This is a genomic window from Arenibacter catalasegens (assembly GCF_002909235.1).
In the GTDB taxonomy this organism is placed as follows: domain Bacteria; phylum Bacteroidota; class Bacteroidia; order Flavobacteriales; family Flavobacteriaceae; genus Arenibacter; species Arenibacter catalasegens.
On the sequence record NZ_PHQQ01000011.1, the window covers coordinates 57,672 to 115,342 of the forward strand.

54 protein-coding genes and 1 tRNA gene (2 of these 55 cut by a window edge) are annotated in these 57,671 nt (G+C 37.3%); 24 read left to right on the plus strand and 31 right to left on the minus strand.

The annotated features are described in order from the left end of the window. Positions 1–252 carry the 3' portion of a DUF6730 family protein gene (locus tag CWD90_RS10525; protein WP_103475981.1) on the plus strand. 216 nt of this gene lie to the left of the window's left edge, so the window shows 252 of its 468 coding nt (coding positions 217–468); its start codon lies beyond the left edge, outside the window; it ends in the stop codon at positions 250–252. A gap of 138 nt (positions 253–390) precedes the next feature. Here CWD90_RS10525 and CWD90_RS10530 read toward each other — a convergent pair whose 3' ends face one another. Further along, positions 391–1,281, minus strand: coding sequence for a nucleotidyl transferase AbiEii/AbiGii toxin family protein (locus tag CWD90_RS10530; RefSeq protein WP_103475983.1), 891 nt, complete (start codon positions 1,279–1,281; stop codon positions 391–393). After that, positions 1,268–2,041: a type IV toxin-antitoxin system AbiEi family antitoxin gene (locus CWD90_RS10535; protein WP_103475984.1), complete on the minus strand. Its 774-nt coding sequence runs from the start codon at positions 2,039–2,041 to the stop codon at positions 1,268–1,270. Before CWD90_RS10535 ends, CWD90_RS10530 begins: the two co-directional genes overlap by 14 nt. A gap of 497 nt (positions 2,042–2,538) precedes the next feature. Between CWD90_RS10535 and CWD90_RS10540 the strand changes: the two genes are divergently transcribed. Both CWD90_RS10540 and CWD90_RS10545 read left to right on the plus strand, forming a co-directional pair. Next, on the plus strand, positions 2,539–2,826 hold the full coding sequence (locus CWD90_RS10540) for a helix-turn-helix domain-containing protein (protein WP_093978909.1): 288 nt from the start codon (positions 2,539–2,541) through the stop codon (positions 2,824–2,826). Positions 2,827–2,835: 9 nt separating this feature from the next. Next, entirely contained in the window at positions 2,836–4,092 is a 1,257-nt protein-coding gene (locus CWD90_RS10545; protein WP_103475986.1) for a type II toxin-antitoxin system HipA family toxin, read from the plus strand. Between the two features lie 408 nt (positions 4,093–4,500). Here the strand turns inward: CWD90_RS10545 and CWD90_RS10550 are convergent, their stop codons facing one another. Further along, positions 4,501–4,887, minus strand: a complete 387-nt coding sequence (locus tag CWD90_RS10550) for a DUF302 domain-containing protein (RefSeq protein WP_103475988.1) — start codon at positions 4,885–4,887, stop codon at positions 4,501–4,503. 414 nt (positions 4,888–5,301) lie between these two features. Here CWD90_RS10550 and CWD90_RS10555 point away from each other — a divergent pair, with 414 nt between their 5' ends. Together CWD90_RS10555 and CWD90_RS10560 are read left to right on the plus strand one after the other, a co-directional pair. Beyond that, positions 5,302–5,469, plus strand: a complete 168-nt coding sequence (locus CWD90_RS10555) for a lmo0937 family membrane protein (protein WP_103475989.1) — start codon at positions 5,302–5,304, stop codon at positions 5,467–5,469. Between the two features lie 290 nt (positions 5,470–5,759). Further along, a complete protein-coding gene (locus CWD90_RS10560; RefSeq protein ID WP_103475991.1) occupies positions 5,760–6,773 on the plus strand; it encodes an AI-2E family transporter in 1,014 nt (337 codons plus the stop codon). Between the two features lie 329 nt (positions 6,774–7,102). Here CWD90_RS10560 and CWD90_RS10565 read toward each other — a convergent pair whose 3' ends face one another. The 3 genes from CWD90_RS10565 to CWD90_RS10575 form a co-directional block, all read right to left on the minus strand. Continuing rightward, entirely contained in the window at positions 7,103–7,288 is a 186-nt protein-coding gene (locus tag CWD90_RS10565; RefSeq protein WP_103475993.1) for a CsbD family protein, read from the minus strand. A 183-nt stretch (positions 7,289–7,471) separates the two neighbouring features. Beyond that, positions 7,472–9,784: a translocation and assembly module lipoprotein TamL gene (gene tamL / locus CWD90_RS10570; protein ID WP_103475995.1), complete on the minus strand. Its 2,313-nt coding sequence runs from the start codon at positions 9,782–9,784 to the stop codon at positions 7,472–7,474. 7 nt (positions 9,785–9,791) lie between these two features. Then, on the minus strand, positions 9,792–14,780 hold the full coding sequence (locus CWD90_RS10575; protein WP_103475997.1) for a translocation/assembly module TamB domain-containing protein: 4,989 nt from the start codon (positions 14,778–14,780) through the stop codon (positions 9,792–9,794). Positions 14,781–15,466: 686 nt separating this feature from the next. Between CWD90_RS10575 and CWD90_RS10585 the strand changes: the two genes are divergently transcribed. Continuing rightward, on the plus strand, positions 15,467–16,369 hold the full coding sequence (locus CWD90_RS10585) for a DUF808 domain-containing protein (protein WP_103476001.1): 903 nt from the start codon (positions 15,467–15,469) through the stop codon (positions 16,367–16,369). Between the two features lie 83 nt (positions 16,370–16,452). Here CWD90_RS10585 and CWD90_RS10590 read toward each other — a convergent pair whose 3' ends face one another. From CWD90_RS10590 to CWD90_RS10625, 8 genes are read right to left on the minus strand one after another with little or no spacing between them, the layout of a single operon-like run. Then, positions 16,453–17,163 (minus strand): hypothetical protein, encoded by a 711-nt coding sequence (locus CWD90_RS10590; protein ID WP_103476002.1) that lies wholly within the window; start codon positions 17,161–17,163, stop codon positions 16,453–16,455. 6 nt (positions 17,164–17,169) lie between these two features. Then, positions 17,170–17,757: a hypothetical protein gene (locus CWD90_RS10595; protein WP_103476004.1), complete on the minus strand. Its 588-nt coding sequence runs from the start codon at positions 17,755–17,757 to the stop codon at positions 17,170–17,172. Position 17,758: 1 nt separating this feature from the next. Continuing rightward, the gene (locus tag CWD90_RS10600; protein WP_103476005.1) at positions 17,759–18,802 is read right to left on the minus strand and encodes an ATP-grasp domain-containing protein; all 1,044 of its coding nucleotides are present in this window, start codon (positions 18,800–18,802) and stop codon (positions 17,759–17,761) included. 9 nt (positions 18,803–18,811) lie between these two features. Further along, the gene (locus CWD90_RS10605) at positions 18,812–19,528 is read right to left on the minus strand and encodes an NRDE family protein (protein WP_103476007.1); all 717 of its coding nucleotides are present in this window, start codon (positions 19,526–19,528) and stop codon (positions 18,812–18,814) included. Continuing rightward, entirely contained in the window at positions 19,516–20,001 is a 486-nt protein-coding gene (locus tag CWD90_RS10610) for a hypothetical protein (RefSeq protein ID WP_103476009.1), read from the minus strand. Before CWD90_RS10610 ends, CWD90_RS10605 begins: the two co-directional genes overlap by 13 nt. A 5-nt stretch (positions 20,002–20,006) precedes the next feature. Next, a complete protein-coding gene (locus tag CWD90_RS10615; protein ID WP_103476011.1) occupies positions 20,007–20,660 on the minus strand; it encodes a LysE family transporter in 654 nt (217 codons plus the stop codon). A 28-nt stretch (positions 20,661–20,688) separates the two neighbouring features. Continuing rightward, positions 20,689–21,252, minus strand: a complete 564-nt coding sequence (locus tag CWD90_RS10620) for a YceI family protein (protein WP_103476013.1) — start codon at positions 21,250–21,252, stop codon at positions 20,689–20,691. A 44-nt stretch (positions 21,253–21,296) separates the two neighbouring features. Beyond that, positions 21,297–21,767, minus strand: coding sequence for an OB-fold protein (locus CWD90_RS10625; protein ID WP_103476015.1), 471 nt, complete (start codon positions 21,765–21,767; stop codon positions 21,297–21,299). Positions 21,768–22,020: 253 nt separating this feature from the next. Between CWD90_RS10625 and CWD90_RS10630 the strand changes: the two genes are divergently transcribed. The 5 genes from CWD90_RS10630 to CWD90_RS10650 all read left to right on the plus strand — a co-directional run bounded on the left by CWD90_RS10630 (position 22,021) and on the right by CWD90_RS10650 (position 26,369). After that, positions 22,021–22,602, plus strand: a complete 582-nt coding sequence (locus CWD90_RS10630) for an RNA polymerase sigma factor (RefSeq protein WP_103476017.1) — start codon at positions 22,021–22,023, stop codon at positions 22,600–22,602. A gap of 25 nt (positions 22,603–22,627) precedes the next feature. Next, positions 22,628–22,909: a hypothetical protein gene (locus tag CWD90_RS10635; RefSeq protein ID WP_103476019.1), complete on the plus strand. Its 282-nt coding sequence runs from the start codon at positions 22,628–22,630 to the stop codon at positions 22,907–22,909. 192 nt (positions 22,910–23,101) lie between these two features. After that, a complete protein-coding gene (locus tag CWD90_RS10640; RefSeq protein ID WP_103476021.1) occupies positions 23,102–24,199 on the plus strand; it encodes a DUF2652 domain-containing protein in 1,098 nt (365 codons plus the stop codon). Positions 24,200–24,324: 125 nt separating this feature from the next. Then, positions 24,325–25,305, plus strand: a complete 981-nt coding sequence (locus tag CWD90_RS10645) for a transporter family protein (protein WP_103476023.1) — start codon at positions 24,325–24,327, stop codon at positions 25,303–25,305. Further along, positions 25,302–26,369, plus strand: coding sequence for a DUF3179 domain-containing protein (locus CWD90_RS10650; protein ID WP_103476025.1), 1,068 nt, complete (start codon positions 25,302–25,304; stop codon positions 26,367–26,369). Before CWD90_RS10645 ends, CWD90_RS10650 begins: the two co-directional genes overlap by 4 nt. A 157-nt stretch (positions 26,370–26,526) precedes the next feature. Here the strand turns inward: CWD90_RS10650 and CWD90_RS10655 are convergent, their stop codons facing one another. Together CWD90_RS10655 and CWD90_RS10660 are read right to left on the minus strand one after the other, a co-directional pair. Continuing rightward, positions 26,527–27,219: a TIGR04283 family arsenosugar biosynthesis glycosyltransferase gene (locus CWD90_RS10655; RefSeq protein ID WP_103476027.1), complete on the minus strand. Its 693-nt coding sequence runs from the start codon at positions 27,217–27,219 to the stop codon at positions 26,527–26,529. 5 nt (positions 27,220–27,224) lie between these two features. Beyond that, on the minus strand, positions 27,225–28,031 hold the full coding sequence (locus tag CWD90_RS10660; RefSeq protein ID WP_103476029.1) for a DUF547 domain-containing protein: 807 nt from the start codon (positions 28,029–28,031) through the stop codon (positions 27,225–27,227). A gap of 283 nt (positions 28,032–28,314) precedes the next feature. Between CWD90_RS10660 and CWD90_RS10665 the strand changes: the two genes are divergently transcribed. The 4 genes from CWD90_RS10665 to CWD90_RS10680 all read left to right on the plus strand — a co-directional run bounded on the left by CWD90_RS10665 (position 28,315) and on the right by CWD90_RS10680 (position 32,420). Further along, positions 28,315–29,061, plus strand: coding sequence for an NAD(P)H-hydrate epimerase (locus CWD90_RS10665; protein WP_103476031.1), 747 nt, complete (start codon positions 28,315–28,317; stop codon positions 29,059–29,061). Between the two features lie 110 nt (positions 29,062–29,171). Next, a complete protein-coding gene (locus CWD90_RS10670; protein WP_103476033.1) occupies positions 29,172–30,785 on the plus strand; it encodes a glutamate synthase-related protein in 1,614 nt (537 codons plus the stop codon). Positions 30,786–30,796: 11 nt separating this feature from the next. Beyond that, positions 30,797–31,552: a hypothetical protein gene (locus CWD90_RS10675; RefSeq protein ID WP_103476035.1), complete on the plus strand. Its 756-nt coding sequence runs from the start codon at positions 30,797–30,799 to the stop codon at positions 31,550–31,552. 130 nt (positions 31,553–31,682) lie between these two features. Further along, complete coding sequence (locus CWD90_RS10680) at positions 31,683–32,420, plus strand: HAD family hydrolase (RefSeq protein WP_103476037.1); 738 nt, start codon at positions 31,683–31,685, stop codon at positions 32,418–32,420. A gap of 191 nt (positions 32,421–32,611) precedes the next feature. Here CWD90_RS10680 and CWD90_RS10685 read toward each other — a convergent pair whose 3' ends face one another. Further along, the gene (locus tag CWD90_RS10685; protein WP_103476039.1) at positions 32,612–33,658 is read right to left on the minus strand and encodes a LacI family DNA-binding transcriptional regulator; all 1,047 of its coding nucleotides are present in this window, start codon (positions 33,656–33,658) and stop codon (positions 32,612–32,614) included. A 683-nt stretch (positions 33,659–34,341) separates the two neighbouring features. On the opposite strand from CWD90_RS10685, the gene CWD90_RS10690 reads away from it, so the two are divergent. The 4 genes from CWD90_RS10690 to CWD90_RS10705 all read left to right on the plus strand — a co-directional run bounded on the left by CWD90_RS10690 (position 34,342) and on the right by CWD90_RS10705 (position 39,689). Then, positions 34,342–35,634 carry an MFS transporter gene (locus tag CWD90_RS10690; RefSeq protein WP_205161232.1) on the plus strand — a complete coding sequence of 431 codons (1,293 nt, stop codon included), beginning with the start codon at positions 34,342–34,344 and terminating at the stop codon, positions 35,632–35,634. Positions 35,635–35,723: 89 nt separating this feature from the next. Further along, positions 35,724–36,662 carry a carbohydrate kinase family protein gene (locus CWD90_RS10695; RefSeq protein WP_103476044.1) on the plus strand — a complete coding sequence of 313 codons (939 nt, stop codon included), beginning with the start codon at positions 35,724–35,726 and terminating at the stop codon, positions 36,660–36,662. A gap of 47 nt (positions 36,663–36,709) precedes the next feature. Next, the gene (locus CWD90_RS10700; protein WP_103476046.1) at positions 36,710–38,458 is read left to right on the plus strand and encodes an alpha-amylase family protein; all 1,749 of its coding nucleotides are present in this window, start codon (positions 36,710–36,712) and stop codon (positions 38,456–38,458) included. A 28-nt stretch (positions 38,459–38,486) separates the two neighbouring features. Beyond that, entirely contained in the window at positions 38,487–39,689 is a 1,203-nt protein-coding gene (locus tag CWD90_RS10705) for a sensor histidine kinase (RefSeq protein WP_103476048.1), read from the plus strand. Between the two features lie 76 nt (positions 39,690–39,765). Here the strand turns inward: CWD90_RS10705 and CWD90_RS10710 are convergent, their stop codons facing one another. The 14 genes from CWD90_RS10710 to CWD90_RS10775 form a co-directional block, all read right to left on the minus strand. Then, positions 39,766–40,338, minus strand: a complete 573-nt coding sequence (locus tag CWD90_RS10710) for a hypothetical protein (RefSeq protein WP_103476050.1) — start codon at positions 40,336–40,338, stop codon at positions 39,766–39,768. A gap of 18 nt (positions 40,339–40,356) precedes the next feature. Next, positions 40,357–41,211: a hypothetical protein gene (locus tag CWD90_RS10715; protein ID WP_157941198.1), complete on the minus strand. Its 855-nt coding sequence runs from the start codon at positions 41,209–41,211 to the stop codon at positions 40,357–40,359. 95 nt (positions 41,212–41,306) lie between these two features. Next, the gene (locus CWD90_RS10720; protein ID WP_103476054.1) at positions 41,307–42,029 is read right to left on the minus strand and encodes a hypothetical protein; all 723 of its coding nucleotides are present in this window, start codon (positions 42,027–42,029) and stop codon (positions 41,307–41,309) included. Positions 42,030–42,040: 11 nt separating this feature from the next. Then, positions 42,041–42,526, minus strand: coding sequence for a DUF3592 domain-containing protein (locus CWD90_RS10725; protein WP_103476055.1), 486 nt, complete (start codon positions 42,524–42,526; stop codon positions 42,041–42,043). An 11-nt stretch (positions 42,527–42,537) separates the two neighbouring features. Then, on the minus strand, positions 42,538–43,173 hold the full coding sequence (locus CWD90_RS10730) for a hypothetical protein (protein WP_103476057.1): 636 nt from the start codon (positions 43,171–43,173) through the stop codon (positions 42,538–42,540). Between the two features lie 18 nt (positions 43,174–43,191). Further along, a complete protein-coding gene (locus CWD90_RS10735) occupies positions 43,192–43,785 on the minus strand; it encodes a hypothetical protein (protein ID WP_103476059.1) in 594 nt (197 codons plus the stop codon). Between the two features lie 9 nt (positions 43,786–43,794). Beyond that, positions 43,795–44,682, minus strand: a complete 888-nt coding sequence (locus CWD90_RS10740; RefSeq protein ID WP_103476061.1) for a hypothetical protein — start codon at positions 44,680–44,682, stop codon at positions 43,795–43,797. A gap of 13 nt (positions 44,683–44,695) precedes the next feature. Then, on the minus strand, positions 44,696–45,304 hold the full coding sequence (locus CWD90_RS10745; protein WP_103476063.1) for a hypothetical protein: 609 nt from the start codon (positions 45,302–45,304) through the stop codon (positions 44,696–44,698). Between the two features lie 12 nt (positions 45,305–45,316). Continuing rightward, complete coding sequence (locus tag CWD90_RS10750; protein ID WP_157941199.1) at positions 45,317–45,715, minus strand: hypothetical protein; 399 nt, start codon at positions 45,713–45,715, stop codon at positions 45,317–45,319. Positions 45,716–45,848: 133 nt separating this feature from the next. After that, positions 45,849–47,942 (minus strand): hypothetical protein, encoded by a 2,094-nt coding sequence (locus CWD90_RS10755; protein ID WP_103476069.1) that lies wholly within the window; start codon positions 47,940–47,942, stop codon positions 45,849–45,851. Positions 47,943–47,984: 42 nt separating this feature from the next. Beyond that, a complete protein-coding gene (locus tag CWD90_RS10760) occupies positions 47,985–48,329 on the minus strand; it encodes a DUF4870 domain-containing protein (RefSeq protein ID WP_103476070.1) in 345 nt (114 codons plus the stop codon). A 17-nt stretch (positions 48,330–48,346) separates the two neighbouring features. Then, positions 48,347–48,694: a hypothetical protein gene (locus tag CWD90_RS10765; protein ID WP_103476072.1), complete on the minus strand. Its 348-nt coding sequence runs from the start codon at positions 48,692–48,694 to the stop codon at positions 48,347–48,349. A gap of 21 nt (positions 48,695–48,715) precedes the next feature. Then, positions 48,716–50,047, minus strand: coding sequence for an OmpA family protein (locus tag CWD90_RS10770; RefSeq protein ID WP_103476073.1), 1,332 nt, complete (start codon positions 50,045–50,047; stop codon positions 48,716–48,718). 139 nt (positions 50,048–50,186) lie between these two features. Continuing rightward, complete coding sequence (locus CWD90_RS10775) at positions 50,187–54,137, minus strand: hybrid sensor histidine kinase/response regulator transcription factor (RefSeq protein ID WP_103476074.1); 3,951 nt, start codon at positions 54,135–54,137, stop codon at positions 50,187–50,189. Between the two features lie 343 nt (positions 54,138–54,480). Here CWD90_RS10775 and CWD90_RS10780 point away from each other — a divergent pair. The 5 genes from CWD90_RS10780 to CWD90_RS10800 all read left to right on the plus strand — a co-directional run. Continuing rightward, positions 54,481–54,557: transfer RNA gene (locus CWD90_RS10780), tRNA-Arg, on the plus strand. Between the two features lie 670 nt (positions 54,558–55,227). After that, the gene (locus CWD90_RS23270) at positions 55,228–55,506 is read left to right on the plus strand and encodes a sodium:calcium antiporter (protein WP_205161233.1); all 279 of its coding nucleotides are present in this window, start codon (positions 55,228–55,230) and stop codon (positions 55,504–55,506) included. A 461-nt stretch (positions 55,507–55,967) separates the two neighbouring features. Beyond that, positions 55,968–56,636, plus strand: a complete 669-nt coding sequence (locus CWD90_RS10790; RefSeq protein ID WP_103476075.1) for a helix-turn-helix domain-containing protein — start codon at positions 55,968–55,970, stop codon at positions 56,634–56,636. Beyond that, positions 56,636–56,974, plus strand: coding sequence for a hypothetical protein (locus tag CWD90_RS10795; RefSeq protein WP_103476076.1), 339 nt, complete (start codon positions 56,636–56,638; stop codon positions 56,972–56,974). The genes CWD90_RS10790 and CWD90_RS10795 overlap by 1 nt, the downstream gene beginning before the upstream one ends. Positions 56,975–57,469: 495 nt before the next feature. Next, a protein-coding gene (locus CWD90_RS10800; protein ID WP_103476077.1) for a carbonic anhydrase family protein crosses the window boundary here: on the plus strand, positions 57,470–57,671 show its start. It continues 425 nt past the right edge of the window; only the first 202 of its 627 coding nucleotides appear in the window; the start codon lies at positions 57,470–57,472; its stop codon lies beyond the right edge, outside the window.

Consider the following 57,671-nt stretch of genomic DNA (forward strand, 5'->3'; position numbering starts at 1 on the left):
ATAGAAAAATCTAGATGGACCCCAAAATGGGAGATGTCGTTGTTCTACCTTTTCATGATAATCAACACCATGGCATTTGGTTATATGGGCTATAATTTCATAAACTATGAACAGGAAAAAAAGGCTGTGGTTTTAAAAGTAAAAAAGGAAAGCTTGGGAAGGGCACGTGGCTATTTTGAAGAACATCCGGTCATCTATAAAGATTTTGAAAAGTGGGCCCAAAAGCAGGATAGTGTTCCAAATCGGGAGTAGGGTTGCGCCCAATTTGATTTCTTCTTTACGCTTATCTTCCCGAACGCTAAAGAAATCCAATAGGATCCATGCGCAAAGTTAAGAGGTAAGGATTTGGGACAAGTAACAGCCAAATTCTATAAATACTTTGGGAATCTTTTAAATAATGCTTTTCAATTTTTTCAACTGTTCACTATGTTTGTCAGGGTTTGTTTCCTTTAGTTTTTGTAAGTTTTGCAATTTCCATTGCACAGCAGGAAATTTTTCAAAATTATATAAGCTCCAGTCCGGTGTAGCGTTTTCAAATTTCAATAGAAAATCTTTATCGGTAACAGTTAAACTTTTATGGATGTTTTTTATTAGTAAATTCCGGGTAGCTTCAAAATCAACATAGGTAAATGGTTCATTGCTCATTCCGTCGAATTGATTGGCCATAGCGGAACGCTGATCCAAGAGGTTTGGGAACAACATTTCATATATAGGTCTCTTGCTTGCTAATAGACAAAAAAGAAATCCCTTTTTTATTTCATCAGCAAACCCCTCATTTTCTAATAGATATTTAACATCGAACAAATCCCTCGGGTGCTGTCGGTCCAATGCGGCGCAGATTTTACCTCCGTAGAGTTGGCCTACAGGTACCACATGAATGGAGCAAAACGCATCAAACTCCGTTTGTGCTTTATTACACAATTCTATTTCTGTTACCGATGCTATTATGCCTCGCATCACTTGGCTCACCTCCAGTTTTATTTGGGCTTGATTATTGGCAATTAAAAGCTTGAGTTCTTTTTCTTTATGTGTTATTCGAGCATTTGGTATTATGGTTTCAATATTGGATTTGATTCTCGAGAGTGCTTCTGAAATATGGATTAAGGAAGTATTCCTATCCTCAACTGGAATATATGTTAAATCAATATCCACTGAAAGTCGAGGCATTTCTCGAAGAAAGAGATTGATAGCAGTACCACCGTGAAGAGCAAAGTTATTTTCTTTAGCTACTTCGGGTAGTACGCTTAACAGCAATGAAACTTGGGATTTATAATTCTCCATTGGCTAGTACAACTGGAACAGTTATTTTATATTTTGGGTCATAAACACCATTCTTTACAATACTTCGTTTTCCACTTCCCAAATTTATTTTATCCATATTAAGGTGTTTTACCCAATTATGGTTAACTTTTTCAGCTAGATACATAAATAGGCGATTTACCTTGACGGAGGTACAGTTTTCCAGTAAATCTTGAACAAGATTGGGTCTTAGATTGTTTAATCCCTCCATTAGTTGGTAACACTCTACTAATTCTTGATGTTTTGGCGCTAAAAATAGGCACTCTAACATGGCCCTTGCGGCACTGGACACTTTTATTGAGAAGGTTTTTAGTTCTACTTCAACAAGGCCTATATCAGGGGGTAGAAATGAAGAACTGTGATAATCCAATTTTACACCCCAGTCATGATGCATGCACCAGCTGGGCAGCTTTTCATGTTGTCCACCAAAAACGGTTACCTTATTTGGCGAAAGTTCCAAGTAGTGGGATTTACCAAGGAGGGATAATGCCGTCTTGCCCGCCGGATGAACATATAGATCAGCTTGTTTTTGAAGGGCGTAGATGGCCCCCTCATAACCAACCTCATCACCCGAACGTATCATGGCACCAGTTCCGATTGAGGTAAACCAATCGCTGTTTCGATAGCGTTTTTGTAGATCAAGGCTGTACCCTTTTTGTACAAGCCACGATGATAGGTACACGATACCTGTAGGGTGCGTACTTAATAATTGGTTTATTTTTATTCTTTTTTCGGTACTCATGGTACCAATTTATGCTTTTTTTTAAACCAATACAAGTTGTAGTTTAAAAATAATTGCTCTTCGGTACTTTAAGTACTGAAATTCGATGGGATTTAAACTGTTTCCTTTTGCTAGCAATCATTATTTCTAAAAGTTATCTAGGTGAAAATAATTGACATAGCAATAGCTTTGGGTTATAGCGTTTTATTTCATGAGGGTTGTTTCAATTTATATAAGTTTTGTAAGTGTAAAACTCTAATATTCAAACTAGTTTAGAATAAATTACATGCTAGGCTAATTTTTGTACAGCACGCTAGGCTAATTTTAGTACCTTATTTACCCTGACTTTGTTACAAAAGATTGAAAAAATTACTCTTTCACTGTTAGAAATAATCGTATAAATTTTCCTATGAGCTCACTTTAAAGGATGATTGCTGATTGATTTTAAAAATAATTTTTGAATGAAATGAGTATTAATATCCCCATAATAACTATATTTGGGGAAAATATTACCCATTATGAAAAATAAGAAAGCTGTCCTATTTCCAAAATACCAGAGAATAATGGGGCAATTAGGAGAGAATATAAAGCTTGCCCGCAAACGAAGAAAGCTTACAACAATCCAGGTATCCGAACGGGCAGGTATAGATAGAAAGACTTTGTATCAGATAGAAAAGGGGAATTCAAAGGTAGCGATTGGTTCATATTTTAATGTTCTGATTGCACTTGGTTTGCAAGATGATTTCTTGAAGTTGGCAACAGATGACGAATTCGGAAGAAAACTACAGGACTTAGATTTATTATAACAGGGAAGAATGGCACAAGGTAAATTTGATATATACGTTTATGCACATTGGCAAGGAATGCCAGAAGCTAGGATGATAGGTGTTCTTGCGGCCCATCATGCTAAAGGAAAGAAAGCATTCAGTTTTGAATATGATAAGGGTTGGATAAAATCAGAACAACAACTATTGTTGGACCCTGATATCCAGTTTTATTCGGGTCCACAATACCCAAATAAGAAGGAAAACTTTGGTGTCTTTTTAGATAGTATGCCAGATACCTGGGGAAGAACCTTGATGAAAAGACGTGCAGTACAACTAGCTAATGAGAAAGATCGAAAAGCTACTACTTTATATGAAATCGATTATCTGCTTGGAGTTTATGACGAAAGTAGAATGGGAGCTTTACGTTTTAAAATAGACCGTGACGGACCATTCTTGGATAATAATGAAGAGAATCCTACGCCCCCTTGGTCGTCAGTGAGGGAGCTTCAAGAAGCTGCCAAGCATTTTGAGAATGACACCGATAACGAAGAAGTAAAAAAATGGTTGGCCGTTCTAATGGCCCCAGGATCTTCTTTGGGTGGTGCAAGACCCAAAGCCAATATTTTGGATGAACATGGAAATCTTTGGATAGCAAAATTTCCTTCAAAGAATGATACCATCGATAAAGGAGCATGGGAGTTTTTAGCATATCGATTGGCAATAAATTGTGGAATTGAAATGGCACCTTCCCGAATGGAAAAAATTACTGGAAACTATCGTACCTTTTTTACACAACGTTTTGATAGGATAATGAAAGAACGTATCCATTTTTCATCAGCCATGACCATGACAGGGAATAATGAGGATACCATCCGGGATACCAACGCAAGTTATTTGGATATTGCTGAATTTATCCAAACCTATGGAGTGAATATTGATAATAACCTACATCAATTATGGCGACGGATTGTTTTTAATATTGCGGTTTCCAATACGGATGATCATTTGCGAAACCATGGTTTTATCCTAACCCCCAAGGGTTGGAAACTTTCCCCTGCCTATGACATAAATCCTTCCATAGATAAAGATGGATTAGCACTTAATATTGATATGGATAATAATGCTTTGGATTTGGAATTGGCAAAAAGGGTAGGGGAATATTTTCGTTTGGATGATAAACAAATGGATATTATTATCGATGAGGTTGCCAAATCAGTTAGCCATTGGAAGGAAATAGCCGTAGAGATTGGAATTTCACGAGCAGAGCAGGAACTTATGGGTAGTGCCTTTAAAAAAAGGTATTGATTTTAGCTAGTTTTTGCATTTGGCTATTGTTAGATATTTTTCGTAGTTTTATACAGTAAAAAACATAGAATAATCACGTTCAAAAGTTACTGTCAAAATTGAGTGTCCGTACAGGGATTCGATGTTTGAAAATTACCAATAAAATACTGATAATCAATTACTTGTAATAAGGAATTGCATACTGTCATCCCGACCAAGCAGAAAAGTGATTTGCATATGCAAATCACTTTTTTTGTTTCCCGTGGAGCCAAACGCAGTTTGGGCGAACATGGGAAACAAAAAAAGTACGAAGGCGCTAGGCTTCTTCTTTCTTATATTTATGACTGTTAACAAGGAATTTAAATCAACAGGTATATTTTAAGTGTGTTTAACCTATAACTACGTTTGGTATAACAAGAATATAATTTGTTAAAGGATATCGATTACGTTTTTCAGTTTATGTCCAATCTCTATGGCAATGTTTTCCAATTCTTTATTCTTTACTGCCTGCATAGATGCCATTGGATTTACTGCAGCAACTTCTATTTCTCCATTTTCTAACTCCTGAACAATTACGTTACATGGTAACATAGTACCGACCTTATCCTCTGCTTTTAAGGCTTTATGCGCAAAAGGTGCGTTGCAGGCTCCCAAAATTCGGTATTTCTTAAAATCAATATTTAATTTTTTCTTTAAGGTGGCAGTAACATCTATTTCTGTTAATACACCAAAGCCCTCATTTTCCAGCTCATGGGTAACTTTTTTGATTACATCTTCAAATTCACCAGATAAGGTTTTAGCAAAATAATATTTCATAATCCACTTTTTTTAATGATTAATAATAACTCCTATAAAAGTAGGCATATATGACTAGACCCTTTGTAACGTTTGTAACACAAATACCTACTTTACTGTCTCTATTAATAAATATTTCGAATCGAGGTCATCTTCCCTAGCAATTTTATGTTTGCAACATGGATAGTATACTTTATTTTACTTTCAAATTCGTAATAAAGTAATAAAAGAAGTCTATGGTAGACTTTTCAAATTATTAATATATGTCCAAGTGCAACCTTTAAATTGATTGCATTAATAAATTTAGCTATTGAATTACGTTCCATGGAAACAACTATTTACTTTAGATGTGTCTATAATTGAGTCGGTTAGGTCAGTGAATTGGCTAAAGACAGTTTTTTGGACATAAAATAATAATCACTAAAACTTAAAATTATGAGAAGTATTCTTTGGTTAATCGCTGTAATTAGTATTCTTATTTGGGCCTTGGGTTTTTTCGGAATCATTGCGGGAATGGGATCCAGTAGTTTGATTCATATTCTCTTGGTAATTGCTGTAATTGCCGTTCTTTACAATATCATATCAGGTAGAAAGCCTTTATAAGATTTATATTTTTAGTAGGTTTAGCGAAGGGTGACCCCGCACTCTTCGTATTGCCTATGCTGTATGGCGTTTGGCTACTTTAATTAGGGATTCCCTAATTTCCAAACATCCTCAAATTTCTTGCTGTTATCCGAATATTTTATCTACATTTCAATTAGGTCTAAACCTTTTCCTTTTTTTAGTAAAAATGTCCTCCCTATGATATTTTTAAATTTGCTATGGGTGGTTTTAATGTCCTTGAAAATTATACCCATTACCCCATTATTAATATTACCTACGATAATTGAATTATGAAACCGATTGGATCCAGTATAATTCGCCAACTATTTATTATTTTACTTATCCTACTGCTGGGAGGTTTAATATTCCAAGCAATACTACCCTATTTTACCGGAATTTTGGGAGCTATAACTATTTATGTCCTTTTACGGGGGCCTATGGCAAAACTTGTTACAAGGGGGTGGCATCCAGACTTGGCAGCTGCCGTATTGTTGGTGGTTTCCTTTGTGTGTATTTTGTTGCCCGTTTCCGGGATCATTGTAATGCTCGGCTCAAAAATAAGCAATGCCGTACAAAATTCCGAGAAGGTAATTTCGGCTTTGAAATCACAGTTGGGTAAATGGGAAAATCAACTTGGATATGATTTAACGTCCGAAATAGATGCGGGCGCTATCTCTACCTGGCTATCCAAAAGCCTACAGGGTTTTGCTGGAGGTACCTTCACCATGTTCATAGCTATAGGAATCATGTATTTCATGCTTTATTATATGTTGACGAATCGGCGTGAATTACGTGAATCCTTGTTCAAGTATATTCCTATAGGCAAGGGAAATCTAAAAATAATAGGAGAGGAAGTAAGGGCAATGGTGCGTTCCAATGCCTTAGGTATTCCTTTGGTGGCTATGGCCCAAGGGGTCGTGGCGCTAATAGGATTTTTGATTTTTGGGATTAATTCTCCATTCTTCTGGGCCGTAATTGTTACCATAGGTTCTATGGTTCCCTTTATTGGTTCTTTGTTGGGCATTCTGCCCGTTTTTATATTATCTCTCTCCAATGGTAGCTCCTTCCAAGCTTGGGGTATCCTCCTTTATGGCTTTATTGTGGTAGGCGCAACAGATAATCTATTTCGACTTTTTATTCTTAAAAAATTGGACAACGTACATCCTTTAATTACGTTGATAGGAGTAATTATTGGGGTACCCATTTTTGGTTTTATAGGACTAATTTTTGGACCTCTACTTATTAGTCTTTTCCTTATTATTGTACGAATGTATAAAAAGGAATATGCCAAGGACAACCTTTAATAACTACCAGACTTCATCCCTTTGGAACAATTGGAGTCCTTCTATCTTTGAAACCTCTTGTAATGCGTTAGGGATCGCGGCGGCATCCCCGCAGCACCGCTAGGGATATAGCCAAGGGCCCGACCGCCGAAGGAGGTAATGCCCTAATAATGAAGAGATGCACAAGGGAAATATGACAGCAAATTCCTATCTTTCCAATCTTAGGACAAGCTCCAGTTTTGTGATAGGCTCAATCTTAGGGGTTGATCTATTACAACTCTTCCATAAAAAAATAACCCCCACTGAATAGTAGAGGTTATAGTAATGAAATTTAAATTTTGAGCTCGAGGCTACATATTGTCGATCTCTTCTTTCAATTGTTCTTTTCTCTTTCCGGTTTTTTCTTGCAACCGGCCTAAGAATTCGTCGAACTTGCCTTCTGAATAAGTCAGGTCATTATCAGTAAGATCACCATACTTTTGTTTGAACTTACCCTTAACTTGTTTCCATTTTCCTTCTAATTGATCACTGTTCATAGTAGTATTGTATTTAAGGTCTGCTCTAAAAGGCAGACAGATTAATAAATCATCTTTAATAAAATTAGCCCTAAATACTCATGTCCAATAATTCAAAAGATTAGATTTTTAATCCATTTAATGTAATGGGAAAACTTTAATATTTCTTTAATAAAACCGAAGATATTAATAAGTTTTTAATCATTAAAAGGGATAGCCGATGGCAAAATTGAAGACGAGATTTCCACTGCCGCCATCAAAAAAAGGAATTCTGATGCGCTCCCCTTCAGGCAGGTAAGGGACTTGTAAAGGGGAAGCAAAATCGAACCGCAACACAAAACTTTGGATATCTACCCTAAGGCCCAAGCCTAGGCCTATACCCAATTCCTTGGCCCAATTGGAGCTAAATTTTCCTTTGGCAACCAATTCTTCGTTGAACTCACGGCTGGCTGCAGGTTCATCTTCTGAAATCTCTATGTCATTGGTCAACCATACGTTACCGGCATCCGCGAATACGGCGCCCTTTAAGTACGACCATATTGGAAATCTATATTCCAAATTGCCTTCTAATCGTAGATTTCCAGATTGGTCGAAAAAAGAAGAGGTGCCATTTTCATCAGAACTAAATGTTCCTGGTCCCAGCGACCGTATCTTAAATGCCCTGACACTATAGGGACCCCCCGAAAAAAATTGCTTTACAAATGGCAGAGTAGAAGAGTTGCCGTAGGGAATGCCCCATCCTGCATAAATTCTACTTACTAGGGATTGTTCCTTGCCCCATTTTATATAATAGCGAAAATCTATGTCGGCCTTGGCATATTGAGCATATTCCAACCCAAAAACAGTTTTATCGGACCCGCCAATAAGGTGTAAGGTGTTGCCAGCTACATCTACGCTTGAGGAAACAAATATGGCGTGTTTTTTATTCACATCTACCAGTTCGTTGAAGGTAAAGGTATAGTTAAGCCCAGCGATGAATTGTTGATCGAAACTTTGTTTCAAAAATGGATTTTTATCCAAAATGGCCGTAAATTCTTCAGAGGTGTTCGATAGGTTAACGTAATTGACGCTAATAGGGTTAAGCTCGTGGTATACAAACCTATTGGCATTCCAGGTATAACCAAAGGAGGTATTGAACGAATTTAGGGTATAAAGTTGAGTACGCGATAGGAAATCGGTTCCCAGGCTAATTTTGGTCTTGGGTACCGCGTATTTAAATTGTTTGGGAGAAAAGGGAAGCAGTCTAGGGATGATCAAATCGGTTTTCAGGCCTCCCGCTATACTGCTAAGGCCTGTGCCTTTACCACCAGAGAGCTGAGTCTCATAGGCAAAATTGCCTGTTATGCTTAATGTTTCCCCTCCTTTAAAAAGGTTTCTGTTGTTGTATGTGAGGGATATTCCGGGGCCTGCAAAGCCGTTTGATTTGGTTACGGCCTGTAATTGGGCCCTTACAGACCTTTTGGTGAGCGGGGAAAGTAATAGGTCGGCGTATAACGAAGCAGTACTGTCTTGCTCGGTGCTATCATTTTCATTGAACCGAATATTGACATATTTATAGTTACCCAAGGCCGAAAGCCTATTACTGGTTAACCTGGCCGTTTCCGAATTATATTTCTGACCCACCCCGAACAATATATAGGGTTCCAACTTTTTTGGTTTAAAAAACTCTTGTTTTTGAATAAAATTTATGTCGTTGACTACTGTTGGGTTGGCGCTAACCTTCATATCCGTTTCAATGGAGAAGTTGGGATACACCGAAATGGAATCAATGGTATAGGCAATCATTGTTTTCTTAGGAAGATTTCTTTTCAACCTTAGAAAGAGGTCGAACTTTTTGTTGTCATAGCGATTGGTATCGGCTTCAAAAATCAAAAAATCTGGATTAAAGTTATAATACCCCCTTTGTTTAAGTTCGTGGTCTATTCGTTCCCTTTCAAATTTCATCAACTCCAAATCAAAACGATCCCCTATCTTAATTTCTGTTTCCTCCAAAGCTTTTTCAATTTCGGCATAGATGGGCAGCGAGTCATTTTCCAGTTCAAATTTTTCCAGCGTATATGGTTTTGGCAATGATAAGTTATATTTAATGGCCGCGTGTTTTTGTGTACTGTCTATTTCAGATGATACTTTGCTATAGAAAAACCCGCGATTGTCCAGTCTGTTCAGCATTAGTTGTTTTACTCGCTGCGGATTTACATCGGATAGATAAACTGGTTCTTCCCCGATCTTCTTATTAAGCCACCGGTTTAAGAAGCCAGGTCTTTTACGTTGTGCTTTGTAATGAAAATAGAGGCCCGGTCGCAATCCCAAAAATCGGGAATTGGGTTCCGGGGTTAGTAGGGTGTGCAATTCTTGCGTTACTTTTTTAGGGTGTTTTATTTCCTTATCTAACGAAATATCAATTTTTGAACCAGTATATAATGTTTCGCCTTCAGGGATGTATTTACCAACACTGCAGGAATACATAAACACTAGAGTTAACAGGGTTAAAAGAGTCCGATATGTTTTTGTTGTCATCAAACTTTTATTGATTTTTTGGTACTTCTTTGTCTTTTTCTTCAGCCGATTCGACTTCCTTTAAAGGATTGAACAACTGACTAAATCTATTAAATTCCCTATTGAAGATCAAGGCAACCCCAGTGACGATCAATTGTCCATCAATGATGTTCTCGTACTCGTTCTTTCTAAAACCCCTTAGTCTATAACGGCCATCTTTGGTAAGCAAATACTCTAGGCTTACGTTACCGATAATGGGGGTTTCCTCTTGCCCTGGTTGCGAACTGCCCTCAACATCAACTGCACTTCCCGCAGTTACGATCAAGCGGTCGTTGAACAATTTTTTCTTGGCGTTGATATTCAGTTGGGTACGGTCTTGGGGACTTTCACCTTGGTAATCGGTAAAACTGTCCAAATCAAAATCCACCTCCAACCCTGCCTGTCCAAAAATCCTGTCCGAAAAAGCGTTTAGTTCCCCAGATAATACTTTGTTTACATTATCCCTAGCTATGGCCGTAGTACCTCCAATACTTCCGTCACTTCCGGAATCGGGATAGAAACGATTAAGTGCCAACAAGGAAAATACCTGTTTGTTCAACTCAGTCTCTTGTTGGTTCAATTGTTGTACCCTTCCGTAGACCGCACCTCCCAAGGATCCCTGTTCATCTTCTGGCATATCCAGTCCAAAAGACAATTTTGGTTCCAAGAGTTCCCCATCTACATTAAGATAGACCAAAAAAGGTAGGACTTGTCGGTATTTACCGGTTAGGCTATTATCTTCGCTGGAAACCACGCTCGACATTAGCGGTGAGGCAGAAGTTTCTACCTTATAAGTAGCGGTAACGTCCAATTTGGCATCCGTAGGGTCTCCCTGCCAGGTAATGGTGCTATTAGGGTTAATTAGGAACCTTCTTTTCACCAGGTTGTACAGATTGGTCTCGTAATGTCCGGAACTTAGTTCATATCTCCCTGTAAGTTGGATCCTACCATTGGGTTCCATATTAAGATTTAGGGAAGCATCGCCTGAAACTTTTAGGTTATCACCTGTACGTTCATCAATAATAATATTAAAATTGGAATCATCGGCGATCTCCAAAATTGCTTTAACATCAAAGCCCTGAAAAAAGGCCTGAGTTTCTTCCTTGTCATTTCTGGTGAGTATGGCATCTGGATGCTCACGGTTAACAAAAATGACAACCCCATCGCGTTCTTCAACATCCAATTGCGATTCTGGGACTACGTAGGTTACGGAGGTACCTTCACGCACACGAATTTTCCCGTTTATTATAGGAAGTTTCAAATCGCCCTTTACGGTAAGGTCAACATCAAAACTAGCCTTTCCATAGAACAACTCGTTATCTTTCTCGGTAGAGTTTAAAAATTGAAATTGTTTTGCGTTAAGGCTTAGGTCAAACTTTGGATTCAAGAGTTCTTTTGAATCAATTGAACCATCCAATGTGAAATTGCTGCTATTGGCGTCCGTAATTTGAAAATTGTTCAAATAAAGGCCAGCGGTATCAATTCGTAATGTCTCATTCGAAATCTTAAAGACCGAATTCAAGCTGGCCACATTAAAATCAGTTTCGTTAAAATTAATGGTTCCTGTATATTCTGGTGATGTGGTGGTGCCGGAAACATCTATTTTTCCAGAAAGATAGCCATGGGTATTTTTTAACATCCCAAAGGAAAAATCCTCAATAACCTTAAGGTCAATTTTATTTAGGTCCAGATCAAGGTTCAGATTGGCACCTGTTTCTGCAGCTGCATAATCCCCATTTAAATCTATGTCCAGACCACCACCTTTTAAGGCTAGATTAAAATCATAGGTATCACTGGTTCTGCTAGAAGCCTTTAAGGTTAAGTTACCTAAGGGGTGTTGCATTACCTCTAAACCGTTAATTTCATAATCGGCAAGAATTCCAGTTGCCCCGTAGGGATTTTCAATAATCAGATTCCCATTTACCATTCCGGAGGCCAAGGGAGTATCCGGGTTTAATAGACTTAAAAATGTTTGTAATTTAAATTGATCGAACTTAAGGGCAAGATGTTTTTCTTTTGAATTTGAAGCGGTAGTACTAATGGAGAGTTGTTGTGCATTTCTTGATAAATTTACGTTCTTAAATCCTATATGGTTGGGAGCGAAAGATATCTGATTGTCTTCAGGGATAATCCATTTCTTCTTATTGAATAAAAGTTCTTCAGGGCTTATTTGAAGCAAGGTGGTGTCCTTGGCGAGAATCATTTTTGAGGCTATGTGCATTACTTTTTCCTTGTCGTCCCAAGAATTGAAATCCAATAGTAATTCCCTGTTATTTAAAGTGCCCTCCAAATTTGTTTTTTTAATATGCACAGGATCTGCCATTAGGTTTATAAGGCCGGCGGTAAAGTTTAGGTTGGTGGAATCACCAATTATTGAAAGATTTAGACTGTCCAATGTAACACTCTTGTATCTGGCGGAGGGAACATTTAATTGGGCATTTAGTTTCATGGTGGCGGCATCAAAATTTGCTCTTACAATTATGGAGTCCATTTGCTCCAAGTCCTTAAGGAAGACTTCCGTAACAAGGGCATTGGGATTAATTTTTAAATCCATTTCAAGTTTTACCGAATCGGAGGGGGAAGGTTCCATCAAGGTATCCACAAAGTAACTTTTGAATTGTTTGGTAATAGCCGTATTGATGCTTGCAGGGGAAGCGTTCGATTTTAACCTGCCATTTAGAAAATCGCTTTTGATCGTAACATCTGTACTAATTGTATCGATCTTGGATTTTATTTGCATACGTCCCATTTGGTATTGCTGATCGTCATAAACTGCTATGCCATTGTTTATCTGGACATTCAATCCATAGTTTTTCATGTTCCCGTTAAAATCTGCTTCCAAATCCAGTCCTGTCTTAATGTTTTCCCTGGTGACACCAAGCGCCTGTAGATCGGCCCCGATAACATTTAGGTTTAGACGAATTTTTGAAGAGGTAGAATCCAGGGTCATAGAGGTGTTGGCCGTAAAATTCAGGTTCGTATCCTTAAAATTTAAGTCAATGTCGCCTTCTCCGTTTTTGATCTTCCCGTTTAACTCCAGATTTGAAAAGTCATAGTTGTTAAGTTTTAATTGCGTGAAATCGGATTCAAATTGAGCATTTAGAGTATTAATACTATTTCCACTGCCAGAGGCCTTAATATTAAAGGTCACGGGTCCGAATTGTTCATTTTTCAACAACTTTCCTAATTGCAGGCTATCCACTTTAAGATTTCCGTCGAAGGTGTTTTGATTTAACTTGGCGTATTTTCCCTTAAGTTGAGCAGTACCTTCCGGGATTTTCAAGAGGGCTTCTCCCGCGATATTTTTTAGGTTACCTTGGGTTTTTGCCTGCAGCATTATGGTCTCAGGAACTGCAATGTTCAAATCCTTTTCGGAAACAAATTTGAGCACATCTGCCCGGATGGAAGTTGCTTTTATGTTTGGGAAATCAAAGGAAAGTGAATCGGTTTCCATAAGCTGGGATATACGTCCCTCGGCTACCAAAGAACTGCCGCCCCAGTCAAATTGTAGATTGTGGATCCCAAAATCGTCAAGTGTGCCTGTAGCCTCTAATTTTCCTGTAAGCGGATGTTTAGTGGCGACAGCAAAATATTCGTCATTACTTAAATCCGGTTTAAAGAACAGGGCATCCTGCAGCGCAAGATGTAGCACAGGCATTTGTAGGTCAACTTTGGTTCTTTCGGGGAAATGGATAAACTCTTTTATAGATGGATAGTCCATTTTTAGATCTACCGTAAGCCAACTTGAGTTGGTCTTTAATTCCAATCCCGAAATGGTTGTCGAACTGTCGTCCAATTTGGCCTTAAAACCTAGATTGTGAAGTGAAAAACCACTTTTGTCAATAAAGGAAAATTGATCTAGCCTCAAGCTGGTATTTTTTGGTCGGTAGTTTATGTCGTTGGCCTTTAGGCTAAGATGCGATAGGAAAATATCGTTAGGGTTGAACTGATCTACAGTTATTGCTTTATTGGATGAGCGGTATTGGAAAGAGTTATTTTCGAGGATGATATTGTCCGCCATTAAATAAAATTCAGGCCAGGAAAAATCAATATTTCCGGAATTGGTCCCAATAGAATCCTTAGGGGCTGCATCGGCTTTTTGAATATGAATGGATATATCTGAGTTTTTAAGAAAAATTTCTCCTATTTCCACTTCATTCTTTGCTAAATCAGCTTTCGGAAGCTGTAATTCAAAATCGCCAAGGGCTGCATTGGCAAGTACGCCATCTGGAATAGAATTGTAATTTGCACGTACATTTTTCAGTTTTAGATTTTTGACAACCAGAAATGGTAGCGCGGTTTGTGCGTTATCCTGAGGGACAACAGATTTGGTTTGCTTGTAAGTGATGTTGGTATCCGAAAGTTCAAGATCTTCTAGGTTGAAGTGCATGGTCTCCAAGTCCACGGTATTGGCATTTAAATATAATTGCCCTAAAACAAGCCTGCTTTCCAGGCCCAGATATGCGTCATTATAATCGATTTTAAAGTCGGAAAAATTAAGCTTCCCAATATTAATTTTCAAGGGGTCTACCTCTTGGGGTGGGGGAGTTGTATCATTGGTAGCTAAAGCATCCAATATAAAATCGAAATTAAAGCTACCTGAATTCACACTTCTAGTAATGTATGCCCTTAGACCATTCCATTCCAGAGATTTAAGGTTTAATTCGTTGTGGAACAGTAAGGGAGAAAGGGGTATGTTGGCTTCCAAAGTGTTAGAATACAGTAAGGTATCCCCTTTTTTGTCCTCCAAGTACAGGCCTTCTAAAAAAGCATTCCCAGAAAAAGTGATAAAAAGACGGTCTATTTCAACCTTAGTATTGGTCTTATTAGTAATATAGGCGGTGGCTTTGGAAACAATTATATTTTGTCCCCAAGGGCTTCTAACGAAAAGTACCAAAACAACAAATAACAGTACAAACACCAAAATAACTTTGGCAATGGCCCGAAGTAATCGATATTTAAAATTGGTCTTTTCCATATAATATCAGCCAAAGATCATCATTATTGCAATATTAAATGAGCTTTTATCAATCTTAAACTAACTTATAAAATATATTAAATGGATACAGGGAGTTAGACCAAATATCTTTGGCAACATGAGGGGAATTATGTATGTCTAATTTAAGGCTTTCCCAAGTCATGGCAAATAATGTTTTTTGGCTTGTACCCAATGGAAAAAGGAAAAACATAAAGCAAATATATTCTTTGTAGATAAAGACCAATGCCACTAACCAATCATGTATTAACTTTATCAAATTTTTAATTTCATTTGGTATTTGCGTTATAGGTTGTTTTTTGATACTTTTTTTCCAAGTTCAGAAATCTAACAATAGCTGGGATTAACTTGATGGGTTCTGGATCAATAATTGACCTTTTTGGGGTTGAAATTTTAGAGAAATTATCTAATTCTTGTGATTTACTCACTAAGGGAGATTTGAATGCTCCGATGTTTGCCATCCAGTTCCGTTCAGGCGGGCGTCGAAATATTAAAAGTTGTTTCCTTTCTTTGCCTCGTGGGCATGCCCTGAGGTAATGGACCATTTAAGTGAAAAAATAGAACAAATTCGCTGGAAATATGAAATGGAATTAGGGATGCAAAGAAAGAGCCTTTGCTGAATAAGGTTAAAAAATATGTTGCAAAAATAATTAATAAAGTGTAGAAATATGGCATCAGGATTTTTTGCGTTGTTGGACGATATAGCCAGTTTGATGGATGACGTTGGGGCAATGAGTAAAATAGCGGGTAAGAAAACAGCTGGAATTTTGGGAGATGATCTGGCGGTAAACGCAGAAAAAGCTTCCGGTTTTGTGTCCTCAAGAGAAATTCCAGTGCTGTGGGCCATTACAAAAGGGTCATTATTGAACAAACTGATTATTCTACCCGTTACTTTTCTGTTAAGTGCATTTATACCCATGGCTGTAACGGTAATTCTTGTTTTGGGTGGACTTTATCTAGCGTACGAAGGGGCTGAGAAAATCTATGAATTTCTTGTGCCCCATGAACATTCAAAAACGGAGAAAGTAAAAACCAACCTGACTAAGAGTGAAATTTTGTTGTTGGAAAAGGAAAAAATAAAGTCGGCCATTATAACCGATTTTATTCTCTCCATTGAAATAGTCATCATAGCCCTAGGAACAGTTGTTCAACAACCTATATGGACCCAGGTAATGGTTGTTTCCATCATTGCCCTAGTGGCAACTGTAGGCGTTTACGGAATAGTGGCGCTGATAGTTCGGATGGATGATCTAGGCCTAAAACTTATTGCACTTAATGGAGACAAGCGCAGTATATCCGATTTTATTGGCAAGTTTCTGGTAGCTGCACTACCGGTGGTCATTAAAAGTTTATCGGTAATTGGTACCATAGCCTTGGTTTTGGTAGCCGGGGGTATTTTTGTGCATAACCTGGAATGGCTACATCATTGGCTTCAAGAAATACCGGCCCTTTTAGCCGAGTTTATTGCCGGTTTGGTGATCGGTTTTCTGTGTTTATTGGTTGTGATGGCCGTCAAAAAGATTTGGAAGGCTTTTGGGCCAGGAAGGAAAGGGGCGGAAACCTCCGAATGATTCATTCAAATTATATTAGTATGTCTGGCCTTGATGAGGTTGGGTAGCTTAAAAATATTTGGATTAATATTGACTTAGAACTCTTATCTAATACCTTTATAGAGGTCATTGGAATCCATGAAAGATTGAATTGTCAAAGGATTCATATACCGCTGCTTTGTGATAACATTATCATCCGAGGAATAATCATCCGATGCACCCCGCCATTCCGGAATTCCCAAAGCCGCTCTAACATAGGTACTCCAATCATAAAGTTGATAACCTAGGCCATGGTTAATGGATATTAGGTCTGTATGGTATTCGAATTGATCGATATATTTCGAATTAAGCATCTTAAAGATTAAACCACCCAATTGCCACATTTTCATTTCCTGATATTCTGAAATATGGCCTAATTCATGGCCCAATACCCCGATTTGGGCATTGTACGGAAGGTTATAAAACAAGATTGGTGCAAGCGTTGCATTGGATTTGGTACTTATAGTGATAACGTAATTCCGGTTTTTTGCCTTTTTAAAGATGTGGAGTAACCTTGGACGGGACGAAAGTGGCGTTGTTCGCTTGCGAAAACGAAAGGTAATTTTAGCATCCTTTAATTCCGGATAGTAGGAAAGAGCGGTCAATACTTGCGCCCTTATTTTAGATGGAATACGCTTGTTGGTTTCAAATTTCGAATATTGAATGGAATCAAATTTCTTTTGAATTAACTGTTTCTTGGGAACTTGCGACTCTCCGGTCCATACGGATACCAGAATAGCTAAAACAAAAGCGTAATAACAGTTGGTAGTATTCATTACCAACTATTTTTTTAAGGAAAACTGGTACTGGAGCGAGAGGGTAGCGGTCCAGTCCTGAGCGACGTCCTCCCCGCTGGTAATTACGTTCATTTCCCTTCCAAATCCCGCTGTTATACCAATTAAGGAAGAAGTGTTTTTTATGGGTAAGAAATAACCAACTTCTAACCATGGCTGGAGGACAAGAGTGTAAGTTGTTCCAGTGGTGGCATTTGGGTCGTTCAGATCTTCCCAGTCTATCCATAAGTTCCACGCATCTAGATGCGCACCGGCGACTATTTTTCCTTTCGTAAGCGGATAATGTTTTCGGTAACCCATAGAGCCTCCAAAACCTCCACCTTCTTCATGGTCGTTTTCATCACTAAAGTCCTGGCGGTCCGTGAGGTTGCCGCCTAAACGAAAGAAAAGAGACGAGTTTTTCGAAATATAACGCTCAAGATTTATTGTTGGGATAATTCCTGCCGGATACACTTGGACAGATAGTCCTAGGTCCATTCTTTTATGGGATATTTCTTTTTGTGTTCTCTGTGCATAGGTTAAAGAAACAAAGCAAGTGAATATTAATACGAAGTACGTAAAAGATGGTTGCCTCATTTTATATCAATTTTAATTTAGCCTCCAGTTTACTATTGGCCCTAAGCATGGCCGTGCCATCCTTATAACTCAGGTAACCATGTCCTTTTTGATTGTTGATCCGGCTTATTTGATAAAGTAGTTTCCAATGCCTGATGATTTCTTTCCATGCAAAAAAAAGGGAATGTCTGGGGTCATAAATATGGGTTGGTTCACTACCGGCACCGTTGATTTCTATGATGCTGAATTTTTTTCCCATTGATAATTCTTCAAAAGAGGAAAATAACACATCCAATCGGCCGTAATAAAATCCCGGAATCTGAGAACAAATGGAATCGATTTTGTGCAACAGTTTTTCACTAGCTTTATCAGAGTCATCAAAAAATTTAGCGCCCCTTGTATGGCTTCCATAGGGGACTAGAATAAATTTTTTGCCTTTTGCCAAGATGGCATCCAGGGTATTGCCATATTTTTTTTTCAAGGAGGCCAGTTGGAAATAGCTCCTAGGGTTTTGTTTTATTAATTGTAGAATAGAATCCTTCCCATTTCCGATAACAGATAAAAATTCTTTGGATACAATTCCTGTAATCCGACCACTTTTCTCAGTAGGAAGGCGTACATAGAATATGCCTACTTCCTTTGGATACTCAATTAGCTCTTGAATCAAAAAATCGTCCGAAATTCGGTGTATATAAGATTGAAGTCTATCCATATCTTCAATATTATATACCCCAAATGCCTTCATGCCAATATCCGGTTTAGCGATCAAAGGAAAACGGATGTCTAAACGCAACAAGGTCTCCAGAATTTCATTTATAGGCATGTTCTGTTTTATGAGTATGGTTTTTGGAATGTACTGGGATGGTATCAGATCATATATTTCTTTTTTCGATTCCATGGCCATACCCCCATTCTTGATGGAAGGATTTGCGGCACTAAAAAAGAAGAACGACCTCGCCCTTATCGCAAAGTACAACCAGACAGGGAAAATGGGGTAATAGATTGCTTTCATATCCCAATATTCCCAGTGCAATAATTTATGGACCTTTAGTTTTAAATTGTTCATAATAGTGCTTTAGTTATAGAGTTTAAGGCAACTGGTGCGGGATTTGGTTTTAGCATTGAGCAAATCGAAATGGGTAAAATCCAATTCATCTTTTTTTATGACCGCTTGCGTGATGCTCACAGTTTGTAATCCGTTATTCCTATCGATTACAAATCCGTTTTCAAAATCGTCATTGTTATTCAAATGGAAATCGACGATGCTATTTTCATTGAGCCATTCGTTATTTTTCAGAAATTCCTCGAATAATTGCTCACGTTCTTGAGCGACCTCTTCGTTATATAGGGTAACCGAGGACCAAATGTAATTTCCATTTGGTTTGAGTTCCTTTCGATGTTTGGTCGAACCATCCCACCTAAATTCTAACAGTTGGCTGCCATTAAAAAATATCAGCGTAAAAGGTTCTATTTCGATAAGATTCATCTTGGCGAACTGAGTTTCGGGTGCTTCCTCGCCAATGATTTTTAGCAATACTAAGCCCCTGCTCATAGCATACCTTTCCTTGGGAATATGTTTTTGAAAGGCCCCATTGAGCAAAACCAGGGCAACACCATCTTCCCTGATGGCAAACCAAGTGCCTTTGCCCTTGGGATCCTTTGGATAGATAACTTTGTAGTTATTTATACGTTCTTCATTTGGATAAAAAGCAGTGGGCCTAGAGACGTGTTCATCACGGTTAGACGTTATGATACTTTTATTTTGGTGCGATATGAAGCTTACTGTACACATTTACTTCTGTATTGAAGGGTTGAAGGGGCGACGCCGAACGAATCGGACAAAATAATGTCGGTGAATTGATTAATTGCTACCTTGATCAATGCCTGATGGTGAATAGTGTGTTCCAAATTGTACATTACCTCGCGGAAATAATTGGATTCTATTTTTTCTTCGGCCCCGTTCAATTCATAATACAATTGCAATTTCCTTTTTGGCCTATCAATGGTATTTTGTATCCGATGCAATTGATCTATGGCAAAATGCACATCGACCTCTATTCGTTTGTCCCTTTTTCGATTATCGTAATAAACGGTCGCCTCCTCATACCCATCCAGGAGACACTGGTACAATTCTATAATATGCCTTGTATGCTGCCCAATTGAGGCACCTGACAAGGTATTGCAAGGTGTGGTATAAGTGTCATGGGGAAGTTGCAAAAGAACTTCCTTAAACTGTTCTAGGGTTTGGATAGAGGTATTGAACATAATTATTAAGTTATAATTGGTTTTAGGTGTTTTTTATAGAACAAAAACAGTAGATATGTTGAAAAGCCTAGGTATAGCGCACCCATACCATATGAAATTATATATTGGAACTGCTGGTAGTTTTGAAAAACGTATTTACCTGTAAAAATAAAAATGAGCAATCCCAACATAGAGCCTAAACCTATTCCAAGAATGTAAAAAGAATACATGCCCCCTTCGTTATTTAATTTGTTTTTGGATACCAATATGCTATTCCAACCCATCCAAAATGGAATGTGCATTGGGTTAAGGGTGCTCAACAACAATCCCCAAATAAAGGAAGATTTCACCAATGGGATTACATTGGTGTTTGCTCCCAAATCCCTGGGATTAGCAATGGAACTAAAACTTGAAAATGACAGATACATTAGGAGAAGTATGGCCAGTGGCATCAGATATAAAAATATTTTGTTTCCAAGATCAAAGGTTTTTGCCCCCATTAGGGTAAGCCTAACCACAACCAATTCTACAAGAACAACACCAAGGGAGAAAGTAATGGCATTCCAAACATTTTGAAATGCAGCAATTTGAAATGCAGTAATATTTAAGGTTCCCAATGGAAGCGAACCCAAAAAACTGATCAAGAGTCCGATCAATGCTATTCTTACATATTTGTCCATGGTGCTGTTGTTGAAAATTATATTGGGACTACTGCTTAGCGTAAACCGATTTAACAGAAACTTCTACATCTTTAGCTATGTTGGTAGAGGGTTTACCACCAGAAAAAGTTATGCCGTAATCGGCTAAAACTATTTTCATTTTAGTGTCCAGAGTTACCTTTTCACCCAAAACCGTGACGGTTGCATCTTCATTTATAACCTTAGTTTCTCCTTTGATGTCAAGGTTTCCAGATACAGCGGCTGGATATGTGCCGTCTTTGGAAAAATTAATTTTCCCAAGATTTGTTATTTTTCCCGTAAACTTGGCTTTTGGATATTTTTTGGTATCCAGAAATTTATTACTGTTAAAATGTTTTTGCATCATCGCTTTTTCAAATTCGAAGCTCTGCATAGGCACGGAAAAGACCACATCACCCGTTGTTTTGTCGAGAGTGCTTACTACCTTGTAATTATTGGCTGTTATGTCCTCCAAGGCAGTATGTGAAAAGAAACTAATATGGCCATCCTTACTTACTAATTTGTCTGCCAACGGTTTAAAGGCATACAATGAAACTACTGCAAATACTACTGCTAATACGGATATTTTTTTCATCTTTTACTTGTTTTAATTTGTTGTTAATTAAGAGTTGTTTTAAACTATTTTAATACTATATCACATTTTTCCATAATTACGTCTTCATAAAAATCCAAGTCTACATCAAAACCTGCTCCTGACCGTATAACACCTTTTACGGTGACTGTTTCACCTATTTGCAGATTTTCTGTGTGCTTATTTGTTTCAGCCGTGAAGGTGCAGCTCACACCTGCCTTGTCTCCAGGATTTTTTAGAAGGATCACTTTTTGATTGTTTAGATCTTCATTAATGGACACTACCGTTCCGGTAACTGCCAATATTTTGGAGTCCCCTTCTTCCTGCAAGTATTTTCCATTGGCCAAAGCGGCATCGGCCAGGTATTCATTTACAATATCGGTAGACGAAACACTGAAATCTGTTTTAGCTGATTGTACATCGCGTTTGGGCATATTGAACATATAATAGGCAACCGCAATGGCTATTACTAGTCCAACCCCAAATGTTAAGGATATAATTTTTGTTGTTTTCTTCATATTGCATTTAATTATTGTGATTGAACAGACGATCATTAAATTAATCCTGACAACCATTCCAAATAATTTTGATTTAATCACTAATTTCACCCTTAAGATATTGTCCTTAAGTACCTTGGTTAATAAGGAATTGTACAACCTCTGTAAGGGAAAGTATTATTTGGAGTCCAATTGATTGAAGTATTGGTTAGGCAGTTAACCAATCTTTTACTTGATACTGCTATGGATTGTTTCATCAATTAATATTTTTAATATGCCAGATGTTCACGAGTCAAATAAAACAATGGAGAACTGGTTCCATCTCTATTCCGATGCCTTGTTTGGCTGGGCTTATCATAAAACATCTTCAAAAGAAGTAGCAGAAGACTTGGTTCAGGAAACGTTTTTGTCGGCGGTTAAAGGTTTCAAAAACTTCAAGCAAAATAGTCAGCCCAAGACCTGGCTTTTTGCCATACTGAATAATAAATTAATAGACCATTATCGAAAAAAGGCCAAATCGGCTACCCTAGCAAATAAGGGTGCAGAATTGAAGTTCATAAACCAAACCAACTCTTTTTTTGATTCCCATGACAATTGGTTACCTTCAGCTAAGGACGTGGCATGGGAAGAGGAAGTTCACCTTCTGGACGACGAGGAATTTAGAGGAATAATGGAAAATTGTGTAGGCAATTTACCCGATAAGTGGCGGTTGGCGATAATTTCCAAATACCTTTCTGATAAAAGTGCGGATCAAATCTGTCAGGAAATGAAGGTAACACAGTCCAATTATTGGCAGATAGTGCATCGTGCTAAATTAATGCTTAAAAAATGTATCGACCACAATTGGATTCAGTAAAACGTTTAGATTAAATAGAATTGCCATGTATATAATCAGAAGAATTTTGGGTAGTGCAACTTTTTCCTGTAAGAGAATTACGGAGTTGGTAGAAACAAAAGAGAGGAGAAAATTGTCCTTTTGGGATGGAATTCGATATAAGACCCATTTGGTTGTATGCAAGGCATGTAGGTCTTATGAAAAGCAATCCAATGTAATAAATAAAGCCCTTGTAAGATTAATATCCACTCCTCCAGAAAATTTAAAAGGCCTTGATGATTCAGCTAAAATAAAGATATGGGATAAGATCAAGCAGCATGGGGAATAGGCTAAATCATATTTCTGCTAACAATTAGTGATGACCAGCTATTGATAATTGTCAATATTTTGTAGAATTGAATTTTTTTCATCAACATTGATTATAGACTTTATACTCAGTTTTTGTACCATATAAGGCGGAGTAAAAGTTACCCTTGTATTACTTGGTAATTGTAGTTAAATCAATAATAATCAGTGAAATATGTCCAATGATTATGATGTTAATCCAACCTTATTCTTTATACCGGACATATCGGGCTATACCAGCTTTATTAATCAGGTAGAAATTGATCACAGTACACATATCATTAAGGAACTACTTGAAATAATTATTTCAGCAAATGTTTTGGACTTAAAGATATCAGAAATTGAAGGTGATGCCGTTTTTTTTTATCGCACAGGTAAAGGGCCTACAGTTGAAGAACTAATTGAACAGGCCGAAGAAATGTTCACTAAATTTCATCAGCATTTAAAATTTTACGAACGGGATAGAATCTGCCAGTGTGGCGCTTGCTCAACAGCCAATGAGCTTAGCTTGAAATTCGTTAGCCATTATGGGGAAAGTACCTCCAGAAAGATTGGAACTTATAATAAATTATTTGGTCCGGATGTTACCCTAGTGCATAAATTGCTCAAAAACGATATTCCCTTTAACGATTATTTACTTTTTTCATCAACCATTAATATTTCCAAAGGATTGGAAAAATGGGATTGGTCTACGATGAAAAAAGGGATTTACAACTACTCTGATATTGGAGAAGTCACCTACAATTACATACCTCTTTCCCCATTGAAATCCAAACTGAAGGAACTGCCAATCAGGACCAACTTTCACCCATACGGAAAGCCGGTTTCAGGTTCGAAAATTGTTAATGCTTCATTGATAAGACTTCATGGGGTAGTAACCAACTTTTCTCTGAGGCCAAGATGGATCTTTGGATTGAGACTTATTCGCAACAAAGGCAATCATCTTAGTACGGTTGGATCTAAACATTTATGTGTATTACCCATAAATAGTATGGAATTTGCAATTACGGCCCAGCATATAGACGAGGGACTAATAGAATATACGGAACAAAGTAATTCCATAAAATGGCTGGCACCCCTTACTTTGCTTTTTATTTTGAAGCGCAATTCCGCCGATACCTCTGTAATTACAATCCATATTCATTATAGAAAGAATTGGCTATCCAGCTTAGGTCTGAACTTTCCCCTTAGATGGATAATGAAATTGGTTATAATGGTATCGCTCTTAAAATTGCATAGATATATCAAGGGCATATCTGATTTAAAGTTGTGATATGCTAATACGAAGGTTTCAATTTTTAACTGAGCTTGACAATCTAATGTGAATTTAACATAATTCTTAAGTGATTGTTTGTCAGGGTTTCAGATTCGCTCGTCTGTTATAGCAAATCGTAAACCATGCGCACCATACTTGTATTTTTGGTTTCCTGCCTTTTATGGCAACCGTTGGCTTCCCAGACATGTTGTTCCGGCGGGGTTCCGCTGTCTAATAATCTTGGTTTACCAAATGAGGGTAGGGGAGTATTTTCCATAGGTCTTAATTATGATTATAATAATTTAAACACTCTGAACGCTGGTGACACAAAACTTGATGATAGCTCTAGACAAAGAATAACCAACTCCCTACTTTTAAATTTAGGCTATGCTTTTACCGATAAATTGGCTGTTGAAACACTTTTTACCTGGGTAAACCAATCCAGGACCATCTCACAGTTTGGCAATGAGAGTTTTACTGAGACTTCTGGGATAGGCGATGCCGTATTTCTTCTCAAATATTCCCTCCCTAATTTTTTAGGTAATGGCACTGTTTTTAATCTGGGAGCGGGAACCAAAGCACCAGTAGGAAAATCTGACATTGCCACTGATCAGGGGATACAGTTAACCGCAGACTTACAACCAGGTAGTGGAGCCTGGGACGGTATTGGTTGGGCATCGGTTACTAAGGGGTTAAATTTTAGGCCATCAGCTACAATCTCAGGTAGTTTTACGTATAGACTTACGGGTGTTAACAATTCATATTTGAACAATACGGCCACCTATGAGTTTGGTGACGAACTTCAGGCCAATTTGGCATACACCGATCAATTTTTATTATTCAATACCATATTTGATCCTGGTGTGGTTTTTAAGTACAGAAAGGCCTTTGGGGATAAAATAGATAATCAGGGCATTCCCAATACAGGTGGGGAGTGGATATTTATTCGCCCTGAATTGGCGGTACGGCTAAGTCCCAATCTGGGTATCAGTTCCCGACTCGAACTACCCTTGTACAGTAATATTGAAGGTACCCAGTTAACACCTACCTCCCGTTTCTCCGTGGGGGTTTATTTTAAGCTGAACACACAAAAAAACACAATTAATTCAAATTATAAGCTATGAAAAAATTATTGGTTTGCGCATGTATCGCGCTATTGTATTCGTGTAGCTCCTCAAGTTCAACAGAACAAGTAGCACCTGGCCAGGGGAACAATGATCCCCCAATAACAAGTTTGGAATGGAGCATACCAAAATCTGAGGTTTTGGATGGCGGTCCCGGAAAAGATGGCATACCGGCTCTGGAAAACCCGAAGTTCATCAATATTTCCAATGTGGATTATCTTTCGGATACGGATTTGGTAATCGGTGTAAAGAATGGGTCCGATGTTAGGGCCTATCCACATATTATCTTGGATTGGCACGAGATAGTAAACGACGATTTGGGCAATGTCTCTGTTGCTGTTACCTATTGTCCCCTTACAGGAACAGGAATAGGGTGGGACAGGGTCATGAACGATAACAAGACCACTTTTGGCGTGTCAGGATTATTGTATAACACTAACTTGATCCCTTATGACAGGGCAACAGGAAGTAATTGGTCACAAATTCTGAACGAGGCTGTTAATGGAGAATTGTTAGGTAATGATGCCGTGTTGATTAATATGATAGAAACCGACTGGAAAACATGGAAAAGCCTTTATCCCAATTCACAGGTCCTAAGTCTAGATACAGGATTTTCGCGTACCTATGGGGTGTCACCTTATGGCGACTATAACACCAATAATTCCAGATTTTTATTTCCTGTCGAAAAAGATCCACGATTGCCAGCTAAAGAAAGGGTTCATGCTATTATTGATGGTTTAGATGCCAAAACCTACCAGTTTTCTTCTTTCACTTCCAACAACATAATTAGGGACAGCTTTAAAGGGAAGGAATATTTAATAGTGGGCAGTACCAATTTTATAGTCTCCTTTCAGCTGAACGCGGAACAGTCCCTATTAAATTTCGAATACGTATTTAATGGTTCGGAAACTTTGGTAAAGGATAATGAAGGGAATGAATGGAATATTTTTGGGGAGGCGGTTACCGGACCCAAAGCGGGGGAATTTTTAGATAGCGCCAGCTCCTTTATGGGCTTTTGGTTTTCTATACCCGCCTTTTACAATACCGTAATTTACAGCAACTAAATATTATTTCTAATACTTGGAAGTAGTTAATAATTGGAGCGATGGTAAAAAAGGAACGTTGATAGTAAATGCTATCAGGTACTTGGGCTTTTTCTTAACGGCACTAAATTTTTTTTGATCATGTGATTACCATGTGGTTCGCAGGATGTCTTTGGCACTAGTTTTGAAGATTGATCTTAAATTTATAGTACCGGTACAGCTCTTCAGGTTCTGACCCCCGCCATTTTTTCCAGTAAATCCGTAAAAATATGAGCTGCAAGTTCCAAATCCCTATCTTTTCGTACATACGTGCCGAGGTGATCAATCGTTTTCTAATAACCTTAAAACGGGAATGCATGTAAAGTCTTTTAATCAAGTCATTGTCCTCGTACACTATGAATGTTTCGTCATAACCACCTAATTTCCAAAATAATTTTCTGCTTACGAACAGAGACTGATCTCTTCCGCGGCAGTATCTATGATTGATGACGGTTAATCGCCCCATTAGCCTTAACCACCAATGGTCATTATCGAATCGTAGCACAAAGCAACCCGCATGATAGTCGTTTTTTATACTATTCATGATAAGCTGATCGAAGTTTTTTGGGGGGTAACTATCGGCATGTAAAAAGTATAGTGTTTCACTTTTTGTAATTTTAGCTCCAGCGTTCATTTGCCGAGCGCGTCCTTTTGGACAGGAAATCAAGATAATATCCTTATTGGCTTCCAGAATCGAGAATGTGCCGTCTGTACTTCCTCCATCAATAACTATGACTTCCATGATGAAACCACAGCTATTTTGTTTTAAATAATGAAGTAGGTTTTGTATCCCGTGCTCCTCGTTAAAAACAGGAATAATTATACTGATCATTGCTGCTAGTCTTGTTCGTTAAGATTCCAATCGTATTCCTTAAAGCTTATTTTTGCCTTTGGGTCTATTTTAACCTCGGTATATGGATCGATATATGATATTAATTCGCCATCTTTAAAATCGCTTTTGTACCACTTGAAAATTCGCGACAACTCTAATTTATTGGTGCTGATGGTATTGTTATCCGAATTGATAAAGCCTAGTGTAACTTTTTCCAATTGTTCATTCAATTTTTCCGGAGTATAGGCCTCGTTCAATAGTTTAGGACATGAACCGGAGGCACAATTGATGGCAAAATGGATACGCGGTTCGTTCATTTTTCGGAGGATACTGTGCTCCAATGCACCCAAGGAGAGTTCTTTGTCGCCTATTTTTATAAACTCTTTGGTCCAGGCTCCATCAATATCCTTAATGCTCTTTACTGGATAATTCTGAAGGATTAGTTTTACTGTATGCGCATTGTAAAGATTAATATAGTACGCTAATTGTTCTTGAACATTCCAATCGTTTGTTGGAACCTGTGCTCCAAGTGAGTTCAGATAGTCTTCCAGTTTACTTTTGTCTTGCAAAAATCCTTTGTAGTCTACCTTGCCTTCGCCGGTAACATACTTTTTCAATAACTGTGTCCACTGTGTATGATCTATACGAATTACGTAGATATTCGCCGCAGAAGCTAAACTTCCATTTACTGTTTTGGCAGGCAGTCCCTTACCATTAAGGCCGGCCATGGACATTAGGCCATAGCGATTGTTTAAGTAAAACATTGCTACAAAAAAAAGTATGGCTCCGCTAGCTATCAATATTTTTTTCATGAGTTAATTTTTTAACATTGAGTTGTAATACACATATACTAGACGAAGAAAAAGGCAATCCTGACAATCGCCACAATATTTAATGGTTCGTTTTTTTTATATAAGAATTTGTCAGGAAGTTGTTGGGGAACGACTATTTAGTAAATAAGGCCAATTGAGTTTTTTGTTGGTGAAAAGACCTAGAAGTTCGGGATATCAAGATAAATTTTACAAATAATTTCGATATCCCTCTTTTAGGCACTAGCTTAAATGGATATCAACAAACCAAAACTCAAACCGCCCTATGAGCACCTATTTAAAAAACAGTCATACGGATTTCTTGAAAATCGATACGCCCCAAATAATCGAGGTTGATCGATTGATGATGGAGGAGTACCATATTGAACTCATCCAGATGATGGAAAACGCCGGACGCTGTTTGGCCATACTTGTTAAAGAACGTTTTTTCAATGGCGATGTCGAGGGAAAACATATTGTGGTCTTGGCAGGAAAAGGTGGAAATGGAGGTGGAGCACTGGTAGCTGCAAGACGTTTACACAATTGGGGCGCCAAGGTAAAAGTATTCACCACTGCCCCCGCAGAAAAATTCACACCTATTCCAGCCCATCAATATGCTATTTTAAAACGTATGGGGTTAACCATGGAATTGGCCGATGAAGTGAATAATGTTATCAAGGCCGATGCCATTCTTGATGGAATTATAGGTTATAGTCTAAAGGGTAATCCTCATAGTTCGGCAGCGGCTATGATTCATTGGGCAAATAGTAAAAATGTTCCCATTGTGGCCTTGGATACGCCATCTGGATTGGACCTGAACAGTGGCACCCTCTTCGATCCCATTATTGTGGCCTCTGCAACTTTGACTCTGGCTATGCCGAAAGTGGGATTGTTTGAAAGTGAGGCAAGAAATGTGGTAGGTGAGTTATATGTTGGGGATATCAGTGTCCCATCTGAACTTTACAAAGAAAAAAGTTTGGGGTTGAAACCAACCAATATCTTTAGATATTCGGACATAATACGGATAAGTTGATATTTCCACTTCTTAAAACAAGCAACACGTTCGGAAATCGACTTTACTATTCAAAACTAATTTGGAAACGATAACTATCAAACGGGAATACGAAAAATAAATAATCACATATGAAAAAACCAATACAAATTGCGCTCTTAAAAGATTTGGAAAATAAAAAACCGGTCCATGCCTTGGTCAACGATCTTGATCTTGTTATTGTTAAGTTTGATGATGTTCTTTCAGTACTGTATGGCAGATGCCTCCACCGAGGAGCATTGATGGCCGACGGTCATATTGATGGTGATAACCTCATTTGTGGTGTTCACGGATGGGATTATCGTTATGATACTGGGGTTTCCGAATACAATAACGAAGAGGTTTTACATAAATTCACCACCAAAACCGATGGCGGAAAGCTGTATGTAGATGAAGCGGAAATAAATGCCTATTTGAGCAAAAATGCGCAGCCCTTCAAGCGCGACGAATATTTAGGGGCTTATGCCGATACGCATCCCGAAGATACCGAACCTTACACCGGTTATATTAAGGAACTTGCCAAAAATGGTCTTAAAAATTTAGGCCACCATGGGCCTTCCGCATCGATGGGAGTAGATAGAAATACCCTTCCTAAATGGAACGATATCCAATTCTTGCCAGCGCAATTGGCAAGCAGACCCCTGTTGGATGAGGAGAAGGTCGTCACCAGAACGGTCATCGGGCCCAACGCCAAAAAACCGTTGAGTCTGGCTATTCCGCTATTCGTAAGCGATATGAGTTTTGGTGCACTTTCCCGTGAAGCAAAAATATCCCTATCGAAGGGGGCGGAATTGGCAGGCACTGGAATTTGCTCGGGTGAAGGCGGTATGCTGCCCGAGGAGCAAGCCAATAACAACAACTATTTTTACGAATTGGCATCGGCACAGTTTGGGTTTTCTTGGGATAAATTGGATTATGTACAAGCTTTCCATTTTAAAGGCGGTCAGGGTGCTAAAACGGGCACCGGAGGCCATTTACCAGGCTCTAAAGTAAGCGCGGAAATCGCTGAAGTTAGAGGGTTGAAAGCGGGGGAAACGGCAATTTCTCCAGCTGCCTTTCCCAATTTCCATGGCGTTGAAGATTTTAAAGCGTTTGCGGAAAAGGTTCGGGAGCGAACAGGAGGCATTCCCATAGGATTCAAAATAGCGGCCAGCCATATTGAAAAGGATATCCAGTTCGCCCTTGATGTTGGTGTGGATTATATTATTTTGGATGGTCGTGGTGGAGGAACAGGTTCTGCCCCGACAATTTTACGTGACAATATTAATGTGCCTACTATTCCGGCATTAGCGCGAGCTAGGAAATATTTGGATAAGGTCGGTGCCAACCATGTGACTTTGATCATTACCGGAGGACTAAGAGTCGCCGAGGATTTTGCCAAGGCCCTAATGCTGGGTGCCGACGCTGTAGCCGTCTCCAACGCTGCACTTCAGGCCATCGGCTGCCTGGGCATGCGCGCTTGTGGCAGTAACAACTGTCCGGTCGGCATCGCTACTCAAAAAGAATCGCTGCGCAGTAGATTGATAATCGATTCTTCTGCGAAGCAACTGCATAATTTCTTTGATGCGACTAACGATCTGATTAAAGTAATCGCTCGGGCATGCGGTCATGACGATTTTGCAAAGTTCAATTTTGATGATCTATCGACTTTCGATCATGACATGCATCGCCTAACAGGAATTAACTATGCGGGTATAACCCCTTAAAAGAATTTGAAATGGAAAAAATGATACACTTGGCTGCTCAGTACCTGGCCACGGCCGGAATTAGTTTTTTGGAAAAAAAGGAAGATGATAGCCATACCAACTTAGGGTTCGATGCCAATACCGGATATCTGGAAACCTGGCCCCTGAATGAGAATGGATGTAAAATTGCACTGGATTATATGCAATTTTCCTTACATTGGATAAGCAACGATACCACGCGGCTGACTATATACCTCGATGGAAAATCGCATGCTGACATTGTACAATGGGTGGATCAAGTCACTACGGCTCTTGGCCGAACCGAGCCTTATTCATATAAGCTGCATTATGAACTGCCCTATGATAAAATTACTAATGATTTTACTTTTTTAAAACCCCCGCAGGAGGAATTGGAAAGATCATTGAATTATCGCAGAATTGCACAGAATGCTCTGGAAAATATAGTTAATAATATGAAATTTAGCACCACGATCCGCGTATGGCCCCATCACTTTGATACAGGGGGCTACGAAATAATCAACAAGGGCAAGCAGATCAGCGTAGGTTTTGGGTTGGCCATTCCGGACATGCTAATAAATGATTTTTATCTGTATACTTCCGGTTATAAAGACAATGATGGTATTGATACCAGTGCATTTGATAGGATTACATACGGCGACTGGATGAATGAAGGTTTTAAGGGTGCAGTGCTACCCATGAAAAATGTCGACCAAGCAGAGGCCATTACTTTTTTTAATGAAAGTATCGTCCAATATGGGGCATTATAACCTATCAATTTTGAAAGGGGCTTATCCGTCTAGTTCAATAGGGTAATTCAAAATTTTCATTTTGGGAATTTCAAGATGGGTTAAAACCTAAATCCATATTTTTGAATGATATAAATCAACAAATTTTTAAATGATCAAAGCTGTAATTTTTGACCTTGATGGAACACTTGTACAGACCGAAATATTAAAGGCGGAATCTTATGCCCAGGCCATTCAGGTATTGACCAATGGTGCCGTATCACAGGAAATGGTGCTGGACAGTTTCGGGAAGTATGTTGGACTTCCCAGGGCCGAAGTCGTAAAAGGACTTTTTGAGGAATTTAGAAACCCTTTGTCCGAGCATCTCGTTGGCCTTGATTCTGAAAAGGTGCAGGAAAGGGTTATTACAAGTAGACTGGACATCTATCATGAAATGCTAAACGATAAATCTCTTTTGTCCAGTCATTTTTGTCCCTTTAATCTTGGTTTGCTACATAGTGTTCATAAAGAAAAGTTTCGTACTGTTGTCGCCACCATGTCGCATCGCAATGAAGCTGAAAAGGTTATCCAAGCAATGGGAGTTTTCGGAAAATTGGATATCATTCTAACTAGCGATGATATTAGCCAAGGAAAGCCACATCCTGAGATTTATTTGAAAGCTAAGGAACTGCTTAAAGTGGAATCTACGGAATGTTTGGTTGTTGAAGATTCTGTAAATGGAATAAAGGCGGGGCTTAGTGCAGGAATGCACGTTTTTGCAGTAACCAATAGTATTACGGAAAAGTCCGTAAATACAGCCAATTTACTAAATGATAAATTTATAATAGACGATCCCAGGGAGCTTAGTAAAAGGGTTTATCAATATATTGAAGAAATGAATAGCTTATAAAATTAGTTTGCCAAATGGTTTTAATGCAATGGTATTTTGTAATTCCTTATATGAACAGGAGTTGTATTTTATTCGAAGATTTAAAAGGTGGTAGTCTAATACATTGAAGCAGTAAACCAACCCCTTAGGCATAAACAATGGCCAGAAAATATAAAACTACTATCCAACCTTACCCATTACGCTTTAAATATTTAATTTGGTACAGCTATAACGTCCTTGGTAGATTGTCTTTTAACAAGCTCGGTCTTTAAAACAACGGTTTCATAAACTACCGGTTCCTTCTTTTTTACTTGTTGCATTTCCTTGTACAGTTGCTTAAAAGCTGCTTTTCCCATGAGGTACCCTGGTTGGTCAATGGTCGTAAGGGTAGGGGAAATGACGGATGACATGAACCAATTACTAAAGCCGACTATGGAAATATCTTCCGGAATTTTGATACCTTGTTCATTGAACTCCGTAATGGCCCCAATAGCCACTAAATCGGTATTAATAAAGATACCATCAACATCGTTATGATCTTTTAACAATTGGTGCGCATTCATTTTTCCCTCTTCAAAGCTATTATCTCCGCATTCACAGATATATACCAAGGAAGGATCGTACTGCATTTTATTATCCAAAAGAGCCTTTTTGTAACCTAGAAACCGATCAATAGAGTTTTGAGGTAAAAGGGCTCCTCGGAAATGAGCAATTCGCTTACAACCTGTATCAATTAAATGTTGGGTAGCAGTGTAGGCGGCTTTTCTATCATCGATAATAATTTTTGAGCATTTTACTATTTTGGCAATCTTATCAAACATGACCAAAGGTTTATCTTGGGCAATAATTTCGGTCAAATGCTTGTAATCGGCCGTACCATTGGCCAATGAAATTAAAATACCATCAACCCGCTGGCTTAATAACAGTTGAATCTGTTTTTTTTCCATTTCATAGGATTCATTGGATTGAAGAATGATGACCAGGTATCCCTTTTCTTCTGCCTGGGCGATTATCCCCTTAATAACGTTCGAAAAAAAATGATGAACAATTTCTGGAATTATTAATCCAACGGTCTTGGACTCTTTGGTCCTTAAGTTAACGGCAAAAGAGTTAGGTCTATAGTTAAGGGTTAGGGCCAATTCCTTGACCAAAGCCTTGGTTTTTTTACTAATATCCGGATAATCCTTTAAGGCTTTGGAAACAGTTGTTACAGATATGTTTAATTGTTCCGCAATTTGTTTTAAGGTAACAGGTTTCATCCAGTAGAATTGTTTTTTCTCTAATGAATATACGAATAAAATTAAAATCGAAAACGTTTTCGTTGTTTTCGAAAACGTTTTCGATAATGAATTTGATATTTTGAGGCCTAAATAAGTATAAATTGGGCAAAGGTGCTTCCAATAAATGTAAAATATTGGAATTTAAAAGTCAGTCAATGAACTTGTAATCAGATAGTGACCTGATATTGAATGTTAGTTAAGAGTGCCGGATTGTGAAGATGTAATTAATTAGGTAGGTGTAAAATCATTTATTGAGAGATTGAAAACCTATGTCAAAATATAGAAGTTCTTTAGGTTGGTTGATTGTTTTTTTAGGTGTTATGTAAAAGAGTTGATGTTTTAGCAATAATATGTCAGCTCTTTTTCTAACCCAGATTTCATCCCAATGAAATAAAAGTACTACAAGGTCTCCTTATTAAATACCACAGCAGGTTGTTGAAGTTTACAATAGGAGCGGAGTTGCAGATTTGTCATCAGGTTTAATAAACTGATACAGATTTTAAAAATAAAGCTTAGGGTTATAAATACTTATTGTTTGCCGAGGGTGAACGAAATTCACTAAATTCATGGGTTATCAAAATCTAGTTAAACAACAGAAATAACCTTCAAAAGATTAAAGTATGCTCAACAAACCTAAGTTAAGTTTCTGGCAAATTTGGAATATGAATTTCGGATTTCTTGGAATACAATTCGGATTCGGATTGCAACAAGCCAATATGAGTCCTATTTATAGATATTTAGGGGCGGACGAAGCACAAATACCTTGGCTTTGGTTGGCTGGTCCTCTTACAGGTTTGTTGGTGCAACCCATTATTGGTGCCATGAGCGATAAAACTTGGACTAAACTAGGTCGTCGCCGCCCGTATTTCTTAGTAGGGGCCATTTTAGCCAGTATAGCCTTAATTTTTATGCCCTATTCGTCCACCCTTTGGATGGCAGCCGGGTTGTTATGGATTTTGGATGCCTCAATGAATGTTGCCATGGAACCTTTTAGAGCTTTTATAGCGGATAAATTACCAGCGGAACAAAGAACCTTAGGATTTTCGGTTCAAAGTTTTTTTGTAGGATTGGGACAATTTTCGGCAAACATAATGCCTTGGTTGCTAGGATTTTTAGGAATTATTACCCTTGGGGCTTATGGTGCAATTGCAGAGTTGGAAAACTCCAATGGTATTCCTGATTTTATTAAATATTCCTTTATACTGGGAGCTATGGTAATGCTAGGTTCTGTGTTGTGGACCATTTTCACTACTAATGAGTATCCTCCTGAAGATATAGAAAAATTAAAAAAGGAAAAGAGAAGTTTTGCTAAAGTTTTCATTGAAATCAAAGAAGCACTTTTAAGCATGCCTAAGATTATGAAACAGCTTTGGTGGGTTATGTTCTTTGTATGGTATGGCCTTCCTTTAATGTGGCAATATCTGTCCTTAGCCATTTCTAGGCACGTATTTGGAGCAGCTTCACCCGAACATCCTGACTTTGAAAAGGGGGCCTTTTATGGTGGAATTAGTCTGGCTGTATTTAGTGTAGCCTGTTTTACAATTTCATTCGCCATTCCATGGATAGGAAAGAAATTGGGACATAGATTAACTCATGCCGTTTTCTTGGTTATTGGAGCAATAGGTTTTTTTGCCATGCAAATGGCCACAACAACTACAATGTTTTACCTATGTATGTTTATGGTTGGTTTGGCATGGGCTTCCATTATGGCCGTTCCTTACGTAATACTATCATATTCTGTACCCCATGAACGCATGGGCGTATACATGGGTATTTTTAACATGTTTATAGTGGTGCCCCAATTTATAAGTATGGCTACAGTGCCGTTTTTTTATGATTCCTTGTTTCTTGGGGATCCAAGAAATGCTTTGGCCTTTGTAGGAGTCTGTTTTGTCCTGGGAGCCATTTCTTGTTTATTTATTTCCAAAGATTATGCTAAAGCACAAATTAATTGAATATCAATCATAAGTATAAACCTTAATGACCACTTATTTTTTTATGAAGGAGATGGTCTTAAGACGGAGTTAATTAAAAGAATAATAATTTGAAAGAGACCAGGAGAGAAATAGATATTCTATGTGTTGGGGAAGTTCTTATCGATTTTATTGGGCACCAGACTGGGGTAAATATTAACGAAACTAGAGATTATCATAGATATTTAGGTGGTTCGCCTACCAATGTTGCCATGAATTTGGCCAGATTGGGATTAAAATCGGTATTGGTAGCCGCTGTAGGTGATGATGCTTTTGGGGATTATATTTATAAACGACTTAATGAAGTTGGTGTTGATACAACCTTCATAAAGCCCATTGAAGACACCCCTACAAGTGTGATTTTTGTTTCAAGATCAGAAAGCACACCGGATTTTATTCCCTTTCGTAAGGCAGATTATCGCATTACCGAAAATCAAATAAGCAAGGATACTCTAAAGAATACAACCATATTTCATACCACTTGTTTTGCCCTAAGCAAAGTGCCTGCTCAGACCACCATTTTAAACAAGGCCAAAGAGGCATATAGTCAAGGTTGTAAATTAAGTATAGATGTGAATTATGCCAGAAAATTATGGAAAAGCCAAGAGTTGGCACTAACGGTAATTAAGGCATATTGCAAGTTTGATCCTTTGGTCAAAATTAGTGAAGATGATATGCTAAGACTTTTTGAGCAAACATTGTCGCATGATGAAATATTTAACTTTTTCCACTCGGAAGGGGTAGATATGGTTTGTTTGACCCTTGGTAGTAAGGGAGTTAAGTTGTCTCAAAAAGGAAAAGGCGTTATTCAATTACCTGCCATAAAAGTAGATAATATAATGGATGCCACTGGAGCCGGCGATGCATTTTGGTCAGGATTTTTATTTGCATATATAAATGAGAAACCTGTTGAAAAATGCTTGGATGTGGCATTAAAACTAGCGGCACTAAAACTACAGAATGTAGGTAGGTTGCCTGATAATATCAATGTTTTATCCAAACTCTTATAAATTTTATCCCACTAATACTAGAGATAGTTTAGACCTTTCATAAGTATATGTCAAAAGAGAATATAGGAAATAGCCAAAACATTGGTAATGGTGTAATGCTAAATGCCTATCCCGATAGTATTGGCACAAATCTTCTCGACCTCGTTACAATGTTGGAAATGAGTGAGTTTAAAGATGTATTTTCCTTGTTTTACGTCTTGCCTACTTTTTTTAATAGTGATTTGGACAGGGGTTTTTCCATTATAGACTATGATTTAAATACAGACTTGGTTTCCAAAGCTGATTTAATGGCCTTGGATAGGCTAAATATAAAACTGAAGTTTGATATAGTATTAAACCATTTGTCAGTTGCATCACCTCAGTTCCAGGATGTGTTGAAACATGGCGAAAATTCAAAATTTAAAGACTTTTTTATTAATTGGAACGAGTTCTGGGAAGGCAATGGTCTAATGGGTGCGAATGGGGTGATAATTCCCAAGGAGGAGTTTCTCAACAAACTCTTTATGAGAAAATCGGGATTGCCCATATTAAAGGTGTATTTCCCGGATGGATCGGAAAGGCCCTATTGGAATACCTTTTATCAGCATATTGCTTATAATAAAATTACCCCCAACGATTTGGTAAGTATAAAAGGTTTATCAAACGGTCAGGTATCATCAATCTGTGACAAGGTAAATGGGGTTATAGAAATAGGAGAAGATTTTAACAACCTGGATTTTGACGACTGCAACCAATTCAAAAGTGAAATCCTACAGATCGTAAATCGGAATAGTTCTTATTTAGGGCAAATGGATGTTAATGGGAAATCTCCCTTGGTTTGGAATTTTTATGAGGAAACTTTGGAGAAGGTAAAAGGCTTTGGTTGCAAAATTCTAAGATTGGATGCCTTTGCCTATCTACATAAAGAAGTTGGACAAACAAACTTTTTTAATAAGCCGGGTACTTGGGAGTATTTGGACCGTATAAAACAGATAGCCCAAAAGAACGATCTAATGTTGCTACCTGAGATACACGCAGAGTACGGACTTCGTTTGCACGATGAGGTAGCTAAACAGGGTTATTATATTTACGATTTTTTCTTGCCAGGACTTACAATCCACGCCATTGAAACTGGTACTTCCAAAGCGCTTATAACCTGGGCCAATGAAATTATAACGCAAGACTATAAAACGGTTAACATGTTGGGTTGCCATGATGGTATACCTGTGTTGGATTTAAAGGGGAAGAAAGTCGATGGCGTTTATAATCAAGGGTTGTTGTTGGATAGGGAGATCGAGGAAATTATTAATAAGATCTTGGAACGGGGGGGAAGGGTTAAAAACTTGTACGACCCATCTGGTAAGAAGATTTCCTATTATCAGGTAAACGCTACTTTCTTTAGTGCCTTAGGTGAAAATGAACAAAAACTTTTGTTGGCAAGAGCTATCCAAATGTTCATGCCAGGGATGCCACAAGTGTGGTATTTGGATGTTTTTGCTGGAAAAAACGATTATAAAGCTGCCGACGAAGGAGGTGATGCTGGCCACAAAGAAATTAATAGGACAAGCTTGACTATACAGGATATAGAACAAGGTCTGAAAAGTGATATTGTTTTAAATCAACTTGCAATTATCCGTTTAAGAAATACGTCAAAGGCATTTCAGGGTGCCGTGAAAGTTAATGAAAGCGCAGAAAATGAATTGGATATTGTTTGGGAAAAGCAGAACGAACGGGCACATTTAAAAGCGGATCTTAAAAACCTTACCTTTACTATAAACCATACTCAAAATGGTATTGCCAAAAGCATGGTACATTAAAACTGGCAGTACTTAAAATTTTACATCCTTGAAAGAACCCAAAATCCCCCAAAATGAAGGTGAAAGAATAAAGGAATTGGAATCCTATTCCATCCTAGATACAATACCTGAAGCCGATTATGACAGTTTAACAATGATTGCGGCCGAAATATGTGGGACCCCAATTTCCACTATAACCCTAATTGACGATAAGAGACAATGGTTTAAATCGCATCATGGTTTGGATTCAACTGAGGGCCCAAGGGATTATGCTTTTTGTGCCCATGCTATTAATGCGCCAGATGACGTATTTATTGTTCAAGATTCCAGAAACGACGAACGCTTTCATGACAATCCATTAGTTACCGGTGATCCACATGTAATTTTCTATGCAGGAGTACCCTTGGTTACCGAAGCTGGACTTGCGTTGGGTACCTTGTGTGTTATAGATCATAAACCAAATTTATTAAGTCAGAGCCAGATACGTTCTTTGTCGGCGCTTTCAAAACAAGTGATGAATTTATTGGAACTGCGAAAAAGTAAGTTGTTACTGGAGCAGAGCATAGAGAAACTCGAAGAAAAAAATGAAGACTTGGAACGATTTGCCCTTGTTGCCGCCCACGATCTAAAATCTCCCCTGATAAATATTTCCAGTTTGTCACAACTCTTCCTTAAACAATATAAAGAAACCCTGGAAAGTGACGGTTTAGAGATGTTGGAACTGATAATTAGTTCTTCGGACCATCTTATAGGGCTAATTGAAGGTCTGCTACACTATAGCAAGGCGGAGGGTCTATTGAGGGAGGAAAAATCGAATATTGTTTTGAAAAGTTTGATAAAGGACATCAAGGGACTTTTTAATTATGACCACAATTTAAATCTGGTTTTAAAATCGGATTTAACCCACATTACAGTCAATTTAACGGCCATCAATCAGATTCTCATTAATTTGGTGACGAATGCTATCAAATATAATGACAAGCAGGTTGTTGAAATTGAGTTGGGGATATCGGAGTCGGATACCCATTATCTTATCCATATTAAAGACAATGGACCTGGTATTGCACCAAAGTATCAGGAAAAGATATTTAAGATTTTTGAAAAAATAGCAGCAACGGATAAGTTTGGTCGCCGTGGAAATGGGATAGGGTTGGCAACTGTAAAGAAACTTATTGAAAAATTGGGAGGTTCAATAAGTGTGGAATCCGAAATGGGAAAAGGGTCAAAATTCGTTTTTTCACTTGAAAAGTAAACGCAAACAATAACTATTAAAATCCGTAGATATCAAAAGACCTTAAGGGATTGTCTTAGTCCTGACAGTTTTTGAATTACTTCAGTTTTGTTTCGATCAAATTTGAAATTTCAATGGCTTTTTTCATGTTATCCTGATCCTCGTTGGATACTTTTACATGAACATGGAACATAAAGCGATGAGAAAGAAAGGATAATTGGGACATTCTTGAGTCCCAAACAGCCCTCTCGCCTAAATTGGGAACCACTTGTGGTTGTTTATAAACCTTAGTGGACCTGTTGTACATGTCTTCGGTACACCCTTTTACCATAACAATTAATACTTCACTGGGCCTACCCATTTTATGTTCTTGACCAGCAATTTCTTTAATGCTAAAAACTTGGCCATCTTCCCATTTATAAATGCAGGTAGGATAGGTTAAAACCTTATCCTCGGTTTCAATTGGAAAGTCTGCCAGGGTAAAAATGGTTTTAATATCTTCCAAGGCAATAAGTTCACATGGGGAGCCAAAGGAGGAAGAGCTTATTTCCTTTTTACCTTTATCGACTACATCATCTAAAGTAGTATGGGGTTTTTTTTCTTTATTGTTACAGGCCAATGCAAATAATGATGTAATAGCAATAAGGATATTGACTTTAGTATTTTTCATTTTATAATTATTATAAATTTAATATTGTACCGTTGATCTAAAGAAATAAGTGGCCTCTTTTGGTATGGAAGCAACTGAAGTGTGATTATGCTTTTTATACCTAGATCTATCCTCTTCGGGCGCATTTGGAAATTCGTAGGTACCAATGACCTCGGTTATTACCATGTTCCAACCTGGATTAAAATTCAGGTCATAAACAACATTGGTTTCAACCATTAAGGGAGTCCCGGTATTGCTTAAATCCCCACTCCAGTTTTCATTGGCCTTTATAGCACACGCTTCGGCTGCAAATACCCATGACAATATATATCCTTCATCACCAAAATAGAGATCTCCGGGAGTTAATAGGTTTAGGGTTACTTTTGCAGAATTTCCAATCGTTAAAATCCCTATCTGTTGCTCATTTTGGTACACCAATAAATAGGAGTTGAGCTTAAATCCCGTATTTTCATTGGTATATTGATAAGAATCTGGATTGTGGATATCAAAAAAAGTATTGCTATTTTTAAAATTATTTAAGGGTTTTAAAACGGGAATTTTTTTAGTTGGATTCAATTCAATAGTGCCATCTGCATTAATAACCCCAACTTCTACAAAATTTATTTTATCATTTTTGGAGTCGTAGGAATAGTGAAATACAAGATCGGCTTCCCCTTTGTTCCAATTTGGCAATTTATTATTGCTATTGCTGGCTAGTGTATTTTTCCAATATTTATCCTCGCTTTTTGTGGCTTTAGGGATAGGGCTCGTTTTAGTATTACTTTTTTCATCTGATTCGAGCCTTTTTTGCTGCTGATCTGCCTTTTGTAGTACTTCTTCTAGGCCTATGCACTCCATAATACTGTCGCGCATTTTTAGTGCTTTGTCTATCATTTTTTGTTGTTCTGGTGTTTGGGAGAAACCCACGCACCCAATAAAAAATATAAGTATGGGAAAGATTCTATATATTGTTTTCAAGTTTCTTAATTTTAAAAATATTTCCCAATCCACAAAGTTGTTGGCGGTATCGATTGTGATGAAGAAACCGTTATTTTACTAGGCTTCGCGATTTTGTCGAATACATTTTCTTCGTACATGCTTGGCACCTCATGCTCTGCTACGCTCTCAATTTTATATTCAATAAAGTTAAATCCGGCTTTTAGTTGCAAATCGTAGGTGTAGGAGGTTTCAATAGTGTCCTTTTCTGTGTTGGAGACTGTGGAAGTGCATTCCCCCTGATAATTAAAATCCGATTCTATATAAACCAGCTCAAAATAAGATCCGGATACGGCGTTATTGGAATAAGTATCTTCCAACCAAGGCACCAACGCTTCATCCGTAACCATAAAGACCAGACCTGCATACGGATTATCCTTTGAGCTTAATGAAATGTACCCAGCATTGACAGCTTTACCATTTTTATCCTCTGAAAGGATGTCATAACTATTATCACACTTGGAAAACAGGGTAAATGCAACGTCCGACATAGAATTTGCTTTTGTTTCTTCGGAAATATAATTTAAATCCTTTGGAAATTTAAAATCCAATTCCCCTGAATCGGAGATAGTTCCTATGGGTATTTGATTATCCATCCCAAAGGTGTTAAGTACCACATTCATGGCCTTTAAGGGGTAATCCTTTATTGAAGGTTGTGTTTGCGCCATGCCGAGGTTCAGAGCAAAAAACATAAAAAGTAGTACTGAATTTTTCATATTTAAATTTTTTAAAGATTAGAAAAGTAATCTATGATTTCCACTATTAATGATGGACGATAAAAGGATAGTGCTCCTAATAATAAAAGCAGGAACAATAGTAGCAAAGCACCCACTACGCCATCTTTTCTTCCTGGCTCCAGGGTGGATATGTTTGGGTTTGATGGGTTGTAGAATACCTTTATTTGCCTTCCTACGGTATAGGTGTCCATTAAATTTGAAGCTTTCCTTTTAGGGAAATTTTTAAATGAATTGGCAAAAAAAGGTTTTTTACCCTTATAAGTGGTGCCATTAATTTCATAAGTATATAGAAAATTGATTATTTTAGAAAGGGGGAAATCGAGTCCTTTTTCAACTACTCCATTAATTTTGGGCCACTGAAGGGATTGTTTTGCCCACCAAAAAAGGCGCAACTTTATAAATAAAAAAGGTAATACCACCAATTGTAAAATAATACCTGCTAGCTGAAACTGGCTAAGTGATTCAAAATATTCCATGGTTAAATAGATTATTTATTAAAAGCCTTAAATTGATTCAAATTATCAATTCCCATAGCATTCCAAAGTGCATCGGCATCCATCCCTTTACCTTCAACTGTTACATAAAATCTATTGTCGTAGAGAAACCTAAGTTCGGATTGAATATCTGCATTAGTATTTGCGTCCCGATCGGTACCAAACGTTAATATTCCGTTACGCTCTTTTTTTGAATATCGAATGGTATTGTTATTCTCTGAAGTAATTTTGTTTAGATGTAGCATTTTTAAAGGTAAAATGGCGCCAACAGCTTTCTGGCCGGCAGCATCCAAAATTTCCATTCTAATGGTGTCATCTCCAAATTTGCCTGCAACAAGTTGGGTATCGGTAATTGTAGGTTCAATTTTGTTCTGTTCAGAAGGATCTAAGCTTAGATTGTTCAATTTTTTCGGAAATGCCTCTATAAGTTGATCATTGGTAAGTGGAGTTTTGGCACCTAATTCCTTCAGTAGATTATCATATTTTTTATTGATATCGTTATTCTTTCCAGTAACTTCATTTAATACCCCATCCAAAACCTTGGAAGTTGCACGGTCTGATGATTTTGGGGATTCTTTGCAAGAAACGATAAGCAATACCACCAATGTCAATTTAAATAGATTTTTCATATGTAGTTCTTTAAGATTTTATTTAATTCGTTCTTCTATAATGAGCCTTGCCAAGGCAATGGTTTTTTCTTTATCAAGAATATCATCATTGGAAATATCGACCTGTAGCGTAAAGGATACTCCGTGGTAATACACTTCTAAATAATTCTTGTTGGGATTCCAATAGGCACTTTCCCCAACTTTATTTACTTTGGTTAATTCTGGATGTTTTTCAAGATCTATAAATTCTAAAAATGATTCCATATCCGCTTCTCCATCTACCCATTTTATCTGAACAAGATCTACACTTCCTATTTTCCTATTTTTTCTATCAGGTGTAGTTTTTTCTTTTTCTCTCTCCCTACCATTCTCCCAATAATACCTCAAAATTTCTCCGGTCATACCTTTTAATATGTGTGATTTTTCAGATTTTGAAGATTCAAAACCAGTTATTCTTGATGCTACCTCCAAGGTCAGTAAATCTTCATAATTGCCGCTGAACACAAAATTATTTTCGGGAATTGGTGTTGCCATTTCCGGATTCGGCGTGTCATTTTTTGGAGCTGGATCTTGGCCATTTCCTTTACAGGAAAATAATACGATACCTATACATAGAACTAAAATATTTTTCATGGTGTGATTCTATAGTTCAGTTTTTATAGCATACCATTTCAGGTCGTTCGGTAATTCAGAAATTGTACTTATTTTAATTATTTTGGCCATCGCTTCTCCCTCAGATGAAGTTAAAACTTCAGTAATATCATACTTTATAATGTTCCACCCCTTTTGTAGTTCAACATCGGTAGTTGTGGTGCTTATGAAGTCTTCTTCGTTTTCGCTACCAGTTAGTATGGCGCATTCCCCAGTGACTTTTGAATTATGTTCCACAAAAATCCATTCTAAATAGAATCCCTTTTCAAAAACTCCAAAATCTGAAGATGTTGCTAATTCTGGAGTATTCGCGGCATATAAAAGGCCCTGTGAATTCCCCTGCTTATCGGTAATGTATAGTAAGGGTAATTTTGAGATGATGGATTCACCATTTTTGAAAGTGGCTTGGTTATTTTCATTGTAACGAGGATAGGTAATGACGCTAATACTATCGTTAATGTTCTCTGTAGTATTTTTATATCCGAAGCCCTCAGAACCACAAGTAAAAACAGTGTTCACCCTATGGTATCTAATTTCTCCGCCTTTTGGCATATTTTCTTTTTCTGCATCCATCTTCTTTTTAAGCGTATTAAAATAGTCTTGGTCTAAAGGGATGGTAAAATTTCCATTTTTATCTATAGTGCCAATCGTTGTTTTATCTCCTGTCCAAAAATCGTTTTCTGTAACCGTGCCTTCGCCATTTGTGTAATTTAAAATGGTACCCGAAATTGCTAAAACAGGGTTTGTTTCAGTTGTTGAATTTTGAAGGTGAACAGGTCTATTTTTACTCAAAGTAGTGGTCCCTATTTCTAGTCCATTTTTTGGGTAGATAAGGAGCAGGGTCAAATACAGAATTGGTAGTATTATTTTAATTTTCATATGATGTGGGTTATTAATATTGGTCTAATTTTTTAAGATTTTCAAAATCGATATAGGACCATAAGGCATTTGGAGAGTCTGATCCTTCTAAAGAAATTCGGTACCTATCATTGTAGATAAAGGAAATTTGGTTTCTTTTAATTTTTGGCTGTAAAAAAGCTATGGTTTTGTAGCCATCTCGATCTTGATAAACATATTCCGTTCCTTCTGGACCCTGATTCTTGAACTTTAGGGCATCAAAAAAGTTACGAACTATGGCCCTTGAACCTGATCCGTCTTCGATCCAGAAATTATAAGGACTATCAAAAGAACCATACGCTCCATTAGCAGCTTGACTGCTAGCCTCATATCTATGTTCTCCTATTTTGGTATTGCCGTTAATATGTTCTGGTATTATGGGTAATAATTGTCCACCCGTTAAAGGCGTTTTCTTTTTTAAAGCTTTATAAAGCGCTTTTTGACCATCAGAATCCTGGTATTGATTAGTTATTGTTGCTTCCTTTTCTTTTTCGGTAGCAGTAGTGACCACTATGTCCACCGCTTCTTTTTTTTCTGTTTTAGGGCTATCTTGACAGGCAGCCGTAAATAGAAGGATCATTACATAAAATAGTTTGGTTTTCATAGGTCTAAATGGCTATTGTATTAATTTAAAATGCTCCTCCAATATTTTATTGGGTCTTTTGTCTCTGTATATATAGGTAGCCTTAATATACGCCGTTGGATCAGCATGGGATTGACCATAGGATAAGGTGTAGTGTATTTCAAAGGTCCTGTTGGCTATGCCATCGTTGTTGTATACTGTCATTTTAAATACGGAACGCCCATTACCACTCTCAATATTTTTGGGCACCTCGTTCCAATGTAACCAAGGCTTACTAATTCCTCCTATTTTAGCGAAAAGGGTAGTGTTCGTATTGTTGATTTCTACTTTAGGAAAACTTCCTTCGGAATCAATATTTGAAAAATTCATTTGCCCGTTCATGTTCCTGGAAAATAGTAAGACCGCCAATAGTGGTATAAATTGCGTTTGCATGATTTTGTATTTATTGGTTCTTATTAATACTCTTTAACCTTTTATTTAGCCAACAGACCTTTCAGCCGAAGGGGTAGATACGGATATCAACACTACATCACTGCTTATTTTATATTATTTCTTTGGGTATTAACTATTGAAATGAAGGCATTGATAATATTTGAGCATTGGGGAATGTTATTTGTTGTTCTTCATAATAATAGCGTATGCTTGATGGTCCTTCCACCATGGATTCCAGTCTTTTTTTGTCATCAAATGTTATGGTAAGGCGCCCGTCAACATTATAAACTGTTTTTTCGGTACCAATACCACCACTTATTTTTTTTGCCCTTGGTTCGTTTTCTAATTTGGCAATGGTAACGTCTCCAGCGAATGCCGCTATTTTATGCATTACAGATCCTTTGGAAGGTTCCAAAGCCAAAAAATCCATATTCATTGGTACCACATTGGCAATCATAGCGGCCATTTGGCCCATCTTGGTTTTTATCCAACCTTGTCCTGGGACATTTGCATAAATAAATCCTTCTTCGTCCGAATAAAGGGTAGCGTTTTCTGCCGGATGGGTCATTTTAAGCCCGTAGTTATCAGCATCAAAAAACATATTAATGGTCTCGTCCGGCCCTTTCATGACAATCCGCATATCTGAACTCCCTGTGGATACATGGATCATTTGATAGCCGTAATTTTCCTCGCTAAAATGAAAAAGGGCCTCCAGTTTTACCGAGCTGTTTTTTTTCAGGTCTTTTTTTAGATTTACCCCTTTAAAGGTAACTAGGGTTGTTTTTTCATTTTTGCCCGCTTTTACCTCTATGTTATCATTGGGGTCGGTATCAGGAACAAAGGAAATATGATCCAGTACCGCATTGCCATCTACTTTTAAGGAAAGGCTCATGCCTTTGTCTTCCATTTCTTGCGCCGTGTATCCCAAAAACTCCAAAGTAAAACTGGCCTCTTCGGCTTCGTCGTCTTCCAGAATGCCTTCAAATGGATACACTATGCCAACTTGTAATTCTTTCTTTGTTTTTTCATCCATAAAACTTATAGGTTCTATGATATGCATGGCATTGCCCTTGGTGGCCATTTTTAAATAGGTATATGTTATTATACTATCTTTTCTGCCAATAGTATCTATCTTAAAACTTGAAGGTAAATGATTTTTAAGGTTGCTTGGAACGTTTTCGAAGGCCAAGGGAATTGTTTCTCCATATAGCAGCATTCTATCATACATAGCGGCAAAAGCAATAAAAGCATCATCGGGATAAACGGAATTTTGCCAATAAAACATTTGTCCGTTCAGCATCAAATCTTCAAAGGTGTTTGATAAGTCGTTCCTACGCCCCAGATTACACGCACTAAGGATTATAAGTTTATTTTCAAGGGTCTTATATTGATTTTTAAAAAAATTAGGACTTATTATGTATTCTCCAACCCCCGGAATTTTAGTTTTTGTAAAGTATATACCTTGATAGCCTTTACCAGCGATATCTTTTTTTATCTGCTTTAAGTTATTAAAGTCGTAATGAACGCCAGAACTAATAAATGTATAGCACATGTTGCTGTCGCCGTCTCTAACAATTTCCACTTCATTCTTTTTTACAACACAAGTCTTCGAACCATGTGAGCTGACATGTATAATATCGTAGTCATTAAAGGAGGAATAGTCTTCCAGTGATATTCTTTGGGCCACATTTGTTTCATTGGCCTTAAAAGTGACCCTGCCTTTATAATTTTTTTGTTCTTTTAGTTTTTCGAATGGCACCAAGGGGTCATCATACTCGGTAAATTGCCAGTAATAAGGAGCTAATAATAAGGCTTTTTTATTTTGCCTGTTTTTGCGTTGGTTAGCTACTACATTGGGCGTCTCATTTTCTAGCCAAGTCGGTAGTGGAACTACTGAGGGCATTGATGTTGATGAAAGCCCCTTTGTTCCAGGAGTACCATCGCCAAAGTACATTACCATTAATGGACCATGCTGCACTCGAAAACTGATTACATTTTTTCCAGCACCAATTTCGGTGACATTTATATTGTTCCTTAATAATTCGATAACCTCATGGAAAGATTCATTGTCTATTGAGTTCAGTAACTCAAACCCCGCATTGAAGATTGAATCCGGCATTTTGGAAAAGTCCTCCAAAACCTCATCAACAGCGCCAGCTTTTTCTTTTTGGCTTTCGTTGCAAGAAAACAAAAACAACAATATTGTTAATAGGGATAGGATACGCATGGCATTGTAGTTTTTGATACGGTTGAAATGAACTGTAATTATTTAAATATTCTTAAACCATTCCAAAAATTTTTCCCCCAAGAAGGGAACAGGGCTTTCTTTGCCATTGAAAGCGTTCATAAGGCCAATAACCCACATATAGAGCAATACGAATATGCCAACGACATTTATTATCCATCCCAAAACGGGAATCATTCCGATTAGGCCCAATGCAAGACCTGTACAAGCCAAGCCCAGGGATTGTTTAATATGGTAAGCTGCAAAGGCATCTTTCTTTTCATTGTTCATTACAAAGGCTACAATAAGGCCAATGATGGTGATGTAGGCGATAACGGCAATATTCTTACCTTCGCCTGCCACTGCTGTTTTGTTGTTTGCTGTTTCCATCTTAGTAGTTTTTAGAATTATTGATCACAAGCAGTGCTGTTGATCTCTGCTTTCAATTCTTTTATGTCATTATTAAATTCTGATTTATTAACGGTCGGGACACAACTTAAAATTCCCTCTAGGGATTTTACATAGTTCAGACCTTCCGTTTTCAATTTATTACAATTGGTAACGGACGGGTCATTGCTGTAAGCCGCTGAAGCATCGGAATACGCTTGGGCTTGGGAAAGGTATTTTTCCGACCAATTGTTACAGCCAACTGGGCTTAAGCCATCATCTTTACTGCAACCAACAAACCCTATTAGTACTACTAAGCTGCTGGCGATGAACAATATTTTAACTTGACTTTTCTTTGTTTTTTTCATGATTCTTTGGATTGGATTATTTTAATTGATTTTTATAAACTCTACTCTTCTATTATTGGCCCTGCCTTTTTCGGTGGTATTATCATCTACGGCTTCTATTTCGCCTTTACCCATAAATTGCAATCTGTCTTCACGGATTCCAAATTCCTCTACAAGTAGCTGTTTTACAGTTGCTGCTCTTTTTTCTGAAAGTGTCTGGTTATACTTTTCTTCCCCTTGATTATCGGTATGCCCTATTATTTGTAAGTTGATGTCAGAATTATCGCGAAGCATATTGGCGATGTCCAATAGTATGCCGTATGATTCTTTTTTTACGGTTGCTGCAGCAGTATCAAAGTAGATGCCCGTAGTGCTGAATTTTCCATTTTTAAGCAATAGTGAACGCAAGTCTTCAGTGGATTCCGCTATTTTAAAGTTGGATATACCTGCAAAATGGCCTTTTTCAGGTAATATATCACTCGTTTCTATAATAAAATATTTGCCAATGTTTGCCTGTAATAAATTGGGGGAATCCACCATTTTTTCCTCGTTCACCCACATTCGCAGTCTTTTTTTATTAACGGCAATGGAAATATGAACGGTACTATTTAGATACTCGGGCATTTCTCTATTAATAAAACTTCCTACCTTTACTTCAACTTCACCACCAAAATTAGATACGTTTCTAACATTAAAACCATTGTTTGAGAGCAAAATTTCCACGCTGGCTGTAGAACCGCCAGCTCCCATGCCATATGCTTTTTTGGTTAAGAATGCAAAGAACAATTTGCTACTTGGTTTTCCAGCGCCATACCCATTATTGGCCAAATCAAATTCTATGGTGTAGTTTTCGGGGAATTCCTTTTCCATTGTGGGCATATATCCAGACCTTCTGATAACTGAAAGCCATTTGTTCTTGGAGTTGCTTGTCGTTACAACCTCACCAGAGCCGCCCGTTTCCCAATTGGCGGGGAAATCGCCTATGGCATCAGCTGCAAAATCATCATAGAACAAAAGCTTGTTGCCAGGAATAAAGGTAAAGTTGCTATACACCCCAAATTCACTTTGGGTGTTTTCTTCATTTGGAATGTCATTGTTTTCCTTTACTTCATCATTCTGATTGTTGTCTTGTTTGGAAGATTTATTTTTTTTGCTTTTCTTCTTATTGTCCTTAGTACCATTCAAAATAGTATCCATGGCTTTTTCAGTTTCACGGTTAACTTTTTGTTCAGATTTTCTAAGAACAGCTTCTTCCGCTGCATTCTCTACCCGGTTCCCTAATTTTTTCAGGAATTGCGCATGGCATATTTCATTACCAAAACAAAAAAGGATTAGAAAAATGGTTAACCTAAGGCCTAACTTTATTGTTTTCATTTCATACTATTTTTTAGAAGATTAAAACTTGATCGTTATCTGCTGAATCAAATTTCTAGTATGTATGTGAAAAACAGTCCCTTATATGTAACATAAGGTAGCACTGGTGTAACGCTTTTGGTGTTAAAACTGTAAGGGGTTAGGACATTGGAGTTTTTCCGAAGGTATTTTTATAGCATTTAATGAAATATGAGGGAGTATTAAATCCGGTGGTATAAGCAACTTCTGCAACAGTTATTCCTGGTTTCTGAAGAAGTTTTTGTGCCTGTTTTAACCTTTCCAGTCTAATAAAGGCCGTAGTGCTCTGTCCAGTTAGGGCAATGAGTTTTCTATGTAATTGCATTCGGCTCATTCCCAGAAGATTGCTAAATTTCTCTGCAGAAAAATTGGAATCTTGTAAATGGGTGTTCAGAATGCCTTCAACCTTAATTAAAAATTTCTCGTCGGTAGAGGTAAATGCAATATCCTTTGGCTTAAAAACATTCTCCTTGTTGTAGTGTTCCCTAAGTTTATTTCTAGTTGTTAAAATATTATCTATTCTTATTTGAAAAGTCTTTGGGTTAAAGGGTTTTGTCACGTATTCTTCCGCGCCACTTTGCAAGCCGGCAATTTCATTTTCCAGATCCGTTTTTCCAGTTAGCATTATTATGGGGATATGGGATGTTTTTTCATCAATCTTTAATTGATTACATAGCGCTATCCCATTTTTTTTGGGCATCATAAGATCTGTAATTATAAGATCTGGTATCTTGTCAAGTGCCATTTTTATACCTGCCTCCCCATCTTTTGATGTTATGACCTTGTATTTGTCCTCTAAAAGTGAGACCATAAAATTTAACAGGGGTATATTATCTTCTACTAATAATATCAGAGGTAGATCTTGATTTGACTTTTTGGGAATGGTTGCTGGCTCATCTATAGGTGTAACTTCTACTTCATTAATTTCATCGTCATTGATCAAATGGACAGGAATTTCTATTTTAAAGGATATTTTTTTACCGTCATTGGAGTACGATGCATTGGCAGATCCTTGCAGATGTTCAACCAATTCCTTTACGAGCGATAGTCCAATTCCTGTTCCTTCATTGGTATGACTAGCTTGAAAGAATCTCTCAAATAGCTTATTGGTATCTTCTTCAATAATCTTGTCTATATCATTGGTTATACATATTACTAATTTATTTGAATCCTTTATCGCGGCATTGAAGTCGATATGCCCCATGGACCTAGTGTATTTTATAGCATTACCGACTAGATTGCCAACAATCTTTTCCATAATATCGGTATCCACTAAAGACAGGGGCATAGGGCCCACGGAATGGGAGAATACCAGATTATGGTTTTTAGCCAAATATTCAAAAGGCTCCAGTAATGACTGGATAAAACCGCCTAAATCGACTTTTTCTGGATTCAGTTTTAAGGACTTGGTATCCAACTTATTCAATTCCATCATTTGATTCACTAAATCCAGAAGCCTTTTGGTGTTTTTATCGACCAATAAAAGGTCTTTTTTTAAACCAGGTTCTAGATTGTTCTCCAACTGTTTTTTGATCGGTCCTTTAATAAGGGTCAAAGGCGTGCGGAATTCATGGGAAATATTGGAATATAATTTTGTTTTAAAGTCGTTCAAATCCTTAAACCTATTGGTTTCTTCCCGTTCAAATTTTAATTGCATATTCATATTCCACTTCCATTTAAAATATTTAAATATTAAATAGATAGTAGAAAAAAGTAAAATCACGTACATTATAATTGCGATATAAGTCAGATACCAGGGTTTGTTAATAAAAAAACTATAGGAATCCTCCTTGTTGTTCCATACGCCATCATAGTTACTGGATTTGACTTTAAAAGTGTAGTTGCCCGGTGGTAAATTAGTATATCTTGCACTATTCTCAATACCGGAATGGATCCAATCGGCATCGTGACCATCAAGTTTAAATTGAAATTGATTCTTAACGGGAAGGGAGAATTGCAGACTTGCGAATGAAAAAGCAATAGTGTTCTGCTTATAATTAAGTTTTAGATTGGGTATTAAGGGTTTGGGGGTGTTAAATATTTCAAACCTCGTTATTACTGTTTTTGGAAGCACATTACTGATTTCTATATCCGAAGGGTTAAACCAATAATAACCTTCCAATCCGCCAAAATATAAATTCCCATTGCTTGCCTTAAAATATGCCCCCGTATTGAATTCAGTAGCCAGGCCGTCATAATTTGTGTAATTTACAATCTCTGGTCTTAAATCGAGATTTTGAGGAACATAAAACTTGGTGATACCTCTATTGGAACTTAACCATAAATTATTTTGTTCATCAGGTAAAATGGCATAAACTACATCATTGGCCAGTCCTTCCTTTACGGTATAATTGTAAAATAGATCATTTACAATGTCAAGAGCACATAAACCACTGCCATTGGTTCCAATCCACAAGATTCCTTTATTATCATAAAACAAAGATTTTATCTGGTTGCTTGCCAATGAATTTTCATTTCCAGGCTCATGGATATATCTTTTTATTTTATTGGTCTTAAGATCTATTTTGCAAATACCGTCATCTTGGGTGCCAACCCATAGAAATTGACCAGCTTCATGTGCTATTGTCCTAATATTGTTGGAAGGAAGTCCATTACCCGTATTGTCCTTGTCGAACCTTTTTATTATCCCTTTTTCTTTATTTACCTTAAATAGTCCACTTTCCCTGGTACCTACCCATTTATCTTCATCAGTATCGTTCAAGATGGCCCAGACGGTAACATTTTCAAGACTTTTTAGACTAGGATATTCAATTATATTCTCATTGATATCCATAATATGCAAGCCGCCCTCCTGTGTGCCTATCCATAAATCCCCATCATTATCACTGAGCAAGCTCATTATTCTATTAGATCTAAGCCCTTTTTTATTATCTGTCTGATAGGTGTGCCATTCATTTTTTTTAGGAGAAAACCTTGATAATCCTTTCCCACTTGTTCCTATCCAAACATTATTTTGCGCATCCAAGGTTATGGATCTAACTACATCTATATTTATATTCTCGGGAGTTTGAAAATTGATGATGGAGTTAAATTTTTCTAAGAGAGGGTCATAATAATTTATTCCGGCACCGTCGGTTCCAAACCATATGGTTCCTGTGTAGTCTTCATAAATACTGAGAATATCCTTATACTGAATGGCTTTTGGATTATGCTTTTCTGGCAAGTACTGGTTTAATTGACTTTGGGCTATATCGATTTTAAAAAGTCCATCGCCATAAGTGCCTATCCATAACTGATTTTTGGTATCAAGTAACATGGTGATTACATAAATGGTATTAAGGCTGTTTTCTACATCTTCAATAAAAATATCCGGGCGTTTATAATGGACATCCATATGTTCCTTATACCAAACTCCTTCGCCAAACGTCCCGATCCATTGATTGTTTTCATGATCGAAAAGAATAAAGCTGTAATTGGAAATGGAATTTTCATTTCCGTCAGGATAATAATAAAATATATTCTCTGGTTCTAATGGATCAATATTTATAACATATTTTGCGCAGCTAAGCCATAGATTACCCGATCGGTCCTGGGTAATAGCATTTATCGCATTTACTTTATCTGGTCCTAATATGTGTTCGATTTTTTTGGTGTCGAATGATAGTTTATAAAGCCCTGTGGAGTAACTTCCGAACCAAAGGTTTTTTTGTTGGTCCTCAAAAATGGTACTGGCATCTTCTATTTCGTCAAGGGGTTCAAAGTTATTGGTGCTCTTATTTAATTTGTGTGGGATTTGTGATATGGGAATAATCCATAATTCATCGTTGCTATCTACATATACCTTTCCTAATTTACTATATGTTGGATTGGTTATGTCTTTGAAATATTGTTTGTGTTTCTCAAAATTTCTTCCATCATATTTGTTCAATCCATCTTGGGTTGCGATCCATAAAAAACCTGTACTGTCTTGGGCTATTGAAATTGCTGAATTTTGTGACAAGCCATCTTTTACGGATAATTGACGAAAAGAGACCTGTTTTTGCGATTGAACAGAAAGGAATGAAATAAGGAATAAAGAGTTGGCAAAAACTCGGATGCGGTTTGGGATCATGCAGTGATTACTTATATTTCTTATAATAATTTTATATTTAGTGTCCCTTGATAATGAAGATGTTAACTTATGAATAATATGTAAGCAAAAGTTATATTTAATAATAAAATTTGTAATTGAAATAAATATCTTTAATAGATATGTTCTTGCCGAATTAATATATTGTTCTGTATTGTGAATTAAAGAATTCAATTTGTTGGCAATTGGCAAATAGCTGTAAAATAGCTGTCGGATTTTATAGAGAATTAGATGGTTATATTTTTTATGAATTAAGTTGCACAATAATTAATGATAATTGTATATTTGCAGCCGCTAAAGACAGAACTTTTCTTAATTAGTGAATGGTGGCATAGCTCAGCTGGATAGAGCACCTGCCTTCTAAGCAGGCGGTCCTAGGTTCGAATCCTAGTGCCATCACCAGTAAAATAAGAGCCTTAGAGATTTTTTAATCTTTAAGGCTTTTATTTGCACTCAATTTGCACTCAAATTTTGCCCTTGTTTGGCCTAATATGGTTTTATTTATATACAAAAAGGAGGTATTTAATTGCAAAAATTGGTTCATGACACGAGATAGTTTTGAGTATTTGGGAGATATTTGAATTAAAAATAGACTTATCGCTTCAATTTATTCGAATTAATTCATCTTATTCATTACTTATTATATAATCTTTCTGTCACGCAGGGGATCGCGGGTTCGAGTCCCGTCCGGACCGCTAATAAAACAAGGCCCTCACAGATGTGAGGGCTTTTTTAGTTTTAGCATTGCACGTAGATTGCACGCATATTTTTATCATGTTTCAACCGATGGGTAAATTTCCTGTAAATACTATGTAACCTGAGAGCGTCTCTGATTACCTCAGTATTGTTTTGGTATTCACATGAGGCTACCTGTCAATATATATATATATATATATAGAATTGTTATAAGGGTTTGATTATCCTTGATCCGATATAACCTTAAAAATAATAACAAAATTGAGATGGGATTGGACTATAGGGCAAACTCTTTTTTGAACAATAATACACGTCATAGCTTTTGGGTGAATTTGAATTGGTTTATCGAATTATAAGAAACTGATAAAGATTATTTATGATAATATTTTCTTCATTATTACTTTTAGTTGGCTTTTCTGCCTTGATTTTCGGAGCAAATTGGCTGGTCGACGGAGCTTCCTCCCTCGCGAGACAAAACAATATTTCAGATTTGGCAATAGGCTTGACAATTGTAGCTTTCGGAACATCCGCACCGGAATTAATAGTGAATTCTGTAGCCTCAAATAATGGGCATTCTGATATTGTTTTAGGGAATATTATTGGGAGCAACAACTTTAACCTGTTTATTATTTTAGGAATAGCAGGTTTGGTCTAACAATTACAATACAATCCTCAACCGCCTGGAGGGAAATTCCTCTTTTATTACTAATAACGCTATTGTTTCTAGTGTTGGCAAACGATTTCTTTTCAACCTCAAATTTAATAATATCAAGACTAGATGGCATTATTCTATTTACTTGTTTTCTGTCTTTTTTATATTATGTATCAAGAAAAATGAAATTAGAAGAAAGTGAGGATAGATCTTATCAAAAAAAAAGAACTATAGAATCTGGGTTGATTATTTTGAAGCTTACAGGTCTTTAAAGAGCGGAAAACTTGCGGTGGACAATGGAGTACAATATGTTAAAAAAAGGAATTCAAAGAGCTTTTTTTTTAGCAATTATTCCAATCACTTTGGATTTTATAGTGAAAGTTAACAATAAAATACTTATACTTGTATAAATTATAGTATTACTATTATTATAGTCAATAAATAAATTATTAAAAAACATATAATTGGAAGATTTACTAGTTAATATTAACGTTAACCCTGAGATTTACCTTAAAGATCCTTATTCATCGGAACTTGGGCACAAAATTATTTCCAGCAGTATTGAATTAATGGTTGAACTAGGGTTTGAAGCTTTTACCTTTAAAAAGCTAGGTAAACAAATTGGATCCCCTGAAAGTTCTATTTATCGCTATTTTGAGAATAAACAAATGCTATTGCTTTATCTTTTAGGATGGTACTGGGGGTGGATGGAGTATAAATTGGTTTTTGCTATGGCCAATATCGATTCTCCCAGGCAAAAATTAGAAGAAGCAATTAACATACTGACCCATCCTTTAGCCATGGACAATTCCTTCGCCCATATTAACGAAATCTTATTGGAAAAGATTATTATATCGGAATCTGTAAAGGTTTACCATACAAAAGACGTGGATAGTGCAAATGAAATGGGCTATTTTAAGGTGTACAAAAGGATAGTTCAAAGAGTCAGTGATGTGGTATTGCAAATTCATCCAAAATTTGAATTTCCCCATATGCTAATTTCGACCGTAATCGGAGGAGTACATCAGCAAAGATACTTTTCGCAGCACTTGCCTTCTCTTACGGATGTTGAAAAGGGGAAGGACAGTATTTCTAAGTTTTTTACCCAAATGGTATTCAAAGTTATCGTATAATGAAAGGCAAGGTTTTAAATTTACTCCACCCTATAAGGGATTTTATCGTTGCTTGCTTGCTGGCATTTATTGCAACCATGCCGGTTGTTGAGATCATTTCTCATTTTGATGAATTAAAGCATGGTTTATTTGAATTAATCGCAGAAGAGGATTCCAAGGAAAGGGATGTCATTGAGGGTGATAGTGAAAATGAAGTACAGGTTTTTTATGCCATAAATTTGATGGATCTGAATAGCTTCTTTGGGAAAAACAATTCCTTTCTTAATTTCCAAAGACGTTTTGCAAATTATCACCCTGAGGTTCCCTTCCTTCCTCCCAAAAATTTTACTTCCGCTTAGGCATTTTTAGTCGGAAAATACACTTAATAAAACTCGAAGGAATATGATTTCTACCTGAGAGCAAATGAAGTTTAAATTACTCAAGTAGATTTTTTTAGGTTTTTTCAATGACAATATTGTTGATACTGACATTGAAATAACTAGAATCTTTAGTGAACAGACTAAAAAGCCAATTAAGTTCTTGAGCCTCCACAAGAATATGGGAAATGCCCTAAGCAAGGAAGCATAGGCTCAAATAAACATCAGCAACACAATTCCTAAAACTATTACCTACGAATTTGAAGAAGGCAATAATGCAATTGATGGACTTTCAAGCTGTGTATCCAAGAATAAAATTGGGTAATTATTTGTGGGAGGTAGTAAAAGGAAATTTTTATATAACCACATACAGAATCCCATACACGATTAAATAAAATAATTCAAAAGCTTAGCGTACCTATCCTAAACTATAGGAACTCATGGGCATAATCAAAAAATACCAAAATAATATTCAAAATGAAAGCACATACTAAAGAAACACAGGCGACAATGACCCCTGAAAAGTCATTACAATTCTTAAAAACAGGAAACCTTAGGTTTCAAAATAATTTGAAGGCGAACAGAAACCTACTCGAACAGGTCAATGATACCAGTGAGGGACAATTTCCCTTTGCGACCATCTTAAGCTGTATAGACTCAAGGGTATCGGCAGAGTTGA

Bases quoted from the DNA above. Each gene is read 5' to 3' on its own strand.
- CWD90_RS10675 (WP_103476035.1), top strand. From the start codon at position 30,797: ATGGAAAAAATGATACACTTGGCTGCTCAGTACCTGGCCACGGCCGGA.
- CWD90_RS10680 (WP_103476037.1), top strand. From the start codon at position 31,683: ATGATCAAAGCTGTAATTTTTGACCTTGATGGAACACTTGTACAGACC.
- CWD90_RS10670 (WP_103476033.1), top strand. From the start codon at position 29,172: ATGAAAAAACCAATACAAATTGCGCTCTTAAAAGATTTGGAAAATAAA.
- CWD90_RS10575 (WP_103475997.1), bottom strand. From the start codon at position 14,780: ATGGAAAAGACCAATTTTAAATATCGATTACTTCGGGCCATTGCCAAA.
- CWD90_RS10660 (WP_103476029.1), bottom strand. From the start codon at position 28,031: ATGAAAAAAATATTGATAGCTAGCGGAGCCATACTTTTTTTTGTAGCA.
- CWD90_RS10700 (WP_103476046.1), top strand. From the start codon at position 36,710: ATGTCAAAAGAGAATATAGGAAATAGCCAAAACATTGGTAATGGTGTA.
- CWD90_RS10640 (WP_103476021.1), top strand. From the start codon at position 23,102: ATGTCCAATGATTATGATGTTAATCCAACCTTATTCTTTATACCGGAC.
- CWD90_RS10725 (WP_103476055.1), bottom strand. From the start codon at position 42,526: ATGGAATATTTTGAATCACTTAGCCAGTTTCAGCTAGCAGGTATTATT.
- CWD90_RS10655 (WP_103476027.1), bottom strand. From the start codon at position 27,219: ATGATCAGTATAATTATTCCTGTTTTTAACGAGGAGCACGGGATACAA.
- CWD90_RS10685 (WP_103476039.1), bottom strand. From the start codon at position 33,658: ATGAAACCTGTTACCTTAAAACAAATTGCGGAACAATTAAACATATCT.
- CWD90_RS10530 (WP_103475983.1), bottom strand. From the start codon at position 1,281: ATGGAGAATTATAAATCCCAAGTTTCATTGCTGTTAAGCGTACTACCC.
- CWD90_RS10735 (WP_103476059.1), bottom strand. From the start codon at position 43,785: ATGAAAAATATTTTAGTTCTATGTATAGGTATCGTATTATTTTCCTGT.
- CWD90_RS10620 (WP_103476013.1), bottom strand. From the start codon at position 21,252: ATGAAAAAAATATCCGTATTAGCAGTAGTATTTGCAGTAGTTTCATTG.
- CWD90_RS10775 (WP_103476074.1), bottom strand. From the start codon at position 54,137: ATGATCCCAAACCGCATCCGAGTTTTTGCCAACTCTTTATTCCTTATT.
- CWD90_RS10535 (WP_103475984.1), bottom strand. From the start codon at position 2,041: ATGAGTACCGAAAAAAGAATAAAAATAAACCAATTATTAAGTACGCAC.
- CWD90_RS10745 (WP_103476063.1), bottom strand. From the start codon at position 45,304: ATGAAAACCAAACTATTTTATGTAATGATCCTTCTATTTACGGCTGCC.
- CWD90_RS10625 (WP_103476015.1), bottom strand. From the start codon at position 21,767: ATGAAGAAAACAACAAAAATTATATCCTTAACATTTGGGGTTGGACTA.
- CWD90_RS10740 (WP_103476061.1), bottom strand. From the start codon at position 44,682: ATGAAAATTAAAATAATACTACCAATTCTGTATTTGACCCTGCTCCTT.
- CWD90_RS10545 (WP_103475986.1), top strand. From the start codon at position 2,836: ATGGCACAAGGTAAATTTGATATATACGTTTATGCACATTGGCAAGGA.
- CWD90_RS10600 (WP_103476005.1), bottom strand. From the start codon at position 18,802: ATGAACAATTTAAAACTAAAGGTCCATAAATTATTGCACTGGGAATAT.
- CWD90_RS10615 (WP_103476011.1), bottom strand. From the start codon at position 20,660: ATGGACAAATATGTAAGAATAGCATTGATCGGACTCTTGATCAGTTTT.
- CWD90_RS10595 (WP_103476004.1), bottom strand. From the start codon at position 17,757: ATGAGGCAACCATCTTTTACGTACTTCGTATTAATATTCACTTGCTTT.
- CWD90_RS10750 (WP_157941199.1), bottom strand. From the start codon at position 45,715: ATGCAAACGCAATTTATACCACTATTGGCGGTCTTACTATTTTCCAGG.
- CWD90_RS10720 (WP_103476054.1), bottom strand. From the start codon at position 42,029: ATGAAAAATTCAGTACTACTTTTTATGTTTTTTGCTCTGAACCTCGGC.
- CWD90_RS10590 (WP_103476002.1), bottom strand. From the start codon at position 17,163: ATGAATACTACCAACTGTTATTACGCTTTTGTTTTAGCTATTCTGGTA.
- CWD90_RS10540 (WP_093978909.1), top strand. From the start codon at position 2,539: ATGAAAAATAAGAAAGCTGTCCTATTTCCAAAATACCAGAGAATAATG.
- CWD90_RS10605 (WP_103476007.1), bottom strand. From the start codon at position 19,528: ATGTGTACAGTAAGCTTCATATCGCACCAAAATAAAAGTATCATAACG.
- tamL (WP_103475995.1), bottom strand. From the start codon at position 9,784: ATGACAACAAAAACATATCGGACTCTTTTAACCCTGTTAACTCTAGTG.
- CWD90_RS10560 (WP_103475991.1), top strand. From the start codon at position 5,760: ATGAAACCGATTGGATCCAGTATAATTCGCCAACTATTTATTATTTTA.
- CWD90_RS10690 (WP_205161232.1), top strand. From the start codon at position 34,342: ATGAATTTCGGATTTCTTGGAATACAATTCGGATTCGGATTGCAACAA.
- CWD90_RS10645 (WP_103476023.1), top strand. From the start codon at position 24,325: ATGCGCACCATACTTGTATTTTTGGTTTCCTGCCTTTTATGGCAACCG.
- CWD90_RS10765 (WP_103476072.1), bottom strand. From the start codon at position 48,694: ATGAAAAAAACAAAGAAAAGTCAAGTTAAAATATTGTTCATCGCCAGC.
- CWD90_RS10715 (WP_157941198.1), bottom strand. From the start codon at position 41,211: ATGATAGACAAAGCACTAAAAATGCGCGACAGTATTATGGAGTGCATA.
- CWD90_RS10610 (WP_103476009.1), bottom strand. From the start codon at position 20,001: ATGTTCAATACCTCTATCCAAACCCTAGAACAGTTTAAGGAAGTTCTT.
- CWD90_RS10585 (WP_103476001.1), top strand. From the start codon at position 15,467: ATGGCATCAGGATTTTTTGCGTTGTTGGACGATATAGCCAGTTTGATG.
- CWD90_RS10730 (WP_103476057.1), bottom strand. From the start codon at position 43,173: ATGAAAAATCTATTTAAATTGACATTGGTGGTATTGCTTATCGTTTCT.
- CWD90_RS10665 (WP_103476031.1), top strand. From the start codon at position 28,315: ATGAGCACCTATTTAAAAAACAGTCATACGGATTTCTTGAAAATCGAT.
- CWD90_RS10550 (WP_103475988.1), bottom strand. From the start codon at position 4,887: ATGAAATATTATTTTGCTAAAACCTTATCTGGTGAATTTGAAGATGTA.
- CWD90_RS10760 (WP_103476070.1), bottom strand. From the start codon at position 48,329: ATGGAAACAGCAAACAACAAAACAGCAGTGGCAGGCGAAGGTAAGAAT.
- CWD90_RS10565 (WP_103475993.1), bottom strand. From the start codon at position 7,288: ATGAACAGTGATCAATTAGAAGGAAAATGGAAACAAGTTAAGGGTAAG.
- CWD90_RS10555 (WP_103475989.1), top strand. From the start codon at position 5,302: ATGAGAAGTATTCTTTGGTTAATCGCTGTAATTAGTATTCTTATTTGG.
- CWD90_RS10650 (WP_103476025.1), top strand. From the start codon at position 25,302: ATGAAAAAATTATTGGTTTGCGCATGTATCGCGCTATTGTATTCGTGT.
- CWD90_RS10710 (WP_103476050.1), bottom strand. From the start codon at position 40,338: ATGAAAAATACTAAAGTCAATATCCTTATTGCTATTACATCATTATTT.
- CWD90_RS23270 (WP_205161233.1), top strand. From the start codon at position 55,228: ATGATAATATTTTCTTCATTATTACTTTTAGTTGGCTTTTCTGCCTTG.
- CWD90_RS10770 (WP_103476073.1), bottom strand. From the start codon at position 50,047: ATGAAAACAATAAAGTTAGGCCTTAGGTTAACCATTTTTCTAATCCTT.
- CWD90_RS10755 (WP_103476069.1), bottom strand. From the start codon at position 47,942: ATGCGTATCCTATCCCTATTAACAATATTGTTGTTTTTGTTTTCTTGC.
- CWD90_RS10635 (WP_103476019.1), top strand. From the start codon at position 22,628: ATGTATATAATCAGAAGAATTTTGGGTAGTGCAACTTTTTCCTGTAAG.
- CWD90_RS10795 (WP_103476076.1), top strand. From the start codon at position 56,636: ATGAAAGGCAAGGTTTTAAATTTACTCCACCCTATAAGGGATTTTATC.
- CWD90_RS10630 (WP_103476017.1), top strand. From the start codon at position 22,021: ATGCCAGATGTTCACGAGTCAAATAAAACAATGGAGAACTGGTTCCAT.